General features: G+C 70.3%; 54 protein-coding genes and 1 tRNA gene (2 of these 55 running past the window's edge). 27 read left to right on the top strand and 28 right to left on the bottom strand.

Annotated features, from left to right (window positions below; genetic code table 11):
* From gcvA to GC203_RS02425, 3 genes are all read left to right on the top strand, one after another.
* Positions 1–134, top strand: the 3' end of a protein-coding gene (gcvA, locus tag GC203_RS02415) for a transcriptional regulator GcvA (protein WP_293450966.1). The gene continues 823 nt to the left of window position 1, outside the view; the window shows 134 of its 957 coding nt (coding positions 824–957); its start codon lies beyond the left edge, outside the window; it ends in the stop codon at positions 132–134.
* Positions 135–188: 54 nt separating this feature from the next.
* Positions 189–809, top strand: coding sequence for a hypothetical protein (locus GC203_RS02420; RefSeq protein ID WP_293450968.1), 621 nt, complete (start codon positions 189–191; stop codon positions 807–809).
* Positions 810–921: 112 nt separating this feature from the next.
* Positions 922–1,197, top strand: coding sequence for a hypothetical protein (locus tag GC203_RS02425; RefSeq protein WP_293450970.1), 276 nt, complete (start codon positions 922–924; stop codon positions 1,195–1,197).
* A gap of 123 nt (positions 1,198–1,320) precedes the next feature.
* Here GC203_RS02425 and GC203_RS02430 read toward each other — a convergent pair whose 3' ends face one another.
* The 4 genes from GC203_RS02430 to GC203_RS02445 all read right to left on the bottom strand — a co-directional run bounded on the left by GC203_RS02430 (position 1,321) and on the right by GC203_RS02445 (position 5,470).
* Positions 1,321–1,638: an Hpt domain-containing protein gene (locus GC203_RS02430; RefSeq protein WP_293450972.1), complete on the bottom strand. Its 318-nt coding sequence runs from the start codon at positions 1,636–1,638 to the stop codon at positions 1,321–1,323.
* A gap of 118 nt (positions 1,639–1,756) precedes the next feature.
* Positions 1,757–4,357: a TonB-dependent receptor gene (locus GC203_RS02435; RefSeq protein WP_293450974.1), complete on the bottom strand. Its 2,601-nt coding sequence runs from the start codon at positions 4,355–4,357 to the stop codon at positions 1,757–1,759.
* A gap of 220 nt (positions 4,358–4,577) precedes the next feature.
* Positions 4,578–4,653, bottom strand: a tRNA-Lys gene (locus tag GC203_RS02440).
* 154 nt (positions 4,654–4,807) lie between these two features.
* The gene (locus GC203_RS02445; RefSeq protein WP_293450976.1) at positions 4,808–5,470 is read right to left on the bottom strand and encodes a PEPxxWA-CTERM sorting domain-containing protein; all 663 of its coding nucleotides are present in this window, start codon (positions 5,468–5,470) and stop codon (positions 4,808–4,810) included.
* Positions 5,471–5,701: 231 nt separating this feature from the next.
* Here GC203_RS02445 and GC203_RS02450 point away from each other — a divergent pair, with 231 nt between their 5' ends.
* Positions 5,702–6,433, top strand: a complete 732-nt coding sequence (locus GC203_RS02450; RefSeq protein ID WP_293450978.1) for a LuxR family transcriptional regulator — start codon at positions 5,702–5,704, stop codon at positions 6,431–6,433.
* A 17-nt stretch (positions 6,434–6,450) separates the two neighbouring features.
* Here the strand turns inward: GC203_RS02450 and GC203_RS02455 are convergent, their stop codons facing one another.
* Entirely contained in the window at positions 6,451–8,028 is a 1,578-nt protein-coding gene (locus GC203_RS02455) for a caspase family protein (protein WP_293450980.1), read from the bottom strand.
* A gap of 193 nt (positions 8,029–8,221) precedes the next feature.
* Between GC203_RS02455 and GC203_RS02460 the strand changes: the two genes are divergently transcribed.
* From GC203_RS02460 to GC203_RS02480, 5 genes are all read left to right on the top strand, one after another.
* Entirely contained in the window at positions 8,222–9,598 is a 1,377-nt protein-coding gene (locus GC203_RS02460) for a lipopolysaccharide biosynthesis protein (RefSeq protein WP_293450982.1), read from the top strand.
* Positions 9,595–11,304 (top strand): fatty acyl-AMP ligase, encoded by a 1,710-nt coding sequence (locus tag GC203_RS02465; protein WP_293450984.1) that lies wholly within the window; start codon positions 9,595–9,597, stop codon positions 11,302–11,304. The genes GC203_RS02460 and GC203_RS02465 overlap by 4 nt, the downstream gene beginning before the upstream one ends.
* Positions 11,305–11,321: 17 nt before the next feature.
* Positions 11,322–12,236: an SDR family NAD(P)-dependent oxidoreductase gene (locus GC203_RS02470; RefSeq protein ID WP_293451230.1), complete on the top strand. Its 915-nt coding sequence runs from the start codon at positions 11,322–11,324 to the stop codon at positions 12,234–12,236.
* Between the two features lie 110 nt (positions 12,237–12,346).
* Positions 12,347–12,598: an acyl carrier protein gene (locus GC203_RS02475; protein WP_293451232.1), complete on the top strand. Its 252-nt coding sequence runs from the start codon at positions 12,347–12,349 to the stop codon at positions 12,596–12,598.
* Between the two features lie 2 nt (positions 12,599–12,600).
* Positions 12,601–13,815 carry a pyridoxal phosphate-dependent aminotransferase family protein gene (locus GC203_RS02480; RefSeq protein ID WP_293450986.1) on the top strand — a complete coding sequence of 405 codons (1,215 nt, stop codon included), beginning with the start codon at positions 12,601–12,603 and terminating at the stop codon, positions 13,813–13,815.
* Between the two features lie 45 nt (positions 13,816–13,860).
* On the opposite strand, the gene GC203_RS02485 is transcribed toward GC203_RS02480, so the two are convergent.
* From GC203_RS02485 to GC203_RS02500, 4 genes are all read right to left on the bottom strand, one after another.
* The gene (locus GC203_RS02485) at positions 13,861–14,775 is read right to left on the bottom strand and encodes a hypothetical protein (protein WP_293450988.1); all 915 of its coding nucleotides are present in this window, start codon (positions 14,773–14,775) and stop codon (positions 13,861–13,863) included.
* Positions 14,772–15,602, bottom strand: coding sequence for a diacylglycerol kinase family protein (locus tag GC203_RS02490; RefSeq protein WP_293450990.1), 831 nt, complete (start codon positions 15,600–15,602; stop codon positions 14,772–14,774). The genes GC203_RS02485 and GC203_RS02490 overlap by 4 nt, the downstream gene beginning before the upstream one ends.
* Before the next feature lie 74 nt (positions 15,603–15,676).
* Complete coding sequence (locus tag GC203_RS02495; RefSeq protein ID WP_293450992.1) at positions 15,677–16,717, bottom strand: CDP-alcohol phosphatidyltransferase family protein; 1,041 nt, start codon at positions 16,715–16,717, stop codon at positions 15,677–15,679.
* Positions 16,718–16,867: 150 nt separating this feature from the next.
* Positions 16,868–17,299, bottom strand: coding sequence for a DUF2141 domain-containing protein (locus GC203_RS02500; protein ID WP_293450994.1), 432 nt, complete (start codon positions 17,297–17,299; stop codon positions 16,868–16,870).
* Positions 17,300–17,397: 98 nt separating this feature from the next.
* Between GC203_RS02500 and GC203_RS02505 the strand changes: the two genes are divergently transcribed.
* From GC203_RS02505 to GC203_RS02525, 5 genes are read left to right on the top strand one after another with little or no spacing between them, the layout of a single operon-like run.
* The gene (locus GC203_RS02505) at positions 17,398–17,832 is read left to right on the top strand and encodes an HIT family protein (RefSeq protein ID WP_293450996.1); all 435 of its coding nucleotides are present in this window, start codon (positions 17,398–17,400) and stop codon (positions 17,830–17,832) included.
* Positions 17,833–17,854: 22 nt separating this feature from the next.
* Positions 17,855–19,039 (top strand): LptF/LptG family permease, encoded by a 1,185-nt coding sequence (locus GC203_RS02510; protein WP_293450998.1) that lies wholly within the window; start codon positions 17,855–17,857, stop codon positions 19,037–19,039.
* A complete protein-coding gene (locus GC203_RS02515; protein WP_293451000.1) occupies positions 19,036–20,091 on the top strand; it encodes an LptF/LptG family permease in 1,056 nt (351 codons plus the stop codon). The genes GC203_RS02510 and GC203_RS02515 overlap by 4 nt, the downstream gene beginning before the upstream one ends.
* Positions 20,091–21,233, top strand: coding sequence for a dATP pyrophosphohydrolase (locus tag GC203_RS02520; RefSeq protein WP_293451002.1), 1,143 nt, complete (start codon positions 20,091–20,093; stop codon positions 21,231–21,233). Before GC203_RS02515 ends, GC203_RS02520 begins: the two co-directional genes overlap by 1 nt.
* Positions 21,230–21,991, top strand: a complete 762-nt coding sequence (locus GC203_RS02525; RefSeq protein WP_293451004.1) for a nucleotidyltransferase family protein — start codon at positions 21,230–21,232, stop codon at positions 21,989–21,991. The genes GC203_RS02520 and GC203_RS02525 overlap by 4 nt, the downstream gene beginning before the upstream one ends.
* On the opposite strand, the gene GC203_RS02530 is transcribed toward GC203_RS02525, so the two are convergent.
* From GC203_RS02530 to GC203_RS02555, 6 genes are all read right to left on the bottom strand, one after another.
* Complete coding sequence (locus tag GC203_RS02530; protein WP_293451006.1) at positions 21,907–23,127, bottom strand: cupin domain-containing protein; 1,221 nt, start codon at positions 23,125–23,127, stop codon at positions 21,907–21,909. The two genes, GC203_RS02525 and GC203_RS02530, sit on opposite strands and share 85 nt — an antisense overlap.
* 136 nt (positions 23,128–23,263) lie before the next feature.
* Positions 23,264–23,758, bottom strand: a complete 495-nt coding sequence (locus tag GC203_RS02535) for a pyridoxamine 5'-phosphate oxidase family protein (RefSeq protein WP_293451008.1) — start codon at positions 23,756–23,758, stop codon at positions 23,264–23,266.
* Positions 23,759–23,830: 72 nt separating this feature from the next.
* Positions 23,831–24,577, bottom strand: coding sequence for an NTP transferase domain-containing protein (locus tag GC203_RS02540; protein WP_293451010.1), 747 nt, complete (start codon positions 24,575–24,577; stop codon positions 23,831–23,833).
* Positions 24,578–24,739: 162 nt separating this feature from the next.
* On the bottom strand, positions 24,740–25,000 hold the full coding sequence (locus tag GC203_RS02545; RefSeq protein ID WP_293451012.1) for an SWIB/MDM2 domain-containing protein: 261 nt from the start codon (positions 24,998–25,000) through the stop codon (positions 24,740–24,742).
* Between the two features lie 165 nt (positions 25,001–25,165).
* Positions 25,166–26,299 carry an HlyD family secretion protein gene (locus GC203_RS02550; protein WP_293451014.1) on the bottom strand — a complete coding sequence of 378 codons (1,134 nt, stop codon included), beginning with the start codon at positions 26,297–26,299 and terminating at the stop codon, positions 25,166–25,168.
* The gene (locus tag GC203_RS02555; RefSeq protein WP_293451016.1) at positions 26,296–26,895 is read right to left on the bottom strand and encodes a TetR/AcrR family transcriptional regulator; all 600 of its coding nucleotides are present in this window, start codon (positions 26,893–26,895) and stop codon (positions 26,296–26,298) included. Before GC203_RS02555 ends, GC203_RS02550 begins: the two co-directional genes overlap by 4 nt.
* Positions 26,896–26,957: 62 nt before the next feature.
* Between GC203_RS02555 and GC203_RS02560 the strand changes: the two genes are divergently transcribed.
* The 3 genes from GC203_RS02560 to GC203_RS02570 all read left to right on the top strand — a co-directional run bounded on the left by GC203_RS02560 (position 26,958) and on the right by GC203_RS02570 (position 30,763).
* Positions 26,958–28,526, top strand: a complete 1,569-nt coding sequence (locus GC203_RS02560) for a DHA2 family efflux MFS transporter permease subunit (protein WP_293451018.1) — start codon at positions 26,958–26,960, stop codon at positions 28,524–28,526.
* Between the two features lie 63 nt (positions 28,527–28,589).
* A complete protein-coding gene (locus GC203_RS02565) occupies positions 28,590–29,051 on the top strand; it encodes an Lrp/AsnC family transcriptional regulator (protein ID WP_293451020.1) in 462 nt (153 codons plus the stop codon).
* A gap of 80 nt (positions 29,052–29,131) precedes the next feature.
* Positions 29,132–30,763 carry an AMP-binding protein gene (locus GC203_RS02570; RefSeq protein ID WP_293451022.1) on the top strand — a complete coding sequence of 544 codons (1,632 nt, stop codon included), beginning with the start codon at positions 29,132–29,134 and terminating at the stop codon, positions 30,761–30,763.
* A gap of 116 nt (positions 30,764–30,879) precedes the next feature.
* Here the strand turns inward: GC203_RS02570 and GC203_RS02575 are convergent, their stop codons facing one another.
* The 4 genes from GC203_RS02575 to GC203_RS02590 all read right to left on the bottom strand — a co-directional run bounded on the left by GC203_RS02575 (position 30,880) and on the right by GC203_RS02590 (position 34,064).
* Complete coding sequence (locus GC203_RS02575) at positions 30,880–32,190, bottom strand: M20/M25/M40 family metallo-hydrolase (RefSeq protein ID WP_293451024.1); 1,311 nt, start codon at positions 32,188–32,190, stop codon at positions 30,880–30,882.
* A gap of 6 nt (positions 32,191–32,196) precedes the next feature.
* Positions 32,197–32,580, bottom strand: coding sequence for a helix-turn-helix transcriptional regulator (locus GC203_RS02580; RefSeq protein ID WP_293451026.1), 384 nt, complete (start codon positions 32,578–32,580; stop codon positions 32,197–32,199).
* A gap of 32 nt (positions 32,581–32,612) precedes the next feature.
* A complete protein-coding gene (locus GC203_RS02585; protein ID WP_293451028.1) occupies positions 32,613–32,843 on the bottom strand; it encodes a hypothetical protein in 231 nt (76 codons plus the stop codon).
* Between the two features lie 522 nt (positions 32,844–33,365).
* Positions 33,366–34,064, bottom strand: a complete 699-nt coding sequence (locus GC203_RS02590; RefSeq protein WP_293451030.1) for a TetR/AcrR family transcriptional regulator — start codon at positions 34,062–34,064, stop codon at positions 33,366–33,368.
* Between the two features lie 378 nt (positions 34,065–34,442).
* On the opposite strand from GC203_RS02590, the gene GC203_RS02595 reads away from it, so the two are divergent.
* From GC203_RS02595 to otsA, 3 genes are read left to right on the top strand one after another with little or no spacing between them, the layout of a single operon-like run.
* Positions 34,443–35,606 carry a mechanosensitive ion channel family protein gene (locus tag GC203_RS02595; protein WP_293451032.1) on the top strand — a complete coding sequence of 388 codons (1,164 nt, stop codon included), beginning with the start codon at positions 34,443–34,445 and terminating at the stop codon, positions 35,604–35,606.
* Positions 35,606–36,379 carry a trehalose-phosphatase gene (gene otsB, locus GC203_RS02600; RefSeq protein WP_293451034.1) on the top strand — a complete coding sequence of 258 codons (774 nt, stop codon included), beginning with the start codon at positions 35,606–35,608 and terminating at the stop codon, positions 36,377–36,379. Before GC203_RS02595 ends, otsB begins: the two co-directional genes overlap by 1 nt.
* Positions 36,376–37,764 (top strand): alpha,alpha-trehalose-phosphate synthase (UDP-forming), encoded by a 1,389-nt coding sequence (gene otsA / locus GC203_RS02605; RefSeq protein ID WP_293451036.1) that lies wholly within the window; start codon positions 36,376–36,378, stop codon positions 37,762–37,764. Before otsB ends, otsA begins: the two co-directional genes overlap by 4 nt.
* Positions 37,765–37,860: 96 nt before the next feature.
* Here the strand turns inward: otsA and GC203_RS02610 are convergent, their stop codons facing one another.
* The 7 genes from GC203_RS02610 to GC203_RS02640 all read right to left on the bottom strand — a co-directional run bounded on the left by GC203_RS02610 (position 37,861) and on the right by GC203_RS02640 (position 46,326).
* Positions 37,861–39,744 carry a hypothetical protein gene (locus GC203_RS02610; protein ID WP_293451038.1) on the bottom strand — a complete coding sequence of 628 codons (1,884 nt, stop codon included), beginning with the start codon at positions 39,742–39,744 and terminating at the stop codon, positions 37,861–37,863.
* A 149-nt stretch (positions 39,745–39,893) separates the two neighbouring features.
* On the bottom strand, positions 39,894–40,937 hold the full coding sequence (locus tag GC203_RS02615) for a CoA transferase (RefSeq protein WP_293451039.1): 1,044 nt from the start codon (positions 40,935–40,937) through the stop codon (positions 39,894–39,896).
* Complete coding sequence (locus tag GC203_RS02620; protein ID WP_293451041.1) at positions 40,934–41,917, bottom strand: enoyl-CoA hydratase/isomerase family protein; 984 nt, start codon at positions 41,915–41,917, stop codon at positions 40,934–40,936. Before GC203_RS02620 ends, GC203_RS02615 begins: the two co-directional genes overlap by 4 nt.
* 14 nt (positions 41,918–41,931) lie before the next feature.
* Positions 41,932–43,434 carry an AMP-binding protein gene (locus GC203_RS02625; protein WP_293451043.1) on the bottom strand — a complete coding sequence of 501 codons (1,503 nt, stop codon included), beginning with the start codon at positions 43,432–43,434 and terminating at the stop codon, positions 41,932–41,934.
* Between the two features lie 7 nt (positions 43,435–43,441).
* Complete coding sequence (locus GC203_RS02630; protein ID WP_293451045.1) at positions 43,442–43,750, bottom strand: hypothetical protein; 309 nt, start codon at positions 43,748–43,750, stop codon at positions 43,442–43,444.
* 258 nt (positions 43,751–44,008) lie between these two features.
* Positions 44,009–44,149 (bottom strand): hypothetical protein, encoded by a 141-nt coding sequence (locus GC203_RS02635; protein ID WP_293451047.1) that lies wholly within the window; start codon positions 44,147–44,149, stop codon positions 44,009–44,011.
* A 527-nt stretch (positions 44,150–44,676) separates the two neighbouring features.
* A complete protein-coding gene (locus GC203_RS02640) occupies positions 44,677–46,326 on the bottom strand; it encodes a diguanylate cyclase (protein ID WP_293451049.1) in 1,650 nt (549 codons plus the stop codon).
* 499 nt (positions 46,327–46,825) lie between these two features.
* On the opposite strand from GC203_RS02640, the gene GC203_RS02645 reads away from it, so the two are divergent.
* The 5 genes from GC203_RS02645 to GC203_RS02665 all read left to right on the top strand — a co-directional run bounded on the left by GC203_RS02645 (position 46,826) and on the right by GC203_RS02665 (position 50,635).
* Positions 46,826–47,050, top strand: coding sequence for a hypothetical protein (locus GC203_RS02645; RefSeq protein ID WP_293451051.1), 225 nt, complete (start codon positions 46,826–46,828; stop codon positions 47,048–47,050).
* 200 nt (positions 47,051–47,250) lie between these two features.
* A complete protein-coding gene (locus GC203_RS02650) occupies positions 47,251–47,868 on the top strand; it encodes a GntR family transcriptional regulator (RefSeq protein ID WP_293451053.1) in 618 nt (205 codons plus the stop codon).
* A 102-nt stretch (positions 47,869–47,970) separates the two neighbouring features.
* Positions 47,971–48,093, top strand: coding sequence for a hypothetical protein (locus GC203_RS02655; RefSeq protein ID WP_293451055.1), 123 nt, complete (start codon positions 47,971–47,973; stop codon positions 48,091–48,093).
* 51 nt (positions 48,094–48,144) lie between these two features.
* Positions 48,145–48,810: a lasso peptide biosynthesis B2 protein gene (locus tag GC203_RS02660; RefSeq protein ID WP_293451057.1), complete on the top strand. Its 666-nt coding sequence runs from the start codon at positions 48,145–48,147 to the stop codon at positions 48,808–48,810.
* 1 nt (position 48,811) lies between these two features.
* Positions 48,812–50,635 carry an asparagine synthase-related protein gene (locus GC203_RS02665; RefSeq protein ID WP_293451059.1) on the top strand — a complete coding sequence of 608 codons (1,824 nt, stop codon included), beginning with the start codon at positions 48,812–48,814 and terminating at the stop codon, positions 50,633–50,635.
* Here the strand turns inward: GC203_RS02665 and GC203_RS02670 are convergent.
* Both GC203_RS02670 and GC203_RS02675 read right to left on the bottom strand, forming a co-directional pair.
* Positions 50,523–53,018 (bottom strand): prolyl oligopeptidase family serine peptidase, encoded by a 2,496-nt coding sequence (locus tag GC203_RS02670; RefSeq protein ID WP_293451061.1) that lies wholly within the window; start codon positions 53,016–53,018, stop codon positions 50,523–50,525. The genes GC203_RS02665 and GC203_RS02670 overlap by 113 nt on opposite strands.
* Positions 53,019–53,052: 34 nt before the next feature.
* Complete coding sequence (locus GC203_RS02675) at positions 53,053–55,260, bottom strand: TonB-dependent receptor (RefSeq protein ID WP_293451063.1); 2,208 nt, start codon at positions 55,258–55,260, stop codon at positions 53,053–53,055.
* On the opposite strand from GC203_RS02675, the gene GC203_RS02680 reads away from it, so the two are divergent.
* A complete protein-coding gene (locus GC203_RS02680; protein WP_293451065.1) occupies positions 55,250–55,843 on the top strand; it encodes a type IV secretory system conjugative DNA transfer family protein in 594 nt (197 codons plus the stop codon). The genes GC203_RS02675 and GC203_RS02680 overlap by 11 nt on opposite strands.
* On the top strand, positions 55,836–56,123 hold the 5' portion of the coding sequence (locus tag GC203_RS02685; protein ID WP_293451067.1) for a hypothetical protein. 189 nt of this gene lie beyond the right edge of the window; 288 of the gene's 477 nt are visible here — the first part of the coding sequence; the start codon lies at positions 55,836–55,838; its stop codon lies beyond the right edge, outside the window. The genes GC203_RS02680 and GC203_RS02685 overlap by 8 nt, the downstream gene beginning before the upstream one ends.

A 56,123-nucleotide genomic window follows, 5' to 3' on the forward strand; every position in this document is an offset into this window, starting at 1 on the left:
TCGCCTATTACCTCGTCCACCCCAAGGCCAAGGGGCGACTGCCGCAGGTGAAGGCCTTCATCGGCTGGATCGAGGCGGAGGCCCAGGCCCACGAGGCCGCCATGCGAGCCATCGACAATGGGGCTGGAATCTAGTTGGCGGCGCCTGCGCGATTGGGGGGCCGGCGTCTGAGGATCGCAGGAGGTCTCGTGGCGGCGCTTATTGCCGTGAGTTCGGCCGCCGCCGGAGCGGACGCACCCTCTTCCCCCTACATCCAGCGCCTTCGCTGGCAGGCCCAGCTCCAGACCCTGAACGCCGACCTGTTGAGCCACGACAGTGCGACCGCGGTGCTGCAGGCGCTGTGCGACCGGCGCGATCCGTCCGCGCCGCGCATCCGCGCGCGGCACGTCACGGTGGCCGACGATCCCGACCAAGCCGCCGCCGTGCGGCGCGAACTGGGGGCCGCCGCCAACGCGACCGTGAAGCACCGGCGGGTGGAACTCACCTGTGGTCCGGTCGTCCTGTCGCGGGCCGACAACTGGTATCTGCCCGACAGGCTCACGGCGGCGATGAACGAAACGCTCGATTCGACCGATACGCCGTTCGGCGTCGTGGCCCGGCCGCTCCGGTTCCAGCGCCGGACCTTGTCGGCCAGGCTGCTCTTCGAGCCCCTCCCCGCCGGATGGGAGGCGCAAGCGCCGGCCCGATTCGAGGCGCCGGTCGCGCCGCCGCCGGAGGTGCTGCAGCACCGGGCCGTCCTCCAGACGCCCGATGGCCGGCCCTTCAGCCTGCTGATCGAAACCTACAGCGACCAGGTCCTCGCACCCTAGCCGGACCCCCTGACGCGCGACCTGCGCGAGTCGTTTCACCTGAGGCGTGCAAGCGGTGCCGCAGCCTTTCGTGTTGCGATATGGTCAATGCGTAAGGTGTGGGGAACGCGGGATGGAAACGGAGCTGGCGAAGGCTGTCGCCAAGGCTCAGGCGATGGCGTTGATCAATCAGCGCCTGCTGAGCTGCCTCTACGAGATCGTGCTGCGTGACCATCCGCGAGCGGATGCGAAGCTGCGAGCCGTCTCCGAGGAAATCGTGCGCTTCGCCGAGGACACGGACAACGAAGTCGCCACGGCGAACCTCTGCCATTTGACGGACGCCTTCCTGGGCGAGGTGAAGGCGCGGGTCGACCTGCAACGCGCGCCTGACGGCAGCCGCCTTCGCTAGAGCCTTTCCCGTTCGGATGGAAACATTCGAACGGGACAAAAGGTCTCTAGATCAAAGGCTTGAGCGCGACCTGGCCGCAAGGCCGCATTCCACTTCTACGGATCGCGCTCCGGGGCGCCGGCCTCAGCCGCCTCCGATCCGCGTCAGATAGCCCTCGACAGCCGCGTCGGCGTCGGCCAGCGCTGACTGCACCTGCGGGGCCAGCGCCGGATCTCCATGTTCGGCGCGCTCGCAGAGATCGGCCAGCGCCGTCGCGCCGATGCCACGGGCGGACCCCTTGATCGTGTGGACGAGGTCGCGCCAGCCGTCGCCTGGATTCGCCAGCGCCGCGCGCCAGCCCTCCGCTTGCATGCGGAAGAGGCCCAGCACCTCGCTGACGACCTGCAGGTCGCCAGCGGCGTAGGCCTCCAGATATTCGAAATCGACCGCCTGTTCGGCCATGGCCCACCCTGCGAAGCGTCCCGCCCGCGCCGGCGGCCGAATCCGCCGGAGCGCCGCATGGGACGGAGCCTTCATAGGGGCGCGCCGGTCGGACGGCCAGCGCGCCGCCTTGATGCGTCTAGGGCAGGACCAGGCGCAGGCCGAACTTGCCGGTCCAGGAATACTCCTCGAACTGCAGCAGGCGGTCGGCGCGGGGCCCTCGCTGATAGGCGACGTAGGGTTCGTTCCCCAGGTTCACCAGCTCGCCGTAGACCTGCAGCCGCTGGGTGACCTGGTACTTGGCGGTGATGTCCCACTGCAGGTGCGACTTCACATAGCGGTCGGTCTCGGCGCTGCCGCCCAGTTCGTCGAGGTACTTGTCGCGATAGTTCGCGGCGACCCGCAGGCTGACCGGTCCCTTCTCGTAGCCCAGCATGGCGTTGAAGGTGTTCTTTGACGACGCCGGCAGCGGGATGCTCCGGCCGACGATCTTCCCGGTGGCGTCGGTGTAGGTGTAGTTCAGGCCCACCAGCAGGCCGTCGAAGGGCGCGGGCAGTTCGGTGAGGCTCTGCTGGTAGCTGATCTCGACGCCCTTGGCCGTCGCCGTGTCGCCGTTCAGCGGGATCAGCGCCTCGTCGAACGCCACGCCGTTGAACACGCCGCTGTAGGGCGCGTCGGCCGCTTCGAAATCGGCGTGCACGACGAAGTTCTTGATCTTCTTGTAGAACACACCGGCCTGCACCACCGCGTTGGGCGCGAAATACCACTCGGCCGAGAGGTCGAAGTTCCACGCGCGATAGGGCTTCAGGTCGGGGTTGCCGAATTCGCCTTCACGGTCGCCATCGTCGTTCTCGTCGACCAGGAACCGCGGGGCGATGTCGCCGACGGGCGGGCGCACCACGCTGCGGAACACGGCCCCGCGCAGCAGCACGCCTTCCGCGGCGCTGTAGCGGAGGTTCAGGCTGGGCAGGACGTCGGTGTAGGTCTGGGAGAAGCTATTCGGGGTGACGAAGACCGTGTCGTCGGCCACGGGCTGGCCGCTGTGGGTCCCGCCACCGGCCACCGTCTCCACCAGGTTGCCCTTCACGTCGTCCTTGGTGTGCTCGATGCGGACGCCGCCGATCGCGCTCAGCGGGCCCTGGTCGTAGCGGCCCAGCAGGTAGCCGGCGTAGATGTCCTCGCCCACGTCGTAGAACGCCGAGGCGGCCTCGAACGCCGTGTCCACGGCGTTGAGCTCGAAGTTGGCGAGATTGGCGGTGTTGAACGCGCGCACCAGCGCCAGGTCGGGCAACGGACCGAGTTGGGCCAGGTCGTACGACTGGCCTCCGGCGACGTCGGCCAGGGTGTAGCTGCCGTTGTAGCCGTCGTAGACATTGTTGCTGAGGTCGTAGGTTTTGGAGCGCGTCCGCGCCTTGCCGCCGAACTTGATCTGCAGCCTGGCGCCGTCGTCGAACATCATCTCGTAGGCGGCGTTGCCCTGGACGGTCCACTGCTTGTCCTTGGACAGGCCGTTCTTGTCTTCCCGGGCGGTGAACACGTACTTCGACGGATCGAGGAAAGCCGTCTCGCCCGCGAGGATCGCGTATTTCGTCGTATGCAGGTCGGTGTAGTCGAAGCTCACCGCCAGCTGGCCGGCCTTCTTGAAGTCCTGCTGGAAGCGCGTCGGGTCCTGGGTGTTGAACTCGTGCTCCTCGGCCTCCGAGTAGGCGACCTTGTAGTCGAAGGTCCAGTCGCCCGCGACGGTGTCGCCGCCGACCTGATAGGTCTGGATTTTCTGGCCCTCGAAGCGGTCCTTCAGGTCGCGGCGGATGCGGATTCTCCCGCCGTCGGACAGGAAGGTGGCGTGGTTGGCGTCGCCGCTCGCCGGCTCCCCGCTGAGCTGGAACGTGAGACGGCCGCGCTTCTCGGTGTCGTCGAACTGGCTGTACAGCGCCCGGGCGTAGAGCGTGGTGGCGTCGGACGCCTTGAAGTCGAACGAGAGCGAGCCGCCCAGCCGCTTACGCGTGACGTCGTAGTCGCGGTATTCCAGCGTGTCGGCGTAGACGATCCCGCCGCTGGTCTCGCTCCAGCCGTCCATCTCGGTGTTGTCGGTCGAAGTCTTGCGCCGGTTGTACGAGAAGCCGCCGGCGATGCCGAAGCGGTCGCTCACCGGCAGCACGAAGTCCACGCCGGCCTTGGGCGAAACGACGTGGTTGAGGTTGTTGTAGGAGCCCTCGGCCGACAGCGCGAGGAAGGGCTCCTTCCGATCGAAGCCCTTGGTCGTCTCGATTTCGATGGACGCGCCGATGGTGTCGGCGTCCATGTCGGGCGTCAGGGTCTTCTTGATGGTGATCGACGAGACCAGCTCGGACGGGATCACGTCGAGGGCCACGGCGCGGGTGTCGGCTTCGGGCGACGGGGCCCGCACGCCGTCGATGGAGGCCGCGTTCAGCGTCGGATCGAGGCCGCGGACGGCGATGAAGCGGCCCTCGCCCTGGTCGTCCAGCACATTGACGCCCGGCAGGCGCCGCACGGCCTCGGCGACGTTCTGGTCGGGAAACTGCCCGATGGCGTCTCGCGTCAGAACGCTGTCGACCGTGTCGGACGCCCGCTGACGCGCGATGGATGAGGCCATCATCGCCCTCTGCCCGACCACGACGACTTCAGAGACGGCGTCGTCGGCCGCCTGGGCCGCGGCCCCGTAGAGCGCCGCGCTCGCGGCCGTTGCGCCCAGCAAGGCGCGCTTCCAGTTCCGGTCCATGGCTTGCCCCCGCAAACACTGTTCAGGTGCGGCGGAGTGGCAGGGACGCGTGACAGCGGGATCGCATTGCGGTGAAGCTTTTGCGATCCGCCGGTCTCCGTCCGGCTGTGATGCCGTGAAGACACGCCAGCGCTCGAACGCCGGGAATCCCCTCGGTCAAGGCGCGCGCGGCTGCGGCGCGCCTAGCGCGCCGTGGAGGCTGAAATCGTCTGGAGAAGAATGGTGGGTGTACAAGGATTCGAACCTTGGACCCGCTGATTAAGAGTCAGCTGCTCTACCAACTGAGCTATACACCCGTCCCGGCTCCGGGCCCGCGAGGGCCCGGCGGCGAGGGCGCGGAAAATACGCAAAATCGCGCCCATTGCAAGGCGCGTCTTGGAGCGCGGCGAAATGCGCCTGCGGCGGGCGGGCGACACGGGCCCGCCCACCGCAGGGACTACGCGGATGACCTCAGGCCATCGCGCAGCTGGTGGCGCGGCGGCGGCGCAAGACAGCGCCCGCGCCGACGAAGCCCAGGATCATGAGCGCCCACGCGTCAGGCTCCGGAACCCCGCCGACGCTCGTCGTGTACGAATAGCCGGCGCCGGCGTCCGACCCCGCTGAGAACGACACCAGGCTGAAGGTGTCGACCGATCCGAAGAGCCCGCCGAGGTCGGTGACCGCATCGGAGAAATTGAAGATCAGGTCGGAGGCGTTCTCGATCGCCAGCTCGCTCGATTCCGAACTGCTCAGAGTGAGCAGCGCGCCGATGAGGCTGCTCTCGTCGAAGCCGCTGAAGATGTCCGCAAAGTCGAGGCCGCCGGTGACGATTCCCGATGCGAAGCTGTCGTTGAACGCCAGCACGAGGTGGTTGGCGGGCTCTTCGTCCTGGGAGCCTAGGGTGCTGACGCCCAGAAAATAGGTGCCCGTGATCGGATCCAGCTTCACGAAGGGATCGGTGATCAGCGTTTCGGGCGCTAAGACGTCGAAGCTGTTGGTCGTGCCGCCTCCGGTTTCCGTCTTCTGGTAGAGGACGATGGAGGAAATGTCGTAAGCCGGCCGAACGAGGTAGTTCTGGTAGTAGCTGGCGGCCGACGCCGAACCAGCGGTTCCAAACAGGCTCGCGACGGCCAACGCAGCCGCCGCCGCCACCCCTCCGAACCGCCTACGCGGTTCAAAGAACGAATTCATGATCCTACTCCGTCAACTGCTGCGGGACGCCGCGCCTCACGCGCAGCCGAACGGAGAGAATTCTGAGGAATTCCGAGGCGCCTGACGCCTCTCGAATCCGGGAGGTTGACCCCTTCCGCTTATCGAAGGGCCCGGGCCTTGCTACCGTTGCGGTAAATTCGGGGGGGCTGTGCCGTGTTGACGCGCGCGCTCGATTTCGTCGCTCCAGCGTTTTCGGCCGACACGGCGGAGGCGGCGAGCGATGCGTTCTTCGCCAGCCTGGCCGATCTGGGCGCGTCCTATCTGCAGACCCGCATCTACCAGCTGCCGGTCTCGGCGCTGACGTCAGCCAGCCACTTCGCCGCGGGCGGGGTGGTGCGCCGCATCGCGCCGGAGACCTGGCGGGCAGGCGCGGCGGCCTTCGACTACGTCTGCTTCGAGAACAACCCGCTGCTGGAGCCCATCCGCGGCGGACAGACCCGCTACCGGTTCAGCGACTTCGCGCCCCGGGAGGACGCTCGCTTCGGCGCCTATTGGGAAGCGATGGGCGAGGCCGGGATCGGCGACGCGCTCTGCGCCACCTCCTACGGCCGCTATCGGACGGTGACGTCCTTGCACCTGGGTTTCCGCGAGCCCGACTTCGCGCCGGACGAGGCCCTGGCGATCCAGCTCTCGGGCCTCATGCTCACCGAACGGCTGATGGAGTTCGCCGCTCCGCCCGGCGACGAGCACGAGGTGCGGCTGACCGCCCGTGAACGCGACGTGGCTGCGTGGGTGGCCGAGGGCAAGTCGGACTGGGAGATCTCGGTGATCCTGGGCGTGTCGGAGAGCACCGTGCGCTTCCACATGGACAACGCGCGCCGCAAGCTGGGCGCCGTGAACCGCGTGCAGGCCGTGGCCCGCCTGGCCGCCGCCCGGCTGCTCTGAGGCCTCCCCTCGCCCGATCAGGGGCCGGTGTAGAGCTCGCCCAGCGACATGGCCGCACGGCCCTTCGCCTGATCCAGCTCGTCGCGGACGGCGCCCGACGCGACCAGGGGCTGGCGCTTGCCGTCGATCCGGCCCAGCGCGCCGCGCAGCAGCTTGGGTTCGGTCGGGGTGGCGATAGCGACGACGTTGTCCACGCCGAACGGACGCGCGGCCTTGGTCCGGGCCAGCACCACGCGCGCCTTGCCGGCGGCCATCCGCCCGTCGCCGTCGCCATCCAGCGGATAGAGCATCTGCACGGTGCCGTCGCCGGCCAGGTTGAAGGCCGTGAGATAGGCGGCCTCCCCTTCATGGACCACGACAAGGTCGACGTTCTCGCCGTTCTTGTAGAGCTGGCCCGCTGGGCGGGGGCCGATCTGCACCTTGATCACCCGCTCGTTCGCCGAGCCCGAGAGATCGCTGATCGCCTGGCGCTTCTCGATCACGCCGGTCAGTTGCTCGGCGCTGGTCAGGCCTTCGGCCACTCGGTCGCCGCGGGAGTCCTTCACCCAGCCCTCTTCGGCCGACCAGGTGAGATCGGGGGTCCCGCGCGGGATCGAGGCCCAGGGGCCTCGCCCGGCCAGGGCGTCGGCGGCCTTGTCGTCGGCGGCCTTCACCTCCACGGGCCGATCGTCCGGCGGCGGCGGCTTCAGCGGCTGGAAGACGACGGTGCGTTCATTGGCGGGCGGCACGTCGGCGCTGGACCACTGCTGGGTGCTCGACAGTTCGCGCGTCCGTGTCTCCAGGCTGGAGGTCATCTCCGCCAGCGACAGCCTACCGTCGTCGTTCTGGTCGGCCGTCAGGTGGCCGTTGGGCCGCCGCTCGGTGAGCACGCCCTCCAGCGCATAGGTCAGGAGGCCCCGGTTCGGCGAGTCGCCCCGCGGCAGCGGCCCTTCGAGCGCGAACTGGTCGTCCTGGGCGGCGCCCACATAGACAAGGTTGGGCGGATCGCCGGCGGAAGGCGCCACGGCCATCGGGTCGGGCGGCGCGGGCGGCAGGGAGATGGCCAGGGGATTGTCCAGCGTGCGGCGCTTGAACACGCTGCCCGTGACGGCTCGGTTCATGGTTCCCGAGTGACAGGCGTCGGCGATCTGCAGGACGTTCACGCTGGTCGGGAAGAAGTTCATCAGCCAGCCGTGCAGATCGTTGTCGAGCACGAACTGCTCTGGGTCCGGCTTGGTGACGCTGAACTTGGCGAGCGGCAGGAATTCGTCGAGGCCGTCGGTCTCGGTCGGATCCGTCGACTTCGCCTGCGCGCCATGGCCGGCGTAGTAGAAGATCACCCAGTCGCCCGGCTTGGCGCGCTTGCCCAGATCGTGCAGCGCTGCGCGGATGGTGGTGCGCGTGGCCTGTCCATCGGTGAGCGAGACGATGTCCTTCGCGCCCTGCTCGACCAACAGGGTCTTCAGCGCCGCCGCGTCGTTGGGCGTGCCCTCAAGCGTGGGGATCGGGTCCTGGTACTTCGAGACCGCCACGATCAGCGCCCGGATTTCGGCGTGGGCGGGGACCGCGGCGGCGGTCAGGACTGCGGCGGCCAGACCGGCGAGCGCGCGACGCATGGATCCTCCAGGCAACATATTCGGTCCCTACAATGCGCCGACCGGGCGGGGCGGCAAGCAGACTCCACGCCTGATCCTACGTGATGGACGCCCGCGCGGAGGCGTTCGGCGGCGCCCCCGACTTGGCGCGACGGACGGCTGCGGTTAGTCAGGGCCGCCGCCGTGCGGGGACGGCGGACGAGGAAAGGCCCCCATGAGCGCACCCCAGGCGAGTGACGCCGGCGGCATGCGGCCGATCCTGCGCCGGGTGGTGACCAACGCTGGCATGCTGCTCGGCGGGCGCGCGGTGAACGCCGTGCTCGGTCTGGCCTACATGGCGATCGCCGCCCGCGCGCTCGGCGCCTCGACGCTGGGCGTGCTGGTGCTGATCCAGGCCTTCGCCCAGTTCCTCGGCGACGTGGTGGAATTCCAGTCCTGGCAGACGGTGCTGCACTACGGCGCGCGACCGCTGGCCGAAGGCCGCACGCGCGACTTCCAGCGGGTCCTGCGTCTCAGCCTGCTGCTCGACCTGGGCAGCGCCGTGCTGGCGGTGGCCCTCGGGGTGGCGGGCGCGATCCTGTTCGCCGACCGCCTGGGTTGGGGCGCCGGCCAGGCGCCGACGGCGGCGGTCTACATGATCTCGATCATCTTCATGGTGTCGGCGACGCCGCTAGGCCTGCTGCGCCTGTTCGACCGGTTCGACGTGCTGGCGCGCCAGGCGGCGCTGCTTTCGGCGATTCGTGTGGCGGTCGGGGTCGTCGCGCTGGTGGTCTCGCCGACGCTCCACGGCTTCCTCGTGGCCTGGGCCGCGGGCACGGCCGGCGCATGGCTCTACCTCGCCGGCTCCGCTTTCGGCGAGCTACGCCGCCGCGGACTGCTGGCCGGCTTCTCGTGGAAGGGGCCGCTGGCCGATGGAATGCCCGGCGTCTGGCGCTTCGCCTGGAACACCAACCTGGCGTCGACCCTCGACGTGGCGTTCACCCATCTGGTGACCCTGATCGTCGGCGGCCTGATCGGCCCGACCCAGGCCGCCTTCTGGCGCATCGGCCGGCAGGTGGCCGACGCCATAGCCAAGCCCGCCAAGCTGCTCACGCCGGCGCTCTATCCCGAACTGGCCCGGCTTCAGGCCGAGAACCGCCAGGCCACCATGTGGCGGCTGGCCCGCAACGTCGGCCTGATGGCCGGCGGGTTCGGGGCGGTCCTGCTGGCGGTGAGCGCCGCTGCGGGACCCGGCCTCCTCACCCTGGTTCTTGGCGAAGCCTTCGCGCCCGCCGGCGCGATCATGACGTGGCAAGTCGCCGCGGCCGTGATCGGCGTCTTCGCCCTTCCCCTCGAACCGATGCTGATTTCCCTCGGCAAGCCGGGAGCTTCGGTGAAGGTGCGTCTGGCGGTCAGCATCGCCTTCCTTGCCGTTCTGCCCTTCCTTGTGGAGCGGTTCGGCCTTATAGGCGCGGGCGCCGGCCTCGGCGCCGCCGCCGCGGCCCTTGCCCTGGGGATGCTGTGGTTCATCCTCAGAGAGAATGGGAATCGGCGGGCGGTGACGGTTTCCCAGGAGCCAGCGCCCCCGCAACGATTGGAAGACGACGTTTGACACCGACTGCGACCGCCCCGGATCGGCCGTTCCGCCTCGGCGGCTTCGCCACCCTGACCGAGGCGCTGGACTTCGCCGCCAACGGCCCGACGGGCGTGAACCTCTACGGCCTTCGCGGCGAGCTGGTGGAAGCCATCCCTTATGCCGACCTGCGCGGACGGGCCCGGGCCATGGCCGCGCGGCTGCTGGCGCTTGGCCTCGAGCCTGGCGACCGCGTGGGGCTGGTCGCCGAGACCGACGCCGACTTCGTGACCGCGTTCTTCGCCTGCCAGTACGCACGCCTGACACCGGCGCCGCTCCCCCTGCCCGCCCCGCTGGGCGGACGCGAAGCCTATGTGGAACAGATCGGCCGGATGCTGGCATCGGCGAAGGCCGCGGCGGTGTTCGGGCCCGAGAGTCTGCTGCCCTGGCTGCAGGACGCCGCAACGGCCGGTGGGGCGCGGATCGCAGCCACCGTCGGCGCGCTGCCCGAGGCCCCGGCTGCGGACCTCCCGGCGCCCGAGCCGGACGACCCCTGCTACGTCCAATTTTCGTCGGGCAGCACGCGCAACCCGACCGGCGTGCTCTGCACGCACCGCGCGCTGATGGCGAACACCTTCGCCATTACCTGCCACGGGCTGCAGGTGACCCCGGAAGACCGGGCGTTCTCCTGGCTGCCGCTCTATCACGACATGGGCCTGGTCGGCTTCCTGCTCAGCCCGCTGGCGGCGCAGATGACCGTCGACCTGATGCCCACGGGCGCGTTCGTGCGCCGGCCGCTCCTCTGGCTGGACCTGATCTCGAAGAACCGCGCCACCGTCTCCTACAGCCCGACGTTTGGCTACGAACTCTGCGCCCGGCGCGGCGACGGGACGCGCGAAGGGCTCGACCTCTCCGCGTGGCGGGCCGCCGGCTGCGGCGGCGACATGGTGCGCTCCGGACCGCTGCTGGCGTTCGCCGAACGCTATGCCGCCGCGGGCTTCAGCGACCGCGCATTCGTGGCGAGCTACGGCATGGCCGAAGCCACCCTGGCGCTGACCATGGCGCCCCTGGACCGCGGCCTCACCACCGACACGGTCGACGTGGCCCGGATGGAGCGCGACGGCGTCGTCGCACCCGGCGCCGAGGGACGCACCCGCGACTTCGTGCGCTGCGGCCCCGTGTTGCCCGAGCACGAGCTGGAGGTCCGCGACGAGTCCGGCGCCCCGCTCGGCGAGGGCCTGGTGGGACGGATCTTCGTCCGCGGCCCTAGCCTGATGCGGGGCTATTTCGGCGAACCCGACGCTTCGGCCCGCGTGCTGAGCGCCGACGGATGGCTCGACACGGGCGACCTGGGCTACCTAGTCGACGGCGAGATCGTGCCCACGGGCCGCGCCAAGGACCTGATTCTGCTGAACGGCCGCAACGTGTGGCCGCAAGACCTGGAATGGACGGCCGAAAGCGAGATCGAGCGGCTGCGCAGCGGCGATGTCGCGGCCTTCTCGATCGACGAGGAGGCGGGCGAGGAGCTGGTCGTGCTGGTGCAGGCCCGCAGCAGCGATCCCGAGACCCGCCAGGCCCTCACCGACGACGTGGCCGCCCTGCTGCGCGCCCGCCACGGCGTGGAGGCCCGCGTCGAGCTGGTCGGCGCGCACGCCCTGCCTCAGACCTCGTCCGGCAAGCTCAGCCGCTCGAAGGCGCGCGCGCTGTTCCTCGCCGGCGCGTTCCGCCAGGAGGTGCCGGCCTGACCGCCCGCCTGGCCGCGATCACGGGGGCCACGGGCTTCCTGGGCCGGCGGATCGTGCACGCTTTGACCGCCGACGGCTGGCGGGTCCGCGTGCTCTCGCGGCGCGACCCGGCCGCGCCGCTCTGGGGCCCCGACGCGCCGGAAGTGATCCCCGGAGACCTCGACGACGAGGACGCGCTGCGACGGCTCTGCGGCGGCGCCGACGTCGTGATCCACGGCGCCGGACTGGTGAAGGCGAGAAGCCGGGCGGCCTTCTTCGCGGTCAATGCTGCGGGCGCCCGACGCGTCGCCGACGCCGCGGCCGACACGCCGCATGTGGTGCTGGTGTCGAGCCTCACGGCGCGCGAGCCGCACCTGTCCCACTACAGCGCCAGCAAGGCGGCCGGCGAGGCGGCGATGGCCGAGGCGCTGGGCGGACGGCTCACCGTCGCGCGGCCCTGCGCCATCTATGGTCCCGGCGACCGCGAACTGCTGCCCGTGTTCCAGGCCGCCGCGGTCAGCCCCATCCTGCCGCTTCTCGCCCCCGACGCCAGGGTGGCGATGATCCACGTCGAGGACGCCGCGCGGCAGGTCGCCGCCCTGGCCGCACGCCCTCCGAAAGGCCACGTCGTCGCTCTGACGGACGATCGCCCCGAGGGCTATTCCTGGCGCGACCTCATGGCCGAGGCGGCGCGCGCGTGCGGGCGCGAGCCACGCTTCGCGCCCGTTCCGAAGGCTCTGGTGCGAGCCGTGGGAATCACAAATGATTTCATTCGGTTTCTAGGGGCGACGCCGATGTTGACCTCGGCCAAGACGCGCGAATTGCTGCACCCGAATTGGGCAGTCTCGCCGGAAGAACGGCCGGACGATGCGCCCTTGGTATTGTACGATCTCGAAAAGGGCTTCTACGACACCGTGGCGTGGTACCGCAGTGCGGCATGGATGAAACATTAGCTGCGGTTTTGTGACCCGGATTTTATCGCGCAGTGGAATTCCGGGGCGGACATGCTTAGGTACGCCGCTTGCTTAAACTGCGTGACGAGCCGATGGGGGGCTCAAGTATGGTGGAACTGGCGACGGATCTGACCGTCCGGGAAGTCGCGCGGGCCGCCGAAACGGTCCTGGGCCGTAGTGTCCAGGTCACCCCCGAAACCGACATCGCCCGAGACCTCGCCGTCGATTCCCTCGCCCTGATGAATATCGTTATGGAGCTGGAGGATCGCTTCGACATCTCGATACCGCTGGATCGCCTTGCAACGGTCCAAACGGTGGGCGACCTCTCCGATCTGATCAACAAGCTGCGGATGAAGGCTTAAGAATGGGGCTTCTCGACAAGCACCTGGGCTATCGCGCCCCGTTGGATGGCATTCGCGCGGCCGGGGCCGACCCGTCGTCCGTCCGATTCGACGCGGTGCTCTCGCCAACCGAAGGCATGCTGGGCGGCCGCAAGGTCATCCTGCTGGGCACCAACAACTATCTGGGCCTGACCTTCGACCCTGCCTGCATCGAAGCCTCGGCGCAGGCCGTGCGCGAATGGGGCACGGGCACCACCGGCTCGCGATTCGCCAACGGCACCTTCTCCGGCCACACCGCGCTGGAGCAGGCGCTGGCGCGCTTCTACGGCCGCAAGCACGCCATGGTGTTCACCACCGGCTACCAGGCGAACCTTGGCGGGATATCGGGCCTCGTCGGCCGCGGCGACCATCTGATCCTGGACGCCGACAGCCACGCCTCGATCTACGACGCCGCCAAGCTGTCGGGCGCCGAGGTCATCCGCTTCCGCCACAACGACCCCGAGGATCTGGCCAAGCGCCTGCGCCGCATGGGCGACGCGGCCAAGGGCAGCCTGATCGTGGTCGAGGGCATCTACTCCATGATCGGCGACGTGGCGCCGCTGAAGGAGATGGTCGAGATCAAGAAGGAGGCCGGCGCCTACCTGCTCGTGGACGAGGCCCACTCGATGGGGGTCCTGGGCGAGAAGGGGCGCGGCCTGGCCGAGGCGGCTGGCGTCGAAGCCGACGTCGACTTCATCGTCGGCACCTTCTCCAAGAGCCTGGGGGCCGTGGGCGGCTTCCTCGTCTCCGACGAAGACAACTTCGATCTGCTGCGTATCGTCAGCCGGCCGTACATGTTCACCGCCTCGCTGCCGCCGGCCGTGATCGCATCGACCCTCACCGCGCTGGAGCGCCTGGAGACCGACAAGGAGCTCCGCGTGCGCCTCGCCGCCAACGCCGACCGGCTTTACGACGGCCTGCGCAACATGGGCTATGCGGTCGGCCCGCACGCCAGCCCGATCACCGCCGTCGTGATGCCCGACCAGGCCACCGCGGTGATGATGTGGAACGCCCTGCTGGCCAACGGCATCTACCTCAACCTGGCGATCCCGCCGGCCACGCCCGAAAACAAGTCGCTGCTGCGCTCCAGCGTCAGCGCCGCTCACACGCCCGAACAGATCGACGCCGTGCTGGCCGTCTTCGAGCAGCTGGGTCAGGAGTTCGGGCTGCTGGCCCGCGCCCGCCGCGTCTCGGCCTGAAGCCTTCCGCAGTCGGGGGCGCGGCCCGGCTGCGAGAGGAAGGCTTCAATCTCTCAAGTCGGCGCGCGACGACGGTCGCCGAAGCTGGCGACGCCTTAGCTCCAGCCATGCGCCGGGCGCCGCCAGGAACGGGTGGCGCTCGCGGAAGGGTGTCACCTCGAGCTCCACGCCCGTGTGCCGCGCGACCTTGTAGGCGGCGTAGCGCGCCGCGCCGTCGAAGGTGAAGGCCGCCTTCAGGATCCGCGCGACATTGAGCGGCTTGCCCAGCAGGTTGGGCGCGGTCCACCCTGGAAGCCCCGCCTTCGAAGGACGAAGCACGCCGCCGTCGCACGCATAGGTGACGCCGGCGGCCGACCAGGCCAGGGGCAGAATCTCCGCATAGCGATCGGCCGCCGCCCCGATCACCGTGTCGGCCCGGTCGGTGGTCTCCATGCGGAATTCGGCCGCGTAGGTGCGCCGGAACAGGGCCTGCCAATAGGCTTCGGCCGGCCCGGACGCCGGCCCCAGCGCCGCGGCGAAGCGCGCGGCGGTGGCGACGGCGGCGCTCACCGCCTCGGTCGCGGCCGCGGCGCAGGCCTCGTCGGCGCTCCAGACCCGCTGCGCCGGCTGTACGAAGCGGGCCCAGATCGTGGTGTCGAGCGTGCGGCCCTCGGCGGCGCGGCGGAAGACCGACAGCGGCAGGGTCGCCACCTTGGCCTTGAGCCCGGCCGCCTCGTGGTAGCTGACCTCGGGCCACAGGATGCGCTCTGCGAGGCCGCGAAAGCCCTTGCGGTGCGGCCGACGGGTCAGGCGGTAGAAGTCGAGCACGCCGGCGAGATCGCCGGTCCGCAGCGTGGAGCCGTAGTAGAGGATCGCCGCATCGTTGGCGGGGTCTGCCAGGCTCGCGGCCAGGGCGCGCACGGCGGCCGGCGCCGGACTGGCCAGTTCGGCCTCGATCCGCGCTCGAAGCTCTCCGCTCACGGGATCACGAACTCCAGTTCAGGCCCCTGCCTCACCGACAGGTCTCCGCCCTCGAACACCTCGCCGTCCAGGACGAAGTCGCCGGGGAAATCCAGGCCGAGCTCCGTCAGATCGTCGCGCCGATAGCCGCTCGACGCCAGCCAGGGCTCGTCGCGTCCCGACAGCACCACGGGCAACGCCTTGATCAGTCGGCGCGGCGGAGCCTCGACCGACAGCACCTTCAGGCCCTCGTGCGGCGGACCGAAGGGCTTCAGGCCCAAGGGCAAGCGCTTCAGCGTCGAGGCCAGCACGAGGAAGCGCGCCCGCGGCCCATCGGGATCGAAGCCGGCCCTGACGGGCTCGCCCCGGCGCCACGGATCGTTGGGCCCTCCGAACAGTGTGTGGAGGACGGCGCCGGCCAGGGTGACGCCGATCGCCGCGTTGTCGAAAAAGCCGCGGTCGTGGTTGCGCTGCGCCAGCTCGGTGGCCTTCACGAAGGCGCCCAGGCCGAACAGGAAGCCGCGGCGCTCGGGCAGGGCCAGGCCGGGCCGGCACACCTCCAGGCAGTGACGGCGCTTCGGCCGCTTGCCGGCGCGGGCCGCCGCGAGAATCGCGTCGAGCGTCGTCCCCAGCGGAACGCCGAGATCGAGCGCCAGGGCGTTGGTCTTGCCGTTCGGCACCAGGGCCAGGCGCGGAATGCGGCCGCCGAAGGCCTCGGGGAGACGGGTCAGCACCTCGCGCACGGTGCCGTCGCCGCCGTCGATGATCAGCAGGTCGACGCCCTCGGCGGCCATGTGGCGCAGGCCCCCGAACAGCTCGCCCTCCTGCTCGGCCAGCACGTCGAGCACGTCGTCTGGTATCGGCGCCGGGAACGCGCGCCGATTGCGGTGACTTCTGCGATTGCGAATGACCCCCGCGCGGATCAAAGCGAAAGCCAGGAGACGACCCGCGCTCGCGGCATGGCGAACGCCTGCGCCAGCTGGACGGCATGGACCACCAGGGAAATCGCGGTCCAGAGCGCCACGAGGTAAAAGCCGGCCTTTGGAAGGCCGATGGCCCAGGCCGGCGTCAGGATCAGGAGATTGGGATTCCGCCGCGCCGTGATCAGGCGGAAGAAGCTGTCGAACGGCCGCCACGAATGGATGTGGAAGCCGAAGCGGCGCATGAACACGCCCTCCTCTGCCCGCTGCAGCACATAGCCGGCCAGGATCACCGCCAGCGAAAGCCCCGCCAGGTCGGGCGCGACGGCGACCCCGAAACAACCCACGTACCAAGCCCACCACCAGAACGGCGGATGCACAAGGTCGATGCCGTGGTCGAAGATGTTGCCGATGGCGGACGAGGTGAGGGTCACGCGCGCCAGCTTGCCGTCGACGGTGTCGAGGAAAGTCATGATCCAGGCGCAGACCAACCCCAGCCCGAACTGGCCGCGCCAGAACAGCCAGAAGGCGGCCAGGACGAACAGAAAGCCGATGAAAGTCACGTGGTTGGGCCGAAGTCCTGCGACGGCGCACCAACGGGTGACGATCCGTGCGGGCCTGGGCCACCAGTACTTGGTGACGAGGTCGGTGACGCCCTTGTACGACCCCGCGAAGGTGCGGGCCTCGACGGCGCGGACGTTCTCCGGCGTCAGGCGGACCAGCACGGGCGGCTCGCGCTTGCGCAGGGCGGCGTTGTAGGCGAGATCGCCCAGCGACAGGCGTTCCAGGCCCGCCGGCTCCTCGCCGCGTTCAAGCGCGGCGGCCGCCTCGGTGACCCGGTTGGCCTCGACATGGACGGCGACCGGCGTTCCGTCCTCGGCGACGAGCAGCGCGCCCGGGCGCTTCACCAGGGCTGCGATGAGGGATTCGTCGAACACCCATCCGGCCAGGGCCAACACAACGGTCCCGGCGGCTGGCGGCCCGTCGACCACCGCGACGCCGGCGCGCGCGAATGTGCGGCGCAGGCGCTCACGCGCCGTCATGCCCCAAAGGCGGACGTCGCCCGAGCCCAGGATCAGGCCAGTCGGAGTCCCTACTGCCGTCGTCTGCAAAACCCTGCGCGCCTCTTCGCCAGTCCATGCGCCCTGATACCCACGCCCGGGCGGTTAGGAAAGCACGCCGCCTGAGGCGGTCTAGCGCAGATAGCGCATCTGCACGGCGATCGAGCGGTCGTTGCGGCCAACCATGAAGCGGACCGCCGACAGCGGCGGCAGGCCGACCCGCGTCTCCGGATCGTTCGAGAAGCCGAAGCCCTCGTCCGGCAGTCCGACCAACGTACGGGCGAAGTTATGGTCGCCGTTGGCGTCGTGATAGACGGCCACGGCGTAGCCGGCCGGCGGGACCCAGAAGCAGGCCCGGACCGAGGCGGCCGCCTTCACGCGCTGGCGGGCGTACTTGCCGCCACGGGCCAGGAACCGGCGCTTGTCGTCGGGATAGACGGTGATGGCCACCTCCCCGACCGCGGGACGCACGCCGTTCACCTGGACGGTCAGTTTGACGTCGCCTGGGGCGTGCGCGCCGCCGCATCCGTCGTCGGCGACCGCGGGAGCCCCCAAAACCAGCATGCCGCCAAGGGCGATTGCGACCGTTCGGCCTTTCGTGCTCAGGGGGCGCTCCTTATGATCGCTTCGCGGCCCGGCCGCGGACATGGCATGGACAAGTCGTGACGAATCCTACGGCCCGCAAGTTCGGATACCCTGACACCCTGGTCGCCGAGACCTCGCACTGGCTCGTGCTGGTGCGGCCGCAGCAACCGACCTACGGCTCGCTGGTGCTGGTGTGCAAGGAGCCGGCCCAGGCATTCTCCGACCTTTCCGCCGACGCCTTCGCGGACATGAAGCGCGCCATCGGCGGCATTGAGCCGCTGCTTCGCCATACTGTCGCCTATCAGCGGATCAACTACCTGATGCTGATGATGGTCGACCCGGACGTCCATTTCCACGTCCTGCCGCGCTATGACGGCGCGCGCGAGCACGGAGGCCACAGCTTCGTCGACGCCGGCTGGCCGGGACCGCCGGCCCTTGCGTCGCACGTCGCGCTGAGCGAGGAGGAGGCCAAGGCCATGGCCGCCGAGTTCGCAGCCCGCTGGCGCGCCTAGCCGTCGCGATCCGAGGAACCTCTTGAGTCTCATCGACCGCTACCTGCTCCGCACGGCCTTCTGGCCGATGGTGGGCGCGATGGGGGTGACCCTGATCGCGCTCCTGCTGGAGCGCATCCTGCGGCTGCTCGACCTCCTGTCCGGTTCCAACGACCGGTTTGGCTTCGTGGCGCAGCTCGCCGTGAACCTGGTGCCCCACTACCTGGGCCTGACGCTGCCGGCGGCCTTCTTCCTGGCGCTGGTGGTGGTCGTCAATCGGATGAACCAGGCGTCGGAGGTGGACGCGCTGCTGGCCTCCGGCGTCTCGCTCACTCGCCTCGCGGCGCCCTATCTGTACCTGGCCGCGGCGCTTTCGGCGGTGAGCCTGCTGGTCTTCGGCTTCCTCCAGCCCTACAGCCGCTACGCCTACCGGGCCGTGCTGCACTCGGCGCAGAACGCCGGATGGAACGGCCTCGTGCCCGCCGAGACCATCCTGGTCCCGTCGAAGGACCTGACCATGACGACCGACGAAGCCGACATGGCCGGGCAGCGGCTCTCGCGCGTCTTCATCCGCCGGATCACGCCCAAGGGCCGCGAAGAGATCACGACCGCAGGCATGGCCGAGCTCCGACGCGCCGCTGACGGCAAGAATGTCCAGCTCATGCTGCAGAATGGCCAGCAACTGCGCTTCAACGACCAGGGCCGGCCCGAGGTCCTGGCGTTCAAGGAGTTCACCATGGAGCTGCCGGTCACCGGGCCGGCCAAGCTGCTGCGGGCCCGGGGCGGCGACGAGCGGGAACTGACCCTCGTGGAGCTGGCGCGCCAGGCCGAGACCGGCCATTCGACGATCCCGCGCGAGACCCTGAAGGGCGAGTTGTACGGCCGGCTCGCGCGGTCGCTCTCGCTGCCCCTGCTGCCCTTGCTGGGGGTGCCCCTGGGCATGGCCGCCAAGCGCAGCGGACGCGCGCCAGGCGCGATCGTGGGCGGCCTGCTGCTGCTGACGTTCCACCATCTCGTCCAGTTGGGACAGGGGCTGGCCTCCACCGGCCGTGCGCCGGCCGAACTTGCGGTCGGCGGACCATTCCTCGTCTTCTCCGCCATCGCCTTCACCGTCTTCTTCACCAGCCGCAAGCGGCCGGGCGAGACCCCCATCGGCCGGCTGACCGAATACATCGGCGGCCTCCTGACGCGTCTGCGCCGGCGTCGGACCGAGAGCGCCGCGGCATGACCCTGGGGCTCTATCTCGCCAGGCTGATGGCCACCCGGGTGCTCGCCGCCCTCGCCGTGCTGGTGGGCGTGCTGCAGATTCTCGACCTGCTCGAGGTCACGACGGAGATCCTCGACCGCAAGCTCGGGGCGGCCGGCGTCGCCTACTACGCGCTTCTCCGCCTCCCCCGCCTAATCGAGCAGGCGGCGCCGCTGGCGGCTCTGGCGGGCTCGCTGTTCGCCTTTGCGAAACTGGCCGGCGACAGCGCCGTGACGGCCATGCGCTCCACGGGCATCTCGGTCTACCGCATCACCCTGACGGCGCTTCCCGTCGTGCTGGCCCTGACACTGACCCAGCTGGCGATCGGGCTGGTCGTCGCGCCGCGCACCGACAGCGCGCTCAGCGCCTGGTGGCAGGCCAACACGCCGCCCGAGACCACGCGGGAAGTCGATCCCATCACCTTCCGGATCGGCGAGCAGGTGGTGGTGGCCACGCCCCGCGACCCGGACGGCCGCAGCCTGGAGAAGGTGACGATCTACCAGCGCGACGCCCGCGGACGACTGGAACAGCGCATCAATGCGCCGACCGCCGTGTTCGACGGCGAGAGCTGGCGCCTGATCGACCCGAAGTTCGAGACGGTGGGCGCCAGCGTGGCCGAGGGGTCGGCCACCCAGATGGACTGGACGCAACGCCTGCGCCCCAGCGACGTGCGGGCGCTGGCGGCCGGCGAAACGACCGTGACCCCCGCCGAGGCCAAGCGCGCGCTGGGCGGGGGACTCTCGATCCGGCCGCGCAGCTTCTACGACACACAGCTCCAGCGAGCCTGGGCCGCGCCCATGGCCTGCCTCGTGATGCTGCTGCTGGCCGCGCCCGGCGCGCTGGCCAATTTCCGTGGCGGCGGCACGACCCTGATGGTCCAGTGCCTGGCGGCAGGGCTGCTGTTCCTGGTGTTCGACGGCGCTTTCACCGCCCTCGGCGAGAGCGGCGCCGCTCCGCCGGTCCTGGCGGCCTGGGCCGCGCCCGCGATGTTCGCCGCCCTCGGCGTGACCGCGCTCGTCTACCTGGAGGGATGATGGCCACGGCGGGGGGCATCGAGGTCGTTCCGGTGACGACGAAGGCCGAACTCGACCGCTTCATCCGCCTGCCCATGCGGATCGGGGCCGCGGACCGCAACTATGTCCCTCCGCTGATCCTGGAGCGGCAGGAGGCGCTGTCGCCCAAGGGCAATCCGTTCTTCGAGCACGCCCAGGTGCAGTTCTGGCTGGCCCTGAGGGACGGGCGCGACGTGGGCCGGATCAGCGCCCAGATCGACGCCCTCAACCCGCAGACCGCCGACGGCGTGGGGCATTTCGGCATGATCGCGGCCGAAGACGACCCGGCCGCCTTCGCCGCCCTGTTCGCCACGGCCGAGGCCTGGCTGAAGGCGCGTGGCTGCAAGACCGCCCTGGGGCCCGTGAACCTCTCGACCAACGAGGAAGTCGGCCTGCTGGTCGAAGGTCGCGAAACGCCGCCCATGTTCATGATGAGCCACGATGCGCCGCACACGCCGGGGCGGATCGAGGCCCAGGGCTACCGCAAGGCCAAGGACATCTACGCCTATGAGTGCAGCGTCGCCGACGACCTGCCCGAGGCCATCCGGCGGCGCGTGCGCAAGCCGCTGCCCGACGGCGTGACGCTGCGGACCGTCGACATGAAGCGCTTCGACGCCGAGGTGCGGACCCTGACCGGCATCCTGAACGACGCCTGGGCCGGCAACTGGGGCTTCACGCCCACCACCGAGGCCGAGACCCAGGCGCTGGCCTCGACGCTGAAGCTGGTGATCGACCCCAAGCTCACGTGGTTCGCCGACATCGATGGCGAGCCGGCCGGCTTCATGGTGCTGCTGCCCAACATCAACGAGGCGATCGCCGACCTGAAGGGCCGGCTGCTGCCGTTCGGCTGGGCCAAGCTGATCTGGCGGCTGAAGGTAAAGGGCCTGAAGACCGGCCGCGTTCCGCTGATGGGCGTGAAGCGCAAGTTCGCGAGCACGCTGAAGGGCCAGCTCCTGCCCTTCCAACTCATCGATGCGGTCGCGCAGGCCGCCCGGCGCCGAGGCTACGAGCGCTACGAGCTTTCGTGGGTTCTCGAGGACAACCTGGCCATGCGGCGCATCTGCGACGCCGGCGGCGCGAAGGTCTACAAGACCTACAGGCTTTACGAGAAGGCGCTGAGGTGACCGGCTGGAAGGCGCTGGTCCTGGCCGGCTCGCGCGGCGGCGCTGAGCCCGTGGCCGACTATGCCGGCGTCCCGCACAAGGCGCTCATAAGACTTCAGGGCGAAACCCTGCTGGAGCGGGTGATCCATGCCCTGCGCGCCGCGGGCGCCTCTCGGGTCGCGGTCGTGGCCGACCACCCGCTGGTGAGGGCCGAGGCCGTCCGCCTGGGCGCGGAGACGCTGGACGAGGCCGCGGGCCCTAGCCTGAGCGTCAAGACGGGCGCCGAAGCGCTTGGGACGCCCCTGCTCGTCACCACCGCCGATCACGCCCTGCTCCGGCCGGAGTGGGTCACGCGTTTCCTCGCCGACGCGCCGCCGGACGTGGACGTGGCCGCCCTCGCGGCCCGGCGCGCCACCGTCGAGGCCGCCGCGCCGGCGACCCGCCGGACGTGGCTGAAGCTGGCCGACGGCGACTGGTCGGGCTGCAACCTCTTCTGGCTGGCGAACGATCGAGCCCTCGCCATCGTCGACCTCTGGCGGCGCGTCGAGGCCGAGCGCAAGCGGCCGCTGCGGATGGCGCGGATCCTCGGGCCTGGCGTGCTCGTCCGTTACGCCATTGGCCGGCTGAAGCTCGCCGACGCCGCCGAACGGCTGGGCCGTCTCGCCGGCCTACGCGCGGCGGTGGTGGAGACGCCCTACGGACTGGCCTCGGTCGACGTCGACAAGCCCGCCGACCTCGACCTGGTGCGCGAGATCGTCGGCGACGCCGCCACGAGGTAGCCGACGTCCAGCAGCCTGGAGACCAGGGCGAGCCGCACCTGGTCGTCGACGTCGCCGGGGATATCGCGCGGGCGGAAACGCGCCCTCTCGGCGACGAACGCCACCGCCGCCTCGGCGCCGCGGTGGATGTAGAGGTGGCCGCCAGGATAGGCGAAATCGATGGTCTCGGCGTTGCCCGTGAGGTGCGCGAACGCGCCCGGAGCCCGGACGACTTCGCTGTCGAGGTCGAGCGACGGCGCGGCGTCGGCGCGCGGCAGGGCGTCGAGGTCGCCGACGACGCGGGCGGACCGGCGCTGCAGGGCCGAGAACAGGAACTCCGGGCTGCGGACGGCTTCCAGCAACCGGCTGGCGGCGGCCAGCGCCCGCGGACCGACGGCGGCCAGCCGACGGTCGGAAAGCGTCGCGCGCAGATCCCGATCGAGGTCCGACAGATGGTCGATCGCGGCGATGACGGCCTCGCGCACGGTCAACGGGGTGAAACCGAACGCGAGGTGTACGGATTCATGATCGGAATCGACCGTGTGCGCCGTCCCCCTCGGCAGGTAGAGGCGATCGCCCGGGCGCATTTCGATCACCTCATGCTCGCCGAGCTGGGGCGGATTGCCATCGACGCCCTTCCAGGCGTTGAACAGGGGCGAGACGGCCGTCGATACGTACCAGCGCTTCTCACCGAAAAGTTGAACGACGATCAGGTCGTGGTCGTCGTAGTGCACCGGCGCCCGCATGCCCCCGCGGCTCCAGAAGGCCGAGGCGGTCACCGGCTGGTGCAGCCGCGCCTCCAGGGCCCGCGCGACCCGGTCGATCGGCGGCGACAGCGGGCGCAGTTCGGGAAACCGGACCGAATAGTTGGCGGCGTGGAAGGCCTCGATGCGCGCGCGGAAATCGGAGCCGTCGGCGACATTGGCCAGGGACGGCGCCGGCCCCAGCGCATTGGCCGAATGCCAGGTGAGTCTGGGCGCGAGGTGGACCGCGTCGGCGAGGGACGCGCGCGGATCCGCGCCAAGGAGATCGGGAAGGTCGGCGCCTCGGCCGGGCAGCCAACGGAAGCCGCCGGCCACGGTCTGTCCGAGGAATTCGTCCGGGCTCAGCGGGGCGAGCAATGACTCCAGCGCCCCATCACCCTCATCGAGCCGCACGTTTCACAATCCCCGGGACGCCGTCCTGGAACAGCGGGGCCCCGCTTCGATGGACGGTCGGGGAAGGTGCCGCTCGAATCCCGGACGGCCTACCGGGCTTCCGCCAGCGGCGGCGATCCTGCGATGAGCGGACGTCTCAAGCCGGTTCGGCGACCTGTTCGACGCGCGCCCGGCCGCCAGCCTGGATGATGCGCGCGAGCGTGTGATGGCCGAAGCCCTGCCGGTAGTCGAGGAGCGAGACCACCTCGGGCGTGATCTCGAACATCGCCAGCCCCGCATCGCCGGTCGCGACGTACTGGGCGATTTCCGGAAACTTGGCCAGGAAGAGGCCTGCGAACCGGTCGGCGTCCTTCGCCGAGGTCAACCGTCTCGCCCGCCCGAAGACCGATGCCCCCCGAATCTGACTCCAGTCGACGTACGGGAGGTTGATGGTCAGCGACACGCGATCGTCACGCGCCAGATTTCGGGCTTTTTGCGAGCCTTCCCCGCAGCCGAAGAACAGACTGAGGCCGTCGCTGGCGTAGCTCACGGTCGTCGCCTGGGGGCTCCCGTCGGGCCGCAGGGTCGCCAGCGTGAGGTCCTTGCCGGCGGCGAAGACCCCGATGATTTCGTGTTCGAGATTTCTGGGCATGACGCGTCTCCGAATGCGCGGAGAGCGTCGCGCCACCGGCCCACACGCGCCTTGGGCTGGATCAAACCCGGGCTAGCGGCCCGGCATGTCCCAGCTCGACGAAAGCCGCGTGAGGTTGTCGACGTCCTGCGGGAAGTCCATCTCGCCCCATTCCAGGCCCTCGATCGTGCAGACCCGGACGTCGACGCCGCCGCGCGCCAGCTCGTCGATCACGGAAAGATACCAGCGCTTGAGGCCCTCGGGCCGTTGCAGGACGTGCTCGACCCCTGCGGCGAACTTCGCCGCGCCCGCCTTGGAAAAGCGCAGGAACCCGATCGACTCGGCGTCATAGGCCTCGATGGTCTTGCCGATCGCACGCAGACGCCCGTCCTCGGTCAGCACCTTCATGTCATCGGCGTCGTAGGAGGGCTTGCGGTCGATCGTGACGGTGATGTCCGCCTCGGGCGCGCCGATGAGCCGTTCGGCCACGCCAGGACCGAAGAGCGTGTCGCCGTTGAGCAGCAGGACGTCACGGTCGAAGGCCTCCCGCACGATCCAGCACGAGGCGGTGTTGTCCGACACCGTGTAGAAGGGATTGAACGCCAGCCGCACGGGCATGGTCAGACCGAGCCTGGCGACCTCGGCCTCGACCGCGTCGGCCCGGAAGCCCGTCACGACCACGGCGTCTTCGACGCCGGCCGCCTGCAGGCGCAGGAGCTGCCAGGCGAGCAGCGTGCGCCCGCTGAGCTCGATCAGGCACTTGGGGCGATCCTCGGTCAGCGGCAGAAGGCGCTTGCCCTGGCCGGCGGCGAGAATGATGGCGCGGTTGGGGGATTTCATCGAGGGTCTCTGAAAGCCGGCCCTTATGGAAGGCGCCACCGCAAAAGTGAAGGCGCTGGCCCAAAAATGAGGAGACCTCGCCGGGCGCGAAGCCTGCGAGGTCTCCAAAACGCCTGTTCTCAGGCGCGCCGCGGCCCCCGACGCCGCGCGCGCCGCAAGAGGCTACTTCAGGTGCGCCGCCAGGTGCTTGTTCATTTCGAACATGCTGACCTTGTCCTTGCCGCCGAAGATCGGCTTCAGCTTGGCGTCGGCCAGGATCTCGCGCTTGTTGGCGGGATTCTGCAGGTTGTTCTTCTTGATGTAGTCCCAGATCTTCGAAACGGTTTCCCCGCGCGAAAGCTGGCCAGAACCCACGACAGCGGCCAATTCGGCGGAGGGCGTCAGAGGCTTCTGAAGGGCGTTCGTGCTTTTTCCGGTGGCCATAGGCTCCCCCAGCTAGATGTTATCGCGACGTCCCTGCGGGGGTCGCTGGGACCGAGTCGCTTGACGGCATCCTAGCGCGGCACGCGAAGGGCGCCACCGAAGATGCGTCACATAGCGACGGATTGATCTATCTGACATTGTATCTTTCGGATCAAACAACCAGGACTATGCTCCGTCGAGCACCACGGTGACCTTGGCGGAGAGACCGGGGCGCAGGCGCGAGAGGTCCGGCTGGCCCGGATCGAAGCGGAGCTTCACAGGAACCCGCTGGACGATCTTGGTGAAGTTGCCGACGCCGGGCTCGAACGGCAGGAGGGCGAACTCCGACCCCGTGCCGGGCGCGAAGCTGTCGACATGGGCCTTGAAGGTCACGCCCGGCAGGGCGTCGATCTTCACCCGCGCCGCCTGGCCCCGGAGCATGCGCGCCGTCTGCGTCTCCTTGAAGTTCGCCGTCAGATAGAGCCGGTCCAGCGGATTCAGCACGAGCAGCCGCATCCCCGGCTGGACATAGTCGCCCACATTGGCCTGGCGGTCGCCGACGACGCCGTCGATCGGCGCCCGGATCACGGCGTGATCGCGGTCCTGCCGCGCCAGATCGAGCGCCGCGGCGGCTTTCTCCTGCAGCGCACGCGCCTGCGCGACGTTCGCCACCAATTCCCCGCGACGGCTGGAGACGGCGGCAAGCTGATTGCGGCTCAGGGTCAGACCGGCCCGGCTGCGATCGGCGGCGGCGGTCGCGGCGACGGCCTGGGCGTCGATGCGTTCGGCGTCACGGCGCGGCGCATAGCCCGTCTTGAGCAGCGCCGCATAGCGCTGGCGGTCAGCCTCGGCGCGGCGCGATTCGGCGTCGGCGGCGCGTATGGTCGTCTCGGACTCGCGGACCTGCGCCGCCGCGGCGGCTTCTTCCGATCCCAGCCGGACAAGCGACGCCTCGGCCGCGGCGACGGTGGCGACGGCGATCGCGAGGTCTCCCTCGGCCGCCGCGACACGGGCCGCGTATTCCTCGGGATCCAGCCGAACCAGGATCTGGCCGGCCTTGACGGGCTGGTTGTCGGACACGAGCACTTCGGCCACATGCCCGCGCACCCGGGGCGCCACGATCGTCACGTCGGTCTTCACATAGGCGTTGTCGGTCGTCGCCGACGCCCTCGCGGCGTGAAGGTAGGCGAAGCCGCCGCCTCCGACGACGAGGGCCGCCGCAAGGACCAGGAGCCCCCTCGGCGGCAGGCGCCGCTTGCGGCGCGGCGCGGCGGCCGGCTGGGCCGATTGCAGGTCGGCGGCGGAACCGATGGCGTTCATGACTGGCTCCCCGCGGCGTCGAAGCCCATGCGCGACTTGATGCGCGCGCGTGCGTCCGCCAGCCATCGTCCGGCCGCGGCGGCGTCGGACATGGCGCGCGAGAGGGCCACCGCGCCGGCCATCTCGGCGACGAGGGAAGCGGCCAGGCTCTCGCGATCGGGCTCCTGCGTCGGCAGCCACCCCGCGATGCGGCGGATCAATCCTCGAACGCCGGCCTCGTAGGCCGCGCGCACCTGCGGGCCCTGGCGCGGCAGATCGCTCGAAAGAGCCGCGATGGGGCAGCCCCGCTCGGGATGGGCGCGATGCTCCGGCGTCACGTAGGCGTCGGCGAAGGCGGCCAGAGCGGCGGGCGCGTCAAGACCCTCGGTCAGCTTCTCGAACCGCTGCGCGCTGGCGCGGAACGCCTCCTCGATGGCCGCCGCGACAAGGGCCTCCTTGCTCGGGAAGTGTGCGTAGAACCCGCCATGGGTTAGCCCGGCCTCGGCCATGATCTCGGCCACCCCAACGCCTTCGGGGCCCCGCAGGCGCACGGCCTTCGCCGCCGCCTTCACCACCTTCTTCCGCGTCTCCTGCTTGTGCGTGTCGCTATAGCGCATCGCCCTGCTCGCCATTATATGATGCATATCATATTATAAGCGATACGCTCGAGCGCAAGGCCATGACCGCTGTTCCCCTCTCCGCCGCGCTCGACGAGCGGCGCAAGCTGTTGATCTTCGCCATCATGGCCTTCGGCCAGTTCATGGCCCTGCTCGACATCCAGATCGTCGCGGCGTCCCTCAATTCGATCCAGGCCGGGCTCAGCGCCGGCCCCGACGAGATCGCCTGGGTGCAGACCGCCTACCTCATGGCCGAGATCGTCATGATCCCGCTGGCGGCGTTTCTCTCGCAGGCGCTGTCGACCCGCTGGCTGTTCACGCTCTCGGCGGGGCTGTTCACCCTTTCCAGCCTGCTGTGCGGCCTGGCCTGGGACATCAACTCCATGATCGCGTTCCGCGCGCTGCAGGGCTTCACAGGCGGGGCGATGGTGCCGCTGGTGTTCGCCACCGGCTTCGCGATGTTCGAGGGGCCCCGGCGCGCGGCCGTGCCGGCGATCCTCGGCATGGTCTCGACGCTGGCGCCGACGCTGGGTCCGACGGTCGGCGGATGGATCACCGACTTCGCCGACTGGCGGTGGCTGTTCTTCATGAACCTCGTCCCCGGCGTGGCGGTGACGATCTTCTTCCCCATGCTGGGCCGGGTCGACGAGGCCAATCCCGAAATGCTGCGCCGGATCGACTGGCTGCATGTCATATCGCTCGCCGTCTTCCTGGGCGGGCTGCAGTACGTGCTTGAGGAAGGCCCCCGACACGAGTGGTTCTCGGACGGCGCGGTCCAGACGGCGGCCTGGCTCTCGGCCGTGGGCGGCGTGGTGTTCTTCGAGCGAAGCTTCTTCTCCACCATGCCGGTGATCAAGCTGACGCCATTCCTGCGGCCCACTTTCGCGATGGCGTGCGTGCTGAATCTGGTGATCGGCTTCGGCCTCTACGCCGCGACCTATCTGACGCCGGTCTATCTCGGTCGTATCCGGGGTTTCTCCAGCCTGCAGATCGGCGCGACCGTCTTCGTGACCGGGATCGCCATGACCGTGACCGCCCCGATCGCCGCGCGGCTGTCGACGAGGGTGGATGGGCGCTACGTCATCGCCGTCGGCTTCTCCCTGTTCGCGTTCGCACTCTGGATGTTCTCGTGGATCACCCCGGACTGGGGGTTTGGCGAACTGTTCTGGCCCCAGGTGCTGCGGGGCCTGGCGATCCTGCTGTGCATCGTCCCGGCGGTGGGGATGGCGCTGAACGGCGTGGTCCCGGCCGAGCTGCGGTACGCCTCGGGTCTCTTCAACCTGATGCGCAACCTGGGCGGCGCGATCGGGATCGCCGTGGTCAACACCTGGCTGATCGATTTCGCGCGCGAACACGCCGCGCGCCTGTCCGCGGCCATGGGCGAACAGCCCGAGCGCGCGGGCGAACTGGTGCGCGGCCTGTCCCAGGCGGCCTCGGCCTGGACCGCCGACGCCGACCGCGCGTTGCGCATGTCGGAAGCGGTGCTGGGCCGGATCGTCGGGCGCGAGGCCGCGACACTGGCCTTCGCCGACACCTACGTCCTGATGGCCCTCGTGTTCGCCGCCGCCCTGCTCATCGTTCCGTTCGCCAAGCCGGCCCCGGTCGGCGAACCTCCCAAGCCGGTGGATTAAGGAAGCCGTTCACCCACATTCCGCGCCGAGGTAGACTGCAGTTCTCCTGCGAGGCGGAATCACGTGGACATCGTTCTTGACCAAATCGATCGGCGCCTGCTGCGGGAACTGCAGAAGGACGCCACGGTCGCCATCGCCGAACTGGCGGCCACGGTGGGGCTCTCGCAGACCCCTTGCTGGAAGCGGATCAAGCGGCTGACCGACGCGGGCGTCATCACCCGCCGCGTCGCGCTCCTCGACCCCGACAAGCTCGATCTCGGCTTGGTGGTGTTCGTCTCGGTCCGCACGAACCGGCACGACCCCGAATGGCTGGACGCCTTCGCCAAGGCCGCCGCCGCGATGCCCGAGGTCGTCGAGTTCTACCGGCTGTCGGGCGACACCGACTATCTGCTCAAGGTGATCGTGAAGGACATCGCGGCCTACGACGCCCTCTACAAGCGCCTGATCGGCGCGGTCCCGCTCTCGGATGTCAGTTCGGCGTTCGCGATGGAGCAGATCAAGTCGACGACCGCCCTGCCCGTCTGACCAACAGGCGTTTGACATAACGCCACGGCAGGCGCCCAACTTCCCGGAAAGCCATAAGCGTATCGGGAGGCGACGCAGCCATGGGATGGACCATCGCTGATGTTTGGGAGGCGATCGCGGTCGCGCAGCCAGATCGGGCGGCGCTGATCCACGGCGAACGGCTGATCACCTGGGCCGAGTTCGACCGGCGCGCCGACGCCCTGGCCGCCCACCTGATCGCCAAGGGGGTCACCCATCAGGGCAAGGTCGCCGGCTATCTCTTCAACGGTCCCGAATACCTTGAGGCCTACTTCGCCGCCTTCAAGGGCGGGTTCGCGCCGGTGAACACCAACTACCGATATGGCGCGGAAGAGGTGCTCTACCTCTTCGACAACGCCGACGCGGAGGCCGTCGTCTTCCACGCCGGGTTCGCCGACCTCATCGAGAAGATCCGGGGCCGCCTGCCCAAGGTGAAGGCGTGGATCGCGGTCGCCGAACCGGGCCACCCCACGCCGTCCTGGGCCGACGACTACGACCGGATCGTCGCCGACACGCCGAACGCGCGGCCGGTGAAGGCGCCCTGGGGACGCTCGAGCGACGATCTGCTGCTGCTCTACACTGGCGGCACGACCGGCATGCCGAAGGGCGTGATGTGGCGCCAGGACGACCTGTTCCAGGTGCTTGGCGCCGGGGGCAACGCGGCCCTGGGCATCCCGCCGGCGGAGTCGATCCCCGAACTGATCGCCCGGATCCAGGGACCGGACCATCTGCGGCCCACCATGATCGTGGCCGCGCCGCTGATGCACGGCACCGGCCAGTTCTCGGCGTTCATCGCCTTCAACAGCGGCGGGACGGTCTGCGCCCTGCCGTCGCGCAAGTTCAGCGCCATCGAACTGTGGGACGAGGCCCAGCGGCTGAAGGCCACCAACATCGTGATCGTCGGCCTGGCCTTCTCCACGCCCATGCTTGAGGCGCTGGACGCCAATCCGGGTCGCTGGGACCTGTCGAGCGTGCGCTCGATGAGTTCGTCGGGCTCGATGTGGAGCTACGAGAACAAGAAGGGCCTGCTGGGCCACATCCCGCAGGCGATGATCGCCGACAGCTTCGGCTCGTCGGAAGCGGTCGGCCTGGGCGCCTCGGCCTCGGCCGCGGGCATGGAAGCCCAGACGGCGGCCTTCATGCTGGGCCCGAACACGGCGGTCTTCACCGAGGACGGTCGTCGCGTGACGCCCGGGTCGGGCGAGCGGGGGTTGGTCGCCGTCTCCGGCTTCCTGCCGCAGGGCTACTACAAGGACCACGAGAAGACCGAGAAGACCTTCAAGTGGATCGAAGGCGTGCGCTGGAGCGTGCCCGGCGACTGGGCCGAGGTGAACACCGACGGCACGCTGAAGCTGCTGGGCCGCGGGTCGGTATGCATCAACACCGGCGGCGAGAAGGTGTTCCCCGAGGAGGTCGAGGAGGCGCTGAAGCGCCACGCCACGGTCCGAGACGCCGTGGTCGTGGGCGTTCCCGATGTCAGGTTCGGCGAGCGGATCTGCGCCGTCGTCGAGCCGGAGGCCGGCGAGACGCCGGCGTTGCAGGAGCTATCGGCATTCGTGCACAGCCAACTGGCCGGCTACAAGGCGCCGCGGGAGCTGGTGGTGGTTGATTCCATCGGCCGCGCGCCCAACGGCAAGGTCGACTACAAGGCGATCAAGGAACATGCGCTGAAGACGCTGGGCGTCCCAGCCTAGAGCCTAGTGCGCGTTAGGCGAAGGTGTGAGCGGTTTCGCCGCGCGAACGCGCTCCATACTTTTGAATCTCGAGCACGATTCAGCGGTCAGGTGATTCCACCTGGCCCCATCGTGCCCTAGCGCGGCTCCCTCGAGAGCCGCGACATCAGCAGGGCCGCACGCTTGGCCTGGACGTCGAGGCTCTTGAGATCGGCGGTCTCGCCGGGCGCGTGACTGCCCTCGCCGGCCATCCCCAATCCCACGAGGCCGTCGATGAAGGCCACGAACGAGATGTCGCCGGCCCCTCGCTGGGCGGGATCGCCTGCTGGCATCGCGGGCAGGCCCAGGGTGGCGTTCACGTCGTTGAGCTTGGCTAGCAGGGCCTTGTTGCCCTCGGTCGGAGCCATGGGCGGATAGCCGTCCGCCGCGAAGGCGATCTCGGCGTCGGTGCGGTCGAGGTGCCGGGCCACGATCGCGCGCATGCGCTCGCGCACGCGGTCTTCCTGTTCGGGCGAGAGGGTGCGGATGTCGCCGCGGGCGATGGCCGTGGCGGCGATCACATTGGGCTTGCCCGCCGCCGTCCCGCCCGTGTCGCCGGCATTGAGCTCGGCGCTGGAGCCGCCGAGGATCAGGCCCACGTTGTAGGTCAGGTTGGGTTCGGGCAACTCGCGCCGGAACTCGTCCAGGATGCGGACCAGCTCATAGACCGCGCCACAGCCCACCTGCGGCCGGCAGACGCCGGAGGAATGGCCCGATTTCGCCGTCGCGCGGATCGTCCACGAGCTTGAAGACCGCCGGGCGATCGAGCCCACGTCCTGGCCGTTCGCGCGGGAAAGGCCCTCGAAGTCCAATGCGACGTCGCTGGCGTGGCCGGCGGCGATCAGGTCGGCGCGCGCCACCGAGAGCGGCGAGCCGGGCTTCTCCTCGTCCCCGGTGAGCACGACGGTGATGTCGGCGTCCTTCAGCGTTCCGGCGGCCTGCATCGCTCGCAAAGCCGCCAGCATGATGACGTCGCCGCCCTTCATGTCGCCGACGCCGGGCCCTTCGACCGTGTCGCCCGTCACCTTCCAGCCCTGGAATGGGCTGTCGGGCTCGAACACCGTGTCCAGGTGTCCGATCAGGAGCATGCGCTTGCCGCGCCCGGAGCCCTTGTGCGTGGCGACAAGGTGCCCGGCGCGCGCCACCTGGCTCATCGGAATCCATCGGACTTCGAACCCAAGGGCCTCGAACTCCGGTCGGAGCATGCGCCCCACCTGCTCGACGCCCGCGAGGTTCATGGTGCCCGAATTCGTGCGCACCAGGTCTTCGAGGAGCTTGAGGTTCCGGCCATGCTCGGCTTCGATGACCGAGATCATCCTGGCCTCGGCCTTGGTCGGCGGGGCCGCGGACGCCGGACCTGCCGCCGCAAGCGCCGCGGCCGCCAGCATCCCGAACCCCCGCAGCCTCATGAGCCGTCAGCCGGGCTGGCGAAGACTGCGGACGAACTCGACGAGCGCGGAACGCGAGACTCCACGGGGAAGACTGGCGTAGGCCTTGAGGAGTTCGAGCGCGCCCGGTTCAGCCAGCAGGGCCGCGACTTCGTCGACGGCTCCGCTGGAGGCGGACGCCTCGCCGAACATCTCGGCGACCGGCACGCCAAGTGTCTTGGCGATGCGGGTGAGCATCGATGCGCTGACGCGATTGGCGCCACGTTCATATTTCTGGATCTGCTGGAAGGTCACGCCAGCGGCTTCCGCCAGCGCCTGTTGAGACAGGCCCCGCACCTTTCTCAGCAGCCGTATCCGCGCCCCTACCGCAACGTCAACGGGGTCGGCGGCCGCCTCGGGTCTGTTGGCCATATGGGTTCCGGGTCTCCTCTGGGCATGGTGCTCTACCCCGCTCTGCTGGCTTCGTCATCCAGCGGGGGAACGAGGTTCTCTTGCGGCGCCGGCCCGTCTTTTATGCAGTAGCAGGCTTCGGCGATCACAATGCCCAAGGCCCGCCGCAAGGGACCGTACGCCGGCGCATCGCGTTCCAACTGAATTAGCTCTTCTTCGTAGGGGGACAACAACTCCACAAGGTTTTGCGCAAGGCGCCTTGCGTGTTCCGAATCTTCACTCATCACGTTCCCCATCGCCGGAACCTCGACTATCGACTAGGCGAATGCAAGCAACCCCAGCGAGCGAACGTTGGTGGAGCTATCGCAGACCGCGCGCGAAAGGGCGCGCGCACTACCCAATCTGGGTACCGCGTTCGCCGAAGCCACGGCCGGCCGACAACGACGAAAAAAAGGCCGCGCCCGGGGGCGCGGCCAGTTATTAGGGAGGAAACGCCCAAAAGGGCGAGAACCTTTCTGCTCCTTTGCTGCACCGCACGCAAGCAAAAATTCAAGCCAGGATGAAATGTCGCGCAGCGGGGCGGCTTCGCCCCTGCGACCGCCCCTCCCGTCACCGGACCATCGCCCATTCCTCCTCCGGTTACGGGGTTACGTGGGGGCAATTCGGCCGGAATGGGCGTGTTTCGAGGTTGAAGCCGCCCGCTTGCCGTCGAATCGAAAGCCGCCCGCCGACCTGCCTTCCGGACGCACGGATAGCGTCACAGCCGGCCCCGCCCACGCTCAAGGCATGTTGCACCGCAAGAAACGCTAGGCTTGGGCGCGTCGGCGAACCACTTCCTCAAGGCCGGCCGCGCACCACGCGTAGAGCCGGGCCCGAACGGCCTGCATGTCGGTCGAGCGGCACAATCCGCCCGACAACTGGTCGATGCGGCCGGTCTCCGACAGCGTGAGCATCATCGCGCCGGTCAGGAACTGGTAGCACCAGTAGAGGTCGCGGTCGGCCGCCTGAGGCAGGGCGGCCTTCCAGGCCGCGACGAGTTCATGCACGACCGGGTCGAAAAACCGATGCATGGTCTCGCCGCCCCAGGCCGGCGTGTTGTTCACGAGCGCGACCAGCCGGAAGTAGTTCTTCCAGCCTTCGTCGTTGGCCAGCGAAAGCTCGAGCAGAGGCCCCATGAAGGCCTCGATGATTCCTTCGACGTCCAAGGCGCCGGCGCGCGCTTCGGCATAGCCCCGCATCGCCTCGAGGCGCATCGAGTTGAGCAGCCCCGCGCGCCGCGCGAACACGCTGTCGAACAACTCGCGTTTGGCGCCGAAGTAGTAGTGAATCAGCGCCGTATCGACGCCAGCCTCGGCCGCCACCTGGCGGACGGTGACGCCATAGAAGCCATGCCGCGAGAACAGGGCCTCCGCAGCGTCGAGGATCGTCTCTCTCAGATCGGGGCCTTGCCCCTTGGGGCGTCGGCCCCGCACGGAACGCCCTTCGCCTTCGACCGCGCGCGCCATCCGCCGATTCCCGCCTCCTCCGCCATGATCGGGCTAGCATCGATTGCACGCCTTGGCGTGGCCTGCCAGGGGCCCAGCCCTTACAGAAGAAGAAGCGCGGCGCGTTGTATATCAATGCAGAAGCTTTGGTTGTCGCTGAATAACACCCGGCGCCGTCAAAATGCCCTCCAGACAGGCAATGACATATTTGTGCACGCTGATCCGCCGCCCGCGAGGGTCGACATCGACTTGTCGAGTCGCTAGTTAAACCGCCACAGCACGGATTTTCGAAGTGTTTACATCGCGCGGGCGACCGGACGCGCGAATTCTCGCGTGTTCCTTCAGATCGACGGGACACCGATATGCAAACACTCAAGACCGCAAGGAGATAGAGGACGGATGACGGCGAGTGAGCGGCTACTGAGCGCGTGGGCGAGCGCGTGGACCGCGCTATCCGGCCTGACGCCGTCCGAGCTCGCGGTCGACGCCGGCCTGACGATCGGCATACTGGTGGGGGCGTGGATCCTGGCTCAGCTCGCCGGGAGCTTCCTACGCGCGCTTTCCCATCACGTGCCGGGCGCGCCCACCGCCGACAAGATGGTGAGGACTAGTCGGCTCGGACGCCTGCTCCTGCTGATCGTCCGCACGGCGCTCGTGTTGGCGGCCGCGGGCCTCGTCGCCATGGTCTGGGGATTCGATGTCGCCGGCTGGGCGGCCGAGGCTCCCGGCGAAGCCATCACCGGCGCCGCGCTGCGGCTGACGCTCGTGCTGGTGGGCGCCGCCATCGCCGTTGAGGCGGCCGGCTTCGTGATCGGGCGCACCCTGGATCGCATGGCGGCGCGCGCCGCAGAGCCGCGGCGCAGAGCCCAGCTCCTCACCCTGAGCCCGCTGCTCAAGGGCGCCGCCCAAAGCGCGATCGTCATCGTCGCGACGCTCACCGCGTTGAGCGAGATCGGCGTTCAGGTCGGACCGCTGCTCGCCGGAGCCGGCGTGGTCGGAATCGCCCTGGGCTTCGGAGCTCAGACCCTTGTGAAGGACCTGCTCACCGGCGTGTTCCTGATCATCGAGGACATCGTCTCTGTGGGCGACATCGTGAAGATCGGCGACTCGGCCGGCGTGGTCGAACGGATGACCTTGCGAACGATCCGCCTGCGCGACCTGGACGGGACCCTCCACGTCTTTCCGTACGGCGAGGCTCAAGTCGTCCACAATCTGACCAAGACCTTCTCGTACTACGTCTTCAACCTGCAGATTTCCTATGGCTCCGATATCGACAAGGCGCTCCGGATCATTCGGGAGGTGGGCGAAGGCATGCAGCGAGACGCGGATTTCGCCGACAAGATCCTGGAACCGATCGAGGTGATGGGCGTGGACAGCCTGGCCGACAGCGGCGTGGTGCTGAAGGCGCGCATCAAGACCAAGCCCATCCAGCAATGGGCCGTGGGACGCGAATACAACCGCCGCATCAAGCAGGCGTTCGACCGCGCCGGCATCGAGATCCCCTTCCCGCACATGAAGCTCGTCCTGCCGGAAGGGCAGCTCAGCGAACTGGCCGCGCATTGATGCTGACACGGACGAAGACGCCCCCCCGGACAGTCTGGGACGCCGCCGAGACCGCCCTGTTCCTCGACCTGGATGGAACCCTGGCGCCGATCGTGGAAGTCCCGTCGGAGGCGCGCGTGGATGATGCGTGCCGCGAGGTCCTGGCGCGCGCGCGGGAGCGGCTGGCGGGACGCGTCGCCATCGTGAGCGGCCGCACGATCGACGTCGTCGACAATATCCTCGGCGGCGCGGTGCTGTGCGTCGCCGGCGTCCATGGCCTGCAACGGCGCAACGCGTTGGGCGAAGTGTTCGAAAAGCCGCCGCATGCGCGGGTGGCCCAGGCCGCCGCGACGCTGGAGGCGCTCGCCCGCAAGACGCCTGGCCTCCTCGTCGAGACGAAGGGCCCAAGCGTGGCGATCCACTACCGCAAGGCGGCCTCGGCCGAGGCGGCGGTGCTTGAGGCGGTGGAGCGGATCGCCCAGGCGAGCGGCCTGGACCTGCAGCTCGGCAAGGCCGTGGCGGAACTGCGGACTCCAGGGCCCAACAAGGCCACCGCGATCCGCCGCTTCATGCTGGAAGCGCCGTTCCGGGGCGCGCGGCCGCTGTTCGTCGGCGACGACCTCACCGACGAACCCGCCTTCGCCGAAGCCCGGCGGCTGGGCGGCGCGGGCCTGCTGGTGGGCCAGCCCAGGCCCACAAAGGCGCAGGGCCGCCTTGAGGATCCGGCCGGCGTCGTGGCCTGGATCGCACGCGGCCTGGACACGGGCCGTTTCGAGCTGGAGGCGGCCCCATGAACCGGCTGATCGTGATCTCGAACCGGGTGAATCCGCCGACCGATCCGAGCGTGGCCACCAGCGGCGGCCTGGCCATGGCCCTGGCCGCCGCCCTCCGGGAATACTCCGGCATTTGGTTCGGCTGGAGCGGCGAAACCGCCGAAACCTACACAGGTCAACTCTCGATCGACCGGATCGGCGGCGTGACCGTCGCCACCATCGACCTCGATGAGCAGGATCGGCAGGAATACTACAACGGCTACGCCAACAAGACGCTTTGGCCCCTATTCCACTATCGCACCGATCTGACGGCCTACGAGCGGTCGTTCGGGGTCGGCTACGAGCGGGTGAACGGGCGGTTCGCGCAAGGCGTGCGTCCCCTGATCGAGGCGGACGATCTCGTCTGGGTGCACGACTACCACCTGCTCCTGCTGGCCCAGGAACTCCGGCGGCTCGGCGTGAAGAACCGGATCGGCTTCTTCCTCCATATTCCCTGGCCCGGCCGACGCACGTTCACCACCCTGCCCAAGCATCGGCAGCTGGTTGAGGCGCTCCTGGACTACGACCTGATCGGCTTCCAGACCGAAGACTCCTGCGACGCCTTTGCGGACTACGTGGTCCATACGCTCGGCGGGACCGTCAGCGAGGACGGCGTCGTGCAGGCGCGGGGCAAGACCACGAGGATCGGCGCCTTCCCGATCGGCATCGACGCCGAGGCGTTCGACGCCGCGGTCCGCTCGCCGGCCGCGGAGTCCTATCGCGAGCGGATGAGGGTGAGCGCCGCCGGCCGCAAGACGATCCTCGGCGTCGATCGGCTGGACTACTCCAAGGGCCTTGAGGAGCGATTCCTGGCCTACGAACAGCTGCTCACCGACCACCCGGAACTGCACGAACATGTGCTGATGCTGCAGATCGCCATCCTCAGCCGGGAGGAGGTGGACGCCTATCAGGACCTGCGGGAGCGGCTGGACACCGTCAGCGGGCGGATCAACGGGGCGTTCGCGAGCGTGGACTGGGTGCCGCTGCGCTACGTCAACCGCCCCTACCGGCGCGACGAGTTGGCCGGAATCTATCGGGCGGCCGACATCGGCCTGGTGACGCCGCTGCGCGACGGGATGAACCTGGTGGCCAAGGAATACGTGGCCGCCCAGGACCCCGACGATCCCGGCGTGCTGATCCTGTCGGAGTTCGCCGGCGCCGCGCCGCAGATGCCCGAGGCGCTGATCGTCAATCCGGTCAGCCGCGAGGACGTCGCCGAGGCCATCCGCCGGGGCCTCTCGATGCCGCTCGAGGAGCGGAAGGCGCGGTGGGAAGCTCTCGCCAAAGGCGTGCGCAAGGAGAACGTGACGGCCTGGCGGGATTCGTTCGTCGCCGTTCTCGAACGGCCGCTGCTGACGGCGGCATAGACGACGGCGCGGGCGGCCTCGCCGCTCGAACGCGCGCCACGCTGTTGAGCCTGGAGAACGGTTCAGCGGGCAGGCGGCGCCCGATCTCAACGTGTTCTAGGCGCCGAAGATCCAACCCGGCGGCAGGTCGGCCAGCGCAACCCCCACCAGCACCATCTGTCCGCCACCGACCATGGTGATGACGGTGTCGCCGCCGATCTGGGCGACCTGATATTGTGTCCCGGAGTCGAGCATCACCCGATCGCCTTCCGCGACGTGGAAGTCCAGCACCCGGTCGACGCCGGCGTCGCCGAAGGTGTGGAACAGGTCCGCGCCCGCCCCGCCGGTGATGGTGTCGTCGCCCTTGTCGCCGGAAAGAAAGTCGTCGCCGGCCCCGCCTCGGATCACGTCGTCGTTCTGGCCGCCGCGAACGATGTCATTCCCGTCGCCGCCATCGCAGGTGTCGTCGCCAAGGTTGCCGTAGACGATGTCGTCCCCCGCCTCGCCGCGCAGGCTGTCGTCGTCCTTGCCGCCCACGACCCAGTCGTCGCCGGCGCCGCCCGCGGCGGTGTCGTCGCCCATGTTGCCGTTGATGTCGTCGAAGCCGGCGCCGCCCACAATGCTGTCCGCGCCGTCGTCCCCACGCAGGTAGTTGGCCCCTTCGCCGCCGGAGAGGGTGTCGGCGCCATCGCCGCCGAGGAGCGTGTCGTCGCCGCCGTCGCCATACAGCTGGTCGTCGGCCGCCCCGCCGGCGAGCCAGTCCGCTCCGTCCTGCCCCACCAGGTCATCCGGCAGCGCGCCGCCCTGAAGCGTGTCGCCGCCCGCACCGCCGAACAGGGCCACCGCCTCGATGCCGGTGTAGGAACCGCCGCCCGCCGCCAGATCGGCGTAGCTCAGCGAGACCCCGGCGGACGAGCGCGCCGAGAGCCAGAGTTCGTCGAAACCATCCCCGCCGTCGACGACGACGCCGGGCCCGGCGATCACCAGGATGTCGTGGCCCGCGCCGCCGAGCAGCTGTCCGCCGTCGGCGCTCGCGACCAGGAGGTCGTCGCCATCTCCGCCCTCGAGCGTGTCGCGCCCCGTGACGCCCCACATGCGGTCGTCGCCCGCGCCGCCGCGGATCAGGTCGTCGCCGTCATCCCCGTCGATGACATCGTTCCCGGCGCCGCCGTCGATCGTGTCCTCGCCATCCCCGCCCGCGAGCGTATCGGCCCCGTCCCCGCCGTCGATCACGTCCGCCCCGCCGCGCGCCATGACGTAGTCGTCGCCGCCGCCCGCGCTGATGTTGTCCGCGACCCCGACGCCAGCGATGCGATTGTCCCGGTCGTCGCCCGACTGGGTCAGGACGAACTGGACAGGATCCCACGACCAGCTCGCGACCTGCGTCCCGTCCGCGGCCTGCGGGCCGTAGAGGCTCCGCACCGCTTCGAGGTCCAGCGCGCCGAGCCCTGTCGCCGGGCCGCCCAGCGAGTTGTAGGTCATCACCGTGTGGGCCAGATCGTCGATCGACGCGTCGAGCACGACGTCGCCATCGAACGGGTGCTTCAGGCCCAGCGCATGGCCGATCTCGTGCAGCAGCACGTCGAAACGCACCTGGCCCGACTGGACGAAGACGTCGCCGCCGGTGTCCTCCTCCCAGGCGCCATCGGGAATGTCGACAACGAACGGGTTGAAGGCGTAGCCGATGTCGTCGCGATAGTCGGCCGGCGCCAGGCTGAAGTCGTACGCGCCGAAGCGAATGTCGCCCTGTCCCGCGGGCGCTTCGAACAGCGTCAGCCCGCTGGCGTCGGCCCAGGTCTGCAAGGCCAGTCGCGCGAGCGCCTGCTCGGGGCTTGTGAAGGCGCGGAAGCTGTCCAGGAACGGTTGGGGAAAGACGGCGCCGAGCGACGTCGCCGGCGCCGTGTCGAACGAGTAGGTGAGGAACGTGGGCTGGCCGGAAACACCCAAGCCGTTCCACGTGTAGCCCGACAACAGGGCGTCGAATGTCGTGACTGTCGACACGGCGACCCCACCCGCGGCTGTTCATAGCGCCCGTCGCGGTGACGTCGCCTTCCCCCAACGCCGCCGAGTTCAACGCTGGCGTCGGAAGGGCGCAAGCCGGCTCCCCGGCAGCGGGAATCTCGCGGCGCGGACAACGCCTGGAGAGGGTTTTATCGAGCTCCGATCTCGGGAATCGGCCGCAAGCCGAGCTGCGACGCCGCGCCCGCGGCGCACCTCGCAAGGGCAGCGTCCACCAGTTCGCCTCCCCCTTCCGCAAGCGATTCTAGCGCCCCGATCGCCGCCACGAGGCCGGTGACGGGGTCAGCGAGCGCGTCGCCGAGGAACCGCGGCTCGCCGCCGGCCGTCCATCGCACGAGGCCGCCCGCCGCCGCCGCGTCGTCGCCGAACCCCACGCGTTCCGCGCCTGGGCCCGCCCAGCCGTGTCCGGTGATCGCCACCCAGACGAGCGCGGGATTGGCCGCGAAGATGCGATCCACATCCAATCCAAGCCCCGGCAGGGCCCGGGGCCGGAAGCCCGTGACCAGGACGTCGGCGGCCAGGATCTCGTCCCGGAGCCGCTCCCTCCCCTCGCGGGCCGGAAGATCCAGCGGAAGGAACCGCTTGGCCCCATTCAGGCGGCGAAAGAACTCGGGCGTCGATCCAGACATCGGGTCCGGGCGCCGCACGCTGTCGATCCGGGTGACCTCGGCGCCCATGGCCGCCAGGATGGCGCCGCACATGGGCCCCGCCCACAAGGCCGAGAGGTCGACGACGCGCACCGCGCGATCGGGCCGGCGACCGCCAGGCGCCATGGGCCGCCGCGGCGCGGCGAGCGACGAGGGGGTGGTCTCGCCGACGATCGCCGCCGGCAGTCCCAGCAGCGCGGCCCGCTCGACGAGATCCAAACAGGCCTGGTCGCCGGCATGGGTCGAGATCGTCTCCCACGGATCGGACCCGAACTCGCAGCCCAGCCAGGCCGGGATCAGGTCGCGATCCTCCTGTCGCGCCAGATTGAGCGCCATCCAGCCGTCGGCCGCGCGAAACAGGCGGCATGCGCGGTTGGGCGAGATGAGCCTACCCGGCGGTCCCAGCGCAAGCTGGCCCGCGCGATCCGTCACGCCCAGACCCTCGACATCGACCCGCCGGCCGAGCCGCGCGGTCAGGGCCGCGACCTCGGCGGACAGGGCGGCCACGACCGGCGCGATCGGGCTCACGCCGCGATCTCGTCGACCAGTCCCCAGGCCAGCGCGGTGGCGAGGTCGACCTCGGCGCCGGATAGGGCCATGAACGCCGTGCGCCGGCGCCCGATCCGTCGTGGGATCGTGGCCGTGCCGCCCGCGCCGGGGATCAGGCCCATGCCCACCTCCGGCAGGCGGAACACCGCGCCCGGTCGCGCGGCGATCCGGTGCGCGGCGGCCGACACCTCGATTCCGGCGCCGACGCACGCCCCGTGCAGCCGGACCACGCACCGTTCGCCCAGCTCCCGCACGAGCCGCGCCGGAGACCGCAGGGTCCGGATCAGGTGGGCGTCACCCACGTCCCCGGCGCGGCCGAACTCGTCCAGATCGCCCCCCGCGCTGAAGGCGGGTCCCTCGCCGCTCACGGCCACGGGCGGCGCATCGGGGTGTTCCAGCGCAAACGACAGCGCCTCGACGAGCTCGTCGCGCATCCGAGCATCGAAGGCGTTGCGTCGCGCGGGCCGGTCGAGGATGAGTTCGAGCCTGGCGTCGCCCGTCTCGATCCGGACGCGCGGCTCGGGGTCGGGAAGCCGCTCTCTGGGGGGATGGCTCTCGCGCCACCCGCGGAAGCCGCCCGAGGCCAGCAGCATCGAATAGGCGATGGATTCCTGCGCCAGGGCCTGGCCGAACGACAGCAGCAGGCTCGTGCGCAGCACCTGCGCGGCGGCGGCGGCGGCCACAGGCTGCGCCGCGACGGCGCGCGCGAGCGCCTCCAGCGCCGGATCGATGCCGGCGGCCGGGAGGCCGACCCAGGGCCGGGGCGCCGACGGGTCGGCGCTGATCAGGATGTCAAAAGCCTCCAGCGCAGGCGGCCGCGGGCCTTCCCGATGAACCCCGACGCGAACGACGCCGGCGCCCGTCGGGGGGGCGGTCTCCGCGCCGAATTCCGTGACCGACAGCCCCGCGCCGCCCAGTTCGACCAGATCGGCGAGGAGGCGATCGTCCGGCGAGATCACACTGGTCCTCCGGATCAGGCGGGCGCGCGCGCCTTCGCCATCTCGGCCTTCAGCTGCCGGCGGAGCAGCTTGCCGGTGTCATTGTACGGCAGCGCCTCGCGGAACGCCCAGACCTCCGGCGTCTTGGTCGAGCGCAGCCGCGCCCTGACCCAGGCGGCGAGCTCGTCGGTGGACGGCGCGGGCTGATGCGCCACCACCGCGGCGGCCACCGTCTCCCCCCACTGGTCATCGGGCACGCCCAGGACGGCCACGTCCGAGACGCCGGGGTGGGCGCGCAGCACGTCCTCGATCTCGCCCGGCGAAATATTCTCGCCGCCGCGGACGATCACGTCGTCCAGCCGCCCCTCGACGAAGAGGTAGCCCTCCTCGTCCATGAAGCCGCCGTCGTTGGTGGGAAACCAGCCGTCATCCTGCAGCATCTTCTTGTGGGCGTATTCGCCCGAGACCTGCTCGCCCCGAACGTAGATCTCGCCCGGCTGGTTGGGCCCGAGCACCGCCCCATCCGGCCCGCGGATCTCGACCTCCAGATTGGGCAGGGGCTTGCCCACCGAGCCCAGCCGGCGGCGCGCGACCTCCTCGTCGGAGTAGATCGCCATACGGTGATCATCGGGGCCGAGGATCGAGATCGTCGAGGACGTCTCGGTGAGGCCGTAGGCGTTGGCGAAGTCCACGTGCGGAAGCAGGGTGAGCGCGCGCTCGATCACTGGCAACGGCATGCGGCCGCCGCCGTACGAGATGGCCTTCATCTCCGGCAGGCTCTCGCCACGCGCTTCCAGGACGTCGAGAATGCGGCCCAGCATCGTGGGCACGACCATCGCGTGGGTGATCCCCTCCGCGGCGGCCACATCGACCCACGCCTCGGCCGTGAAGGCGTCCAGGTGGACGATGCGCCGTCCGGAATAGGCGCCGGTCAGGACGGCGGATATGCCGGCGATGTGGTAGGGCGGGACGCTCACCAGCGCCGCCTCGCCCTCCTCCGCGCCCAGGAACTCCACCGTGGAGATGACGTAGGACGTGAGGTTGCGATGCCGCAGGATCGCCGCCTTGGGTTCGCCGGTCGTGCCGCTGGTGAACAGCAGCACGGCGATGTCATGGTCCACGTCGAGGAACTCGGCGTCGCAGTCGCCGTGCACCCGGCAGGCGGCCTCGAAGGCGCTGCGCGAGACGATCGTCACGCCTTCGCAGCTCCCGAGGCGGGCGACCATGTCGTCGTCCACGATCGCCACCGACGGCGCGGTGCGGCCGAGCAGCTTGCGCAGGTCGGCGTCGGGCAGGCGGTAGTTCAGCGGCGCGAACGGGCGGGCCAGCATCCCCGCCGCGAAGAACGCCACCGGCAGCGTCGGCCCGTTCAGGCCCACGAACACCACCGTGCCGCCGCCCAGGGCCTCCAGCCACGCCGCGCCATGGTGCGCACGACGCCGGACCTCAGCGAAGCTCAGCCCCTCGTCACGCCGTCCCAACGCCAGCCGCTCCGGCGCGGCATCGGCGGCCATATCGAGCAGAAGCGCGGTATGCATGGGCCGCTCAGTCCGAGGCCGGCAGCTTCTTGGCTTCCTTGGCCCCGATCGGGCGACCGCCGATCGTCAGGGTCCCGGCGCCGGCCTTGGTGCACAGGACCTCGAGCCCCGTCTCGTCGTCGGCGTAGCGCTTGCCGGCCTGGCTGCCCCCGGCGAAGTCCTCGGCGATGCTCCGCCCCTCAGGACGCGCCTCGCCGTGCGGAATCACCTGATAGCCGCCGCACTCCAGCGTCGCGGGCGACTTCGGCGGACGGATCACCACCAGCTCGACATCGCACACCGTGCTGCGCCACCGGGACCCGGGTTTGAGATCCATCATTGCGCTCCCTCAAACGTTCGTTTCGTTGTCGTTGAAGCTAGCTACACGTCTCGCAAGGCGGATTCCAAGCGCGGCGTGCGCGAAACACGTCAAGACACTACGAGAGGGGGCAAACAGGACGCCCTAGGGGCGCCGCCCTGCAATGCTGGGGCTCATGCAGTCGGCAGTCCATCCCTGATCGGAGGCGCATTGCCCTGAGACAGACGGAATAACCATTCTCGATTGTCGGCCAGCACTGTTCAGTAGCCGCTTGCGTTACTTCCAGGCGCCGCCGCTGTCGAAGCGGAAGTACAGCTCCACAGAATAGGCCGCCGGGGCGGCAAAGGCCCCGGTCAGCGACAGGCCCTGGCCCGCGGAGAAGGTGAGCCCGCTCGCCCCCAGCGTCCCGGCGCCCACGAGGCCCAGGGTCGCGCCGCTGCCGACGCTGTCGCTCAGGTCACCGTCGAGGGCGAAGCTATGGTCGGATTGACCGCGGCGTGGGCGGCGGCCGGGATCAAAAGGGCCGTCGCCAGCACGGTGGCGTTGGCGGCGGTCTTGAAGGTCACGTACAGGACCCCTGGATTGTCCGGCGCCAGCCAGCGCCCCGCCTCCGCCGCCCGCGTCCCCCATTCGGGGGCGCCGCTTCGTGGCAATCGGCACGTTCGACGATGAAGCGCTCGGCCAGGACGGCGGATTGGGCCATCTCTGCCTTGCGGATCGTTCGCGCGGCGTCCTGGTCCAGCCTGATCGCTGAACCCCGCCAATCCGTCCAAGGCCAGCCGCATGAGGCGCGGCTTGTGCGAACGCGTCGCGTCGAGGTCCTACGGGACCCTCAGCGATGCCGCCATATCAGGGCGCATGCGCGCATTCCGGACAAACACAGGGCTACAACCCCAGCGACCGGCGCTCCTCTGGCGGAGCTTGCCCGCGTCGGCTCGGAGCCTTCAAGCGGCCGAAATCTCCGTCGGCTGCGGGCCGGCGAGGACGGTGCGATCGCGCTCCTCGCCCTTGGCCCGCAATAGGGCCGCGTCCGCCCTTTGGATCAAGGAGGAGGCCGAGCCGCCGCCTGGGGCGTCGGCGACGCCGAGCGATAGGGTGATGCGCCCCAGAAGCCGCCCGTTGTGACTGAGGCGGGCTTCGCTCACGCGGCCGCGCACCGTCTCGGCCAGCTCGCGCGCCCGCGTCGCGTTCAAGCTCGGCAGCAGCAGGGTGAATTCCTCGCCCCCGAAGCGGTAGGCGGCGGCGAGCCCTTCGGTCGCCTCGGCCAGAATCTGGGCGACGTGCTGCATGACGACATCACCCGCGTCGTGGCCGAATTGGTCGTTGAACCGTTGGAAGTGGTCGATGTCGGCTATGATGCAGGCGACTTGGGTGTTCGACCGCAACGCGGCGAGCGCATGGTCGAGGCGACGACGGTTGAAGAGCCCAGTGAGGCCGTCCCTGTCGGCCAGATCCGCCAGACGCTGGCGCAGGCGAAGATTGGCGAGCGCCAGGGCGACGTGGTCGCACATGAGGTCGAGGAACGGATGGTCTGCGCCGGGCGCGCCGTCACGCCCCGCCGGCGTTTCGAAATAGAGCAGGACGATCGTCTCGCCCTGCGCGGTCAGTGGTGCGCAGTGTGTCGCGATATCGGCGAGGTCGGCGTGCGGACAGGGCACGCCGCCGCCATGCGCGCTTCGGCCGTGGCGGCGTCCGCGGCGCACGCCCCAGCGGGCGGTGGGCGGAAAGGCCTCGGACCCGCCGCGGGGTTCGCGCCACATCGCCACGGCGACGAGAATTTGGCCCGGTCCTTCGAGGACGTAAAGGCGGCCGGAGAGATCGGGGAACGCCTGCGGGGCGAAGCACGCCACGACGCCAGCGAGCTCATCGATGGCGCCGCAGGCCTGCAGCCGATGGGTCATCTGCAGGATGCAATGCTTGACCCGCTGGTCGGCGCGCCGCTCGGCCTCCAGCCGCTCGCGTTCCAGGCCGTTCTCGCGGAACACCCGAACCGCCTGGGTGATATCGCCGATCTCGTCGCGACGCCGGTCGGGCGGGACCTCGACTGCATAGTCCTGGCGCGCGAGCCGCAGGACGACGCCGGTCAAGCGGGCCAGCGGGCGCGACACCCGGCGGCGCAGGACGAAGTAGAGCACCGCCAGGAACACGAAGGCGGTGAGAGCCAGCATGATCTTGGCCACCGCGGCGGCGCAGTCGCTCTCCTGCTGGGCGGCGCGCATTTCGGCAAGAGTGCGCGCCGAGACCAACGCGCGGAAGTGATCGAGCCCGCCGACGACGGCCGCCAAGGCCCGCTTGTGGTCCGGTCCAAAAAACGCCTGCTGGGCCTGTTCGGCTTCGCCGTCCTGCGCCGCCGCCACGGCGCGCGCTTCGAGTTCGTCGAGTTCGCCGAGGTGGCGCTCGGCCTGGTCTATCGCCGTGCGTTCGGCGGCGGCTGGATCCATGCGCCGCACCTGCTTCAGCGTCCGGTCGCGCTGGCGCACGACACCCGCCTCGTGCATGAACGCCGCCAAATGGCGCGAGGCGCCGCTCATGGCGTAGAGGCGCGCGGTGTTGGTCAACGCGCTCGCACCCTGGGAGAGATCCTCCGCGGCCATGCCAAACGCCAGGTGCTGCTCGAGCGCCGCGCGTTCGTTGGCCGCAGCTTAGGCCGCCGCGAGGAACGCCCAAGCGGACAGGCCGGTGAGCAGCAGCGTCGCGGCATAGGCACGTTTGGTGATGGTGCTGATACGCATGGCGCGGAGGGTCGCGCCAGCGTCTTGAGGTTCCCTTACCGGGATACGCCCCGCACGTCTTGTCGCAAGGCGGCGCGTGGCTCGGCGGGCGCAGGCGCCGCACCGCCGGGGGACGCGTGTCGGTTCCCCTAAAAGGGGTCTGCGCCCGCGGCGCGGTGCGCCCGGAGCGGCAGGCCCAGCGCGGACCAAGCGGGCGACCCGACGTCAGGCATCTGAACCCCAGCGTCCTCTGCGGCGCACGGGGCATCTGTGATGTGCTTCGTGACATCGGCGACGGGGTTGGCGCCACACGATCGGTGACGCGACGGCGCCCCGCGGGTTCCACCTTGCGGTTCTGCGAACACCGCTCCATGGAGGGTCCATGGCGACATCGCTCGACCAGGCGCTGCTCTATTTCGTCGACCTGCGGCTGCGGGTCCGAGACTCGCCCCAGGCCCGCGCGATCGTCGACCGCTGCTTGGTCCTGCTCGCCCAGGCGCGCGACGCCGATCTGGCGACCTTCGCAGCGCTGGAGGCCGAGATCGACGCTCTGCGCCAAGAGCTCGAAGGGCGATGGGGTCCGAAGGCGCGCGTGAAGGTCCACTAGCCGTCTCAACCTGCGTTTTGAACAGGTTTGAAATGCAGATGTTCGAAAATCGACCCGTCAGCGGCAGGAATTCTTCCGCAAGGACCCGAGATTCGCGGTCCATCCCAAGGACAACTCAAAATCTTGAATATATCCAGCTTGCCATCCCAGATGCCGACGCCTTGACTGGCCGATCCAGGCCGGCAGTGCGGAGACCTCCGATGATGGCAGAGCGGCCGGAGCCGTTCCGGCAGGCGTTGATCGAGCTGCGAACGCGGCTGCGCGATGGCCGGCTGGCGCCGGGCGGACGGGTAACGGCCCGGGAGGTCGCCGACAGCCTGAAGCTCAGCGCCACGCCCGTGCGCGAAGCGCTCTCCCGGCTGGCCGGCGAAGGCGTGCTCGAAGAGCGCCGCGGCGCCGGCTACTATGTCGCCGAGCTCTCCGGCCCGGACATCGCGGCCCTCTACGCGATCAGCCAGCGCCTGCTCCTCCTCGCGGAGGAACTCGCTCGCGACGAGCGCCGCCTCATGGCGCCCGACCTGGACCTCGAGGCAGACCCCGTCCGCCAGGTGGACCGGCTGTTCCGGTCCTGGGCGGCGGCGTCGGGATCCCGCGTCGTCGCCGCGCAGTACCGGGGCGTCGCCACGCGGCTCGCCCCGGCCCGGCGCGCCGAGCCGCGTCTCCTGGACGACCTGACGCAGGAAGCCCGGACGTTGTTTCAGTTGGGGAACTCGAGCCGGGCGCGCGCGGCCGCGATCGATGCCTACCATCAGCGCCGCATCGCCCTCGCAGAAGCGCTGGCCCGACAGCTCGCGCCGCCCGGCGCGGAAGTTCTCTGATAATATATCAAAATATATTCCGATATAGTTTGAGTATATCGGAATCAGGTCCGAGTCTGGCCCCCGTCGTCGATCCGGCGACGTCTCGAACCGGAGGACGTGATGTCCAAGCACCTGTCGATCCCGGTCAGCCGCCTCATCTGCCTGGGCGGCGCCAAGGCCGTCACAAATGCCAACCTGATCGGCGATCAGGAAGGCGAGCCCGACAACGGTTTCGGCGAATAGGCCGCGGACCCCGCGCCTGGCCCACAGGCCGGGCGCGGGGCTTCGACTTTGATGACGCCCGCCTCCCCCTCGCCCTGGCGCCTCTGCGTCGATGTGAGCGCTGCCGACGTCGACGGCGACATCGTCTTCCTCGACGTGCGACACGACACCTATGTCTGCCTGCCCGGTGGCGCGGGCGACCTGGGCCTCAGGCCCGGGTCGCGCACCGTGGACGTCGCCAACGCGGACCTGGCCGCCGAACTTCGCGCGGCGGGCCTGATCGGCCGCCACGCCGACGCCCCGCCGCCACAGCCCTGCCCCGATCCGCCCCGCCAGAGCGCCCTGAAGGACGCCTATCCGCAGCCGGTTCCGATCGACGGAGTGGAGATGGTGTCCGCCCTCCTCGACCTGCGCCTGCACTACCATCGCCGGCCCTTCCACGACATAGTCGCCGCCGTGCGACGCGACCGCGCCGCGCCGCCCCGGGTCTCGGCCGCCCTTCTCGAGGCCGTGGATCAATTCCACCGGTGGAGCCCCTACCTGCCCGCGAGCGGCAAGTGCCTGCTGCGTTCCTTTGTGCTCGCCAGGATGCTTCGCCGACGCGGCCTGGACGCGCTCTGGGTGTTCGGCGTGCGCACCTGGCCCTTCCACGCCCACTGCTGGCTTCAATGCGAGGACCTGGCGCTGGACGAGCAGCCGGACCGCATCCGCGCCTATACGCCGATCCTGGCGGTCTGAGGTGCGGCGCGCCTATCTGGCCCTGATCTGGCCTCCGGGCGGCGCGGACGCCGCGCCCCACGCCGACGTCTGCACCGAGCAGATGGACGCCGCCCCCCAGTGGCGGCGCGCGGCGGACCTGCCGGGCCTGCGGCTGTGGGTCTCCCGGGACACGCCCCCGGACCTGCGTCGCCTGCCGCAGGAGGGGGGCCTGATTGTGGGGGCCGTCCATGACATGCCCGACGCCCTTGCCGACCCCGGGCGGGCCGAGGGTCGAGACGACCAGGAGGCGGCGCTGGGGGCGCGAGCCGTCGCGCTCAGCCGCCGCCACTGGGGCGCCTATGTCGCGATCCTGCGCGCCGGTCGCGGCGAGGCCGCGGTCTATCGCGACCCCGGCGGCGGCCTGGATTGCCTGACGTGGTCGCTGGGCGACGGCCTCGAGGTGGTAGCGTCGCAGATCTCGCCCTTGCCGCTCGCGGTCGGGCCGCGGCATCCCTTCCTCAACTGGGACCGGATCGCCGCGTTCCTGGCCCTGCCCTCGGCCTGCGCCGCCCTGTCGCTGTTCGACGAGGTCGTCGTCGTCGATCCTGGCGGCTTCCGGCCGCTGCAATCCGGCAGGTCAGCGACGACCCGGCTCGTTTGGAGCCCCACGCGCTTCGTCCACGACCCGATCGACGATGCGCCGGCCGCCGCGCGCGAGCTGGTGGCGCGGGTCGACGCCTGTACGCACGCCCTGGTCGGGGCCCACGAGCGGGTGCTTCTCGAACTGTCCGGCGGCCTGGACTCCTCGATCCTGGCGGGCAGCGTCGCGGCGACCGGCCTGGCCGGACGCGTGGCGGAAGGCGTCAATTTCACCTTCGGACGCCCGGAGTCGGACGAGACCGCCTACGCCCAGGCTGTCGCCGAGCGCCTGGGGGCGCCGCTGACCTGCCTGCGCCACACGCCGGCAAGCCTTGATGAGGCCAGCCTGGCCGAGCTCGCCGATGCGTTCCATCCCGCCGCCAACAGCGTCGATCCCGCGTGGGACCGGGACGAGATCGCCCGCCTGCGCGCCACCGGGGCGCGGGCCGTGGTCTCCGGCCAGGGCGGCGACGCGGTCTTCTTCCAGATGCCCGGCGCGGCGATCGCCGCCGACGCGGTGGCCCGCGACGGCTGGGGCGCGCTCGCCGCGCCCGTCGTGGCCGACGTGGCGCGACGCGCACGCACCTCGGTCTGGGCGGTGGCGCGCGAGGTATGGCGCCTGCGGCGCGGTGGTGGCACGGTGCCCGACGCCCGGTCCGCCCTGGTCGCGTCCGGGGTGCGCGACGCCGCGGCGGACCTCGCCCACAGCTGGGTGCGCCAGGCCCGGGTCGACGGCGTGTCGCCGGGCAAGCAGCTCCACATCCTCGCGGCGTCGATCTTCCACGGCAACCTCGGACCGCGGCGGCGGCGGCGCGAGGCCGATGTCGTCTACCCGCTATTCGCGCAGCCGGTGCTGGAGCACTGCCTGCGGATCCCCGCGCCGATCCTGGCGGGCGCCGCCTACGACCGGGCGTTCGCCCGCCGCGCCTTCGCCGACCGGATCCCCGACCTGGTCCGGCGGCGGCGGGCCAAGGGGCTGGTGACGGTCTATTTCGCCCGGCTGATCGCCAACAGCGTGGGTCTGTTGCGCCCTTACCTGCTGGACGGCGTGCTCTGCGACGCCGGCGTGCTGGACCGGGCCGCGGTGGAGTCGGCGTTGGATCCCGCCCAGCTCATCTGGACGGCGCGACCGCCGGACATCCTGTGGGCGACGGCGATGGAGGCCTGGGTGCGGTACTGGCAGACCCGGGTCCCGGATTCGCGGCAGGCCCCGCGTCGGATGTGAGGGTCGGACCCAACTGGTCGTCGAGGAAGGCGAAGGTTCGGGCGTAGACGTCGCGCACGTCCCCCGGCGAGACCGGCGCGTGCATCGCCGCCCAGTAGACCAGCAGGAGCGCGTCCTTTCCCTGGCGGTAGAGGGCCGAGTACATGGCTTCCGACTGGGCGAGCGGGAGCCCGTCCTGGGCGCCGTGGATCAGCAGCAGGGGCGTCTCGATCCGGTCGGCGGCGTAGAGGGGGCTGTTGCGCACATAGCGGTCCGGGGCCTTCCACGGCGGGGCGTGGAACTCCGGCTGGGTCTCTTCGACCACGCCGGTGTGCCAGTTGCTCCAGTAGGCCGCCTCGGCGTCGAGCTGCAGGTGCGCCGGCAGGGACGCCCAGTAGGCCGTGAAGTCGCTGATGCCGTCGATCGACACCGCCGCCTTGAAGCACGGGGTCTGGGTGATCGCCTCCATCACCGTGTAGCCGCCGAAGCTGAAGCCCATCAGCGCCATCCGGTCCGGATCGAGCCGTCCGGCGAGCGCGGGGGTGTCCAGCGCCGCGCGCACGACGTCCAGGATGCGGTCGGCGAGGCCCGCCGCCGGTTCGGTCATGCCCCCGGGCGGATTGGGGAGGCTCGGGACCAGGACCGCATAGCCGCGCCCCGTCAGCACCCGCAGGTTCAGGAGGAAGTCCGGCCGCCCGACCGGATCGCGCGGCGGCTGCGGATAGGCCGAGCCGAGATAGGGCCGCACGATCAGCGGCGCAGGGCCCGCCCCCTGTGGCAGGAACACCCAGCTCGTCAGCGGCCGGCCCGCCGGTCCCGCATGCCGCACCGCCACGACCCGCGGCGTCTCGCGCCCTTCCCAGCCGGCGTTCACCCGCGCGACCGCCACCGCTCCGGCCCCATCGACGCGCGACAGCGTCTCGACGCCCGCGGCGTCGACGGCGCGGCGCACCGCCACGCCCTCCAGGTTCGCGTCGGCCCAGGCGCCGTCGCCGGCCGGGATCGGCAGCCGCACCTGGCGGCCGGACGCGTCCATGCCCACCAATGCGGGGCCGCCCTCCGCCCCGGCCGCCACGACCCAGAGCGCCGGCGGCGGGGCGTGGCGCAGCCGGGTTCCCGACCCGAACCGCCCGTCCGCCGGCGCGGCCGGCGCGACCGCGTCGAGGCGCCGCGTGCGGCGGCCGTCGGGGCCGACCCGCCAGAGCGCCCCGCCCGCCACGACGTTCAGCGCGTCGCGACCGGCCAGCCGCGCGGACCGGTCGGGCGGCGGCAATCCCGCGGTAAGGTTGTGCAGGCCGGCGCCGGAAACGCGCCACCAGTCGTCGCGCCCGCCCCCCGGGCGTCGCCCGAAGACCAGCGGGTCCTCGCCCATCCAGGCCGTCCAGACGGCCACGGGGTTGAGATCGAGATGCGGCCGCAGCCCGTCGGGCGCCTCGGCGACCGCATTGCGCGCCGCGTCCACAATCATCAGGCGCCCATCGGTCCACAGCCTGTCGGGACCCCGGGCGTAGACCAGCAGCCGCCGCCCGCTCGGCGACCAGGACAGCAGGTCCGGCGAGACGTCGCATGACGGACAGGGCGTGGCCCGCGTCCCGGACCGCAGGTCCAGGATCGACAGCTGCGTCGCTTCGGTCTCCGACCCCGCCGCGCCCCGCACCGGGCCGTCGCCGCGCGGCTGCAGGTCGGGACCCGAGGCCAGCAGGGCGACCCGGCGCCGGTCGGGCGACAGCTCGAGGTCGAAGAAGGCGCCTTCGGCCAGCACCCTGGCGTCCCCCGTCTCGGCGTCCAGGATCGTCAGCCGGTCCGGCTGGCGGCGGACCCGGACGGGGGCGTAGGCCCCGCTGCCGTATGCCGTGCGCGCGACCCCGCCCCGCGCCGACGCCGCCCAGCGCGGCGGCAACCGCTCGGCGAAGACCCAGCCCTGGCGCACGACCCGGGGCGGCCGGCCGTCCGGCCGCGCCAACACCAGCAGGCGCCGGTCGTCCAGCCACTGCAGCGCGCGCCCGCGCCCGGGGTCCTCCGGCGCGATCGGCGACCAGCGCACCGTCCCGGCGGGCAGGGACACGATCCCCAGCCGCCACGTGTGGCCCGTGAGACGAAACACCGCCAACCGCGCGCCGGAGGGCGAGAAGCCGCCGACCAGCACCCCGCGGGGATCGTCGGCCAGCAGCGCCCGCGCGCCCGCCGGGGCGCGCGCATCGGCGATCCGCAACCGCCCGAGCGTCAGGCTTGTGCCCTGACCCGCATCGAACCGATCCGCCGAGGCATAGGCGTCGCGCTGCTCGAAGACCAGCCAGCGGCCGGTCGGATCGAGCACCGCCGCGCCCAGCGACGCCTGGGCCAGCAGATCCTCCACGGTGAACGGTCGGGCCAGCGCCGGCGCCGACAGGCACGCGAGCGCCATCGCGAGGCGGAGAGCCAGGACGCGCATCGCGACGTCACCAGGCGCGCGTCAGCTGCAGCGAGACGAAGCGGCCGATCGGATCGCCCTGGGCCCCGTCGTAACCGATGCCGAGGGTGTTGTCGTAGAAGGGCGGATCGCGATCGAACAGGTTGCGGACGTTGAGCAGCAGGGCGACGCCCTGGAGGGGCCCCTGCCGAGGCCCGGCCCAGCGGGCCTGCAGATCGAAGGTCGGCTGGTCGCCGATGCGCACGCCCAGGGCGTCGCGATAGGCGACGGTGTAGTTGAACGCCGCGCCGAGCGTCAGCGGCCCCCGCGTCCAGTCGGCCGTGACCCGGCTGCGGAAGCGGACCGGGAAGTTCATGGTGTTAACGCGCTCGACCACGGGCGAGGTCGGCGTCAGCCGCTGCTTGTAGGTCGCCATGTAGCTCGCCTCGGCGCCCAGGCGGACGTCGTCCTGTCCAAGCGCAAAGCGATAGGCGGCCGAGACATCGATCCCACGCACCCGCAGGCTGGCGGTGTTGACGTAGCGGTTGTCGACGATCGCGCCATAGGCCTCGGCCGGATAGGTCCCGGCGAGACCGCTGACATACGGACTGGCGAGGAGGCCCTGGATCAAGGCCAGGTCCGCCGCCGAGGTTCCGGGCGAGATACGGGTGACGAAGCTCGACAGGGTCGGGTCCTGCAGGGCGTTGGCGAGGTTGGCGCTGACCGCCTGGCCGATGCGGTTGCGGAACCGCACGTCGAAGGCCGTGGCGCTCAGGCTGAGGCCCGGGACGCCGCGGGGCCGGAGGTCGAAGCCCAGGGTCCAGGACCTGGCGGTCTCCGGCTCGAGGTCCGGGTTGCCGCCGGAGAGCGTCAGGGTGACCACCCGCCCGCCTCCGTAGGCCAGCAGGCCCGGCGTGTAGGATTCCGGATCGGCCACCTCGCGCAGGTTCGGCGCGCGGAAGGCGCGGCCGTAGGTGGCGCGCAGGTTCAGGCCATCCGCCGGCGACCACAGGACGCCGACCTTGGGATTGGCGGTCGTGCCGAAGGACTCGTAGTGCTCGACGCGTCCGCTCAGCGAGACCTCCAGCCGGGCCAGGCCCGGCCGGGCGTTCCCCGGCCCGACGATCGGGACCTGGAGCTCGCCGAACGCGGCGCCGACCGTGCGGCTCAGGTCGAGGTGCGAGATTTCCATCGGCGCGGCGGTCACATAGACCGTGTTGCGCCGCTGGAAGGCCTCGCGGCGCGCCTGCACGCCCAGCGCCAGCTTCACCGCGCCCCCCGGTAGCGACAGGAGCGGCCCGTCCGCCTGCAGGTTCGCCGAGGTGACCCGGTCGCGGCCGCGGGCGAAGGCGAAGCCCGAGCCGATATAGCCGCCAAGCGCCGCATTGGCGCCCGGAAGGCCGCTGAACGGATTGAAGTAGCCGTCGGCGGCGGGGCTGTAGGCGGTCGCCGGATTGTCGGGCGTGTTGCCCAGTGCCTCGTTGAGGATGATCGAATTGAGGATGCCGCCGCCACGCGCCTCCTCGATCCCCTGGGCGAACGCCGCGTAGCCCTGCGCGCGCCAGCCGCGCCCCAGCCGCGCGTCCGCGCCGATCGAGAGCGCCAGCGTCTCCGCCGTCCCGTAGGCGAGCGGCGTGGGCAGGTCGTTGGCGAACGAATAGGCGATGCGGTTCGACGCCGCCCCGTTTGGCGAGACGAAATAGGGATTGCCGCGCCCGACGGTGAGCGTGCCGGTCGGCGCCGGCTGGCGGTTGCGGTAACGCCTCTGGCTGAAGCGGGCGTCGGCGGTGAGCTCGAGCCGCGCCCCGACCGCCTGGTGGGCGGCCAGGTAGACCGAGTTCAGGGTCTGCTTGGGCAGGATGTCCACCCCCTGCCGCTGGTTCTGGAAGTTGACCGCGCCCGCGGCGAAGTCGCCCGGCGACAGGTGCGTCCCATCCTGCCCGCCAGGGATCGCGAACCCCGGAGTCAGCGCTCCGGTCGTCGGGTCGGTGACCAGCACATTGCCGGGAAAGGCCTGGGGGATGCGCTGGTCGCTGCCGCCGAGCGCGCGCAGGTCCGCGTCGGCAGCGTAGGACCGCGCGCTGGACGGCAGGTTCTCCCGCCGCCGCAGCTCGTAGGAGAGGATGAAACCGCCCCCCGGCCACCGGCGGCCGAGCGTCTGGGACAACTGGACTTCGGCGGGCTCGCCGGCCGTCCCGACGCCGCCCAGGAGGCGCGTCTCCGCCCCGTCGAAGTCGCGACGCAGGATGATGTTCACGACCCCGGCCACCGCGTCGGAGCCGTACGGCCCCCACAACACCATCCTCGACAACTGCCACGTCTACACCGCGTTCTCGGCGCTGGACCCGATGACCCAGGACAAGGTCTCTCGCCTCACCGGCACGGTGCTGGAGACCCGCGCCAGCCGCAGCGGCCCGGCCGGCCTGGCGGCCGGCCGCCGCTCGGTCTCCCACGCCGAGGTCGAGCGTCCGCTGCTCGAGCCCGGCGAGATCCGCGCGATGCCCGACGACGTCCAGCTGACCTTCGTCGCCGGCGGCAGGCCGCTGCGCACCCGCAAGGTCCGCTACGACCGGCGCGAGCCGTTCCGCAGCCGCGCGAGGATCGTCCCCCCCGACGCGGAGGCTCGTCCCGACACCCCCGGCACCCCGCCTCATCCCTGGGCGGGCCGCCGCGCCCTGGGCGAGGACCGCAACGCCAAGCTGCCGCTGTTCAAGGAGACCGGCGCGGCGATCGACGAGAAGAAGGCCGCCCAGGTCGCCGAGGCCTACCAGCGGCTCGCGGAGGACTACGCCGCCCAGGCCGCCGTCCTCGATCACCTGCAAGGAAGCCGCCATGGCTAGGAAGACCGTCCCCACCGTCCGCGTCCAGGTCTACCTCAACGATCCGCGGATCATCGGCGGCCTCAACCGCGAAGCGCGAACCGCCCGCGTGCCCCTGAGCCAGGCGGCCGGCCGCGCCATCGCCCGGGGCCTGCAGCGCAGTCTGCCCGCCGACCCCGACGACCGGTTGTTGCGGCTGGAGCGGGCGCTGCGCGACCACATGCGCGTCATGTCCCGCGACATGCAGATCATCCAGGAGCTGCAGCTGGAGAATGCGCGCGCCCTCTTCCTGCGCCTGCCC

This window comes from Phenylobacterium sp., assembly GCF_016124325.1.
In the GTDB taxonomy this organism is placed as follows: domain Bacteria; phylum Pseudomonadota; class Alphaproteobacteria; order Caulobacterales; family Caulobacteraceae; genus Phenylobacterium.

What these genes read in the sequence shown, in the direction of transcription:
- GC203_RS02425 (WP_293450970.1), top strand. Translation starts at nt 922, where the DNA reads ATGGAAACGGAGCTGGCGAAGGCTGTCGCCAAGGCTCAGGCGATGGCG.
- GC203_RS02430 (WP_293450972.1), bottom strand. Translation starts at nt 1,638, where the DNA reads ATGGCCGAACAGGCGGTCGATTTCGAATATCTGGAGGCCTACGCCGCT.
- GC203_RS02435 (WP_293450974.1), bottom strand. Translation starts at nt 4,357, where the DNA reads ATGGACCGGAACTGGAAGCGCGCCTTGCTGGGCGCAACGGCCGCGAGC.
- GC203_RS02455 (WP_293450980.1), bottom strand. Translation starts at nt 8,028, where the DNA reads ATGCGTCGCGCGCTCGCCGGTCTGGCCGCCGCAGTCCTGACCGCCGCC.
- GC203_RS02460 (WP_293450982.1), top strand. Translation starts at nt 8,222, where the DNA reads ATGAGCGCACCCCAGGCGAGTGACGCCGGCGGCATGCGGCCGATCCTG.
- GC203_RS02480 (WP_293450986.1), top strand. Translation starts at nt 12,601, where the DNA reads ATGGGGCTTCTCGACAAGCACCTGGGCTATCGCGCCCCGTTGGATGGC.
- GC203_RS02495 (WP_293450992.1), bottom strand. Translation starts at nt 16,717, where the DNA reads ATGACGGCGCGTGAGCGCCTGCGCCGCACATTCGCGCGCGCCGGCGTC.
- GC203_RS02500 (WP_293450994.1), bottom strand. Translation starts at nt 17,299, where the DNA reads ATGCTGGTTTTGGGGGCTCCCGCGGTCGCCGACGACGGATGCGGCGGC.
- GC203_RS02515 (WP_293451000.1), top strand. Translation starts at nt 19,036, where the DNA reads ATGACCCTGGGGCTCTATCTCGCCAGGCTGATGGCCACCCGGGTGCTC.
- GC203_RS02520 (WP_293451002.1), top strand. Translation starts at nt 20,091, where the DNA reads ATGGCCACGGCGGGGGGCATCGAGGTCGTTCCGGTGACGACGAAGGCC.
- GC203_RS02535 (WP_293451008.1), bottom strand. Translation starts at nt 23,758, where the DNA reads ATGCCCAGAAATCTCGAACACGAAATCATCGGGGTCTTCGCCGCCGGC.
- GC203_RS02540 (WP_293451010.1), bottom strand. Translation starts at nt 24,577, where the DNA reads ATGAAATCCCCCAACCGCGCCATCATTCTCGCCGCCGGCCAGGGCAAG.
- GC203_RS02545 (WP_293451012.1), bottom strand. Translation starts at nt 25,000, where the DNA reads ATGGCCACCGGAAAAAGCACGAACGCCCTTCAGAAGCCTCTGACGCCC.
- GC203_RS02550 (WP_293451014.1), bottom strand. Translation starts at nt 26,299, where the DNA reads ATGAACGCCATCGGTTCCGCCGCCGACCTGCAATCGGCCCAGCCGGCC.
- GC203_RS02555 (WP_293451016.1), bottom strand. Translation starts at nt 26,895, where the DNA reads ATGCGCTATAGCGACACGCACAAGCAGGAGACGCGGAAGAAGGTGGTG.
- GC203_RS02560 (WP_293451018.1), top strand. Translation starts at nt 26,958, where the DNA reads ATGACCGCTGTTCCCCTCTCCGCCGCGCTCGACGAGCGGCGCAAGCTG.
- GC203_RS02570 (WP_293451022.1), top strand. Translation starts at nt 29,132, where the DNA reads ATGGGATGGACCATCGCTGATGTTTGGGAGGCGATCGCGGTCGCGCAG.
- GC203_RS02575 (WP_293451024.1), bottom strand. Translation starts at nt 32,190, where the DNA reads ATGAGGCTGCGGGGGTTCGGGATGCTGGCGGCCGCGGCGCTTGCGGCG.
- GC203_RS02580 (WP_293451026.1), bottom strand. Translation starts at nt 32,580, where the DNA reads ATGGCCAACAGACCCGAGGCGGCCGCCGACCCCGTTGACGTTGCGGTA.
- GC203_RS02585 (WP_293451028.1), bottom strand. Translation starts at nt 32,843, where the DNA reads ATGAGTGAAGATTCGGAACACGCAAGGCGCCTTGCGCAAAACCTTGTG.
- GC203_RS02590 (WP_293451030.1), bottom strand. Translation starts at nt 34,064, where the DNA reads ATGGCGCGCGCGGTCGAAGGCGAAGGGCGTTCCGTGCGGGGCCGACGC.
- GC203_RS02595 (WP_293451032.1), top strand. Translation starts at nt 34,443, where the DNA reads ATGACGGCGAGTGAGCGGCTACTGAGCGCGTGGGCGAGCGCGTGGACC.
- otsB (WP_293451034.1), top strand. Translation starts at nt 35,606, where the DNA reads ATGCTGACACGGACGAAGACGCCCCCCCGGACAGTCTGGGACGCCGCC.
- otsA (WP_293451036.1), top strand. Translation starts at nt 36,376, where the DNA reads ATGAACCGGCTGATCGTGATCTCGAACCGGGTGAATCCGCCGACCGAT.
- GC203_RS02625 (WP_293451043.1), bottom strand. Translation starts at nt 43,434, where the DNA reads ATGCATACCGCGCTTCTGCTCGATATGGCCGCCGATGCCGCGCCGGAG.
- GC203_RS02630 (WP_293451045.1), bottom strand. Translation starts at nt 43,750, where the DNA reads ATGGATCTCAAACCCGGGTCCCGGTGGCGCAGCACGGTGTGCGATGTC.
- GC203_RS02640 (WP_293451049.1), bottom strand. Translation starts at nt 46,326, where the DNA reads ATGGCCGCGGAGGATCTCTCCCAGGGTGCGAGCGCGTTGACCAACACC.
- GC203_RS02645 (WP_293451051.1), top strand. Translation starts at nt 46,826, where the DNA reads ATGGCGACATCGCTCGACCAGGCGCTGCTCTATTTCGTCGACCTGCGG.
- GC203_RS02650 (WP_293451053.1), top strand. Translation starts at nt 47,251, where the DNA reads ATGATGGCAGAGCGGCCGGAGCCGTTCCGGCAGGCGTTGATCGAGCTG.
- GC203_RS02655 (WP_293451055.1), top strand. Translation starts at nt 47,971, where the DNA reads ATGTCCAAGCACCTGTCGATCCCGGTCAGCCGCCTCATCTGCCTGGGC.
- GC203_RS02660 (WP_293451057.1), top strand. Translation starts at nt 48,145, where the DNA reads ATGACGCCCGCCTCCCCCTCGCCCTGGCGCCTCTGCGTCGATGTGAGC.
- GC203_RS02670 (WP_293451061.1), bottom strand. Translation starts at nt 53,018, where the DNA reads ATGGCGCTCGCGTGCCTGTCGGCGCCGGCGCTGGCCCGACCGTTCACC.
- GC203_RS02680 (WP_293451065.1), top strand. Translation starts at nt 55,250, where the DNA reads ATGATGTTCACGACCCCGGCCACCGCGTCGGAGCCGTACGGCCCCCAC.